Consider the following 57,671-nt stretch of genomic DNA (forward strand, 5'->3'; position numbering starts at 1 on the left):
TGAAGCCTATTTAGATTTTAAAGATCAACTAATGTCTAAGATGATTAAAACTCTAGAGATAGTTATTCCTGGAATAGAAAGTAAGATTGTACAAAAGGAATTAGGAACACCGATTACCAATGAATATTATATTAATTCTACCAATGGCTGTGTTTATGGAACAGAAAAAAGTTTTTGGCAGATAGGACCTTTTGCTTATAAAGCAAAAAGCGAAATAGAGAACCTCTATTTATGTGGAGCCAGTGTTTTATCTCATGGTGTTGCTGGAGCTGGCTATTCTGGTGTGGAAACTGCCGCAAAAATTCTAAAATGCAGACAAGAAGACCTTATACAGCCTGATGATTCGCAAGAAATTAAAATTTATGAGGCTGAAGATGATTCTGAATATCCTGATTGGATGAGGAAAAAGATTAAAGTTAAAAGGGATCGTCTAGCAGCTGGAGTGGATGGGTTTCCTGAAACTTAATCTTAAAAAAAGATTTCAAATTAAATATAAAAATCTTTTAATAAAAAAACGGATCAATTTGATCCGTTTTTTTATTCTTTTATACTTTTGAACTATCCTTTTAGCCAAGAATTTCGTAATTCTAATTGTGCTTTTGTTGGATTTTCGGTATCACTTAAAGCTTTCCCTTTAGTATAGGATTTGGTAAGATTTGTTTTTATTATAATTTCTTTTCCTTCTCTATCCAATTTTACCTCTACCTCATCACCTACTTTCCATTGTAGAGTTCCTTGTAAGACAGAATTTGCATTTAACAAAGTTAATTCTGTTCCATTGATCTCCTTTATTACATCAAATGGCTGTACTCCATTATCCGCCCAGAAACTATTTTCGGTAACTTCTTCTGTAAAAAATATAGTTTTCTTATCCTGATCTCCTCCAACTATGATAGAACTACCGTTTCTTACATAATCTGTTTCAATATTTTTTTCACCCACTGAAAGACCTACTTTCTTGAAAAAATCGTTATAATTAATAGGAGTATCTCCAACTACATGTGTATTTAAGAACTCTCCAATAGATGGATAGGTCATTTCAACGATTTCTTCAATTATTTTATCATCCTCAAAAGGTTTATTTTTACCATATTTTAGGGATAGTTCCTTCATTAGAGATAAAATCCCTCGATTTCCTTTGCTTTCTTCTCGTATAAGTATATCAATACACATACCTATCAAAGCTCCTTTTTCATAAACATTTGCATAATTCTTTGCATAAGGTTCGTTTAATATGTTTTCACTCATTACAGTAAAACTCATCGCATCATCATATAAGTTAGCAGATTCAATTTTACCCATCATCTTAGTATAAAACTCTTCTTCTCCAACTAAATCTTGGTTTATCTGAAAAACACTAGCAAAATACTCTGTAACTCCTTCATACATCCATAAATGTTTAGAAAAAGTAGGATCGTTATAATCGAAATAGTGTACATCTTCTGAGTGAACACTTAAAGGTGTTACGATGTGAAAAAACTCATGAGATACTACATCTATCATTGCAGATGCCAATGCATCTTCTGGTATAGCTTCTGGCAATACCACTACAGTAGATGTGTGATGCTCCAACGCTCCGAAACCGGTAGGAGCAGTCTGCGACTGAGGCGCCAGATATAAATAAATATCATATCTTGGAGTACTATCAATATCTCCCAAATACTTTTTCTGGGCCTTCATCATTTTAAAAACAGTTTCTTTAATTCCAGCTGCAGTGTATGTTTTGTTTGGAGAATATACGCTTAAAACGATTTTAATTCCTCCTACTTCAAACTCTTCTACATCTAATTTACCGTACATCATAGGGTTGTCGGTAATATCAAAATATCTTGCAGCAAAATATTTATCAACTGTAACCGTACCATCCTCGCTTTTTTCAGAACCAACATTTTGTAAAGCAGAAGTTCGTTGCATTGTAGTAGGAGCTTTTACTTCTAATGCATATTGGTTATTTTTTAAAACATCAAAATACCCTATAAACCCGTGTAAGTTTAATACAAAATTATCTTCTTCAATATTAGTACCAGAAGGAGAAAAAGGCGTCCCTACTGCTGTATTTTCAATATCATAAGTGTCATTAACTTCATATACAATCTTATCCAGTTGTTTCGCATTTGCTATCAACCAAGTATTTGTATCAACCTTTTCTGTTTTTAGTTCGGCTCCATTATAATCTAATGCTCTAAAACCGTCTACAAACTTTCCGAAATCACTAACGGCATATGTCCCTTGAACAACCTTTGGAAGATAATATTTAACAGTATCTTGTATAAACCGTCCTGGATTAATTACGACAGGAACTTTATCATCTGTAACCTGTGTTAAATCAACCTCTGTACTTATTGGAACTTTAGAAGCAATCCCATTTTTTTGATTAACTGATCCACATCCAATTAGCATGACGCTAATGGTCAATGACAATAATACTTTTTTCATTTATTCAATTGTTTATAATGCTAGACGCAAAAAATTAGTGAGCGTTACAACTTTGGTCATGCAAAATATATAAATTGTATAGACTTTAACCTATTTTTGGACATTATTTACTTATACCTATCACTTTGGATATTAATATTGATACAACCAGAATACGACTTTCTGAGGATCCGAGATCATTTAACCTATCAAAACCTACCATACTATTTTTACACGATTCCTTAGGATGTATAGAGCTTTGGAGAGATTTTCCAAACAAAATAAAAAAGTCTACAAACTTTAATGTACTTTCTTATGATCGTCAGGGATATGGAAAATCAGAAAGGTTTTCAGAAACTAAAAGAAGTAAAGATTATCTTAAAAAGGAAGCTGAAATATTAGCCCGATTAATTGATATCCTAGAGTTAAGAAAAGTTATACTTTTTGGTCATAGTGATGGAGGCACTATTGCATTACTTACAGCTTCTTTGTATCCTAAAAAAGTAACTGGTATTATTACCGAAGGAGCACATGTATTTGTAGAAAAAGAAACTTTACAAGGAATTCGCGAAGCCAAAATTGCTTATAAAACAACCAATCTAAAAGATAAGCTTACTAAATATCATCGGAATAATACAGAGGATGTATTTAGAATGTGGGCAGAGACTTGGTTATCTCCTTCTTTTCTGGATTGGAATATTGAAAATTATCTTTCAAACATACAGTGCCCTTCTCTAATTATTCAAGGAGAAAATGATGAGTACGGAACTTTAGAACAAGTCTATAGTATTGTTCAAAAAACTTCTGGAAAATCTGAGTCTTTAATCATCTCTAATATTGGGCACACTCCGCACAAGGAAACTCCAGCATTAGTAATAGATAAAACGACAAACTTTGTCCTAAATTTATAAATTCGTGGCAATACCCTACTCCAAAAACACCTGAAATCTAATATTTGAGTAAATAAATCTCTATTTTTGAGTGTCATATAAAACTCAAAAAAAATATTATGAAATTCATCAAATCATTTTTTATTATACTGTTTTTGGGCTCAGTATTAAATGCCCAAGAAAATTTAGAATATCAAAAACCTGTAAAGGAAATCCTAGATTTGGTAGATGTGCCACTCGCACCATCTATACGTATTGATCAGAAAGGAGAACATATGATTTTTCTATATCGAGATGGATATAAAACTATCGCAGAATTATCAGAAAAAGAAATGCGTTTAGCAGGATTAAGAATTAATCCAAAAACAAATATTTCTAGTCGTACAAATTACTATAACAATATTAAGACAAAGAAAATAGATGGAGAGCCTGTACAAGTGACTGGATTACCAACTAACCCCAGAATATCCAATATATCCTGGTCTCCTAATCAAACTAAAGCTGCGTTTACAAATACGAGTGGCAATGGCGTTGAATTATGGATTTTAGATATAAAAAGTAATAAGGCTAATAAGATAACAGATGCCACATTAAATGCTAATATTGGTTCTCCGTTTAGATGGTTTAAGGATAATTCTTCTTTATTAGTAAAGTTTCTACCTAATAAAAAGAAAGATCTAATAAACGTAGATGAAGCAATTCCATCTGGACCTACCATTTCTATTAGTGAAGGTACAAAAGCGCAGAATAGAACCTATCAAGATCTTTTAAAAAATCCAAATGATGAGTATAATTTTGAGCAATTAGCAACTTCAGAAATATTTAAAGTAAATCTTGATGGTACTAAGAAATCTTGGTCTAAAACAGGAATGATACGTAATTATTCTTTTTCTCCTGATGGAAACTATGTAATGGTCACTGAAATACAGAAACCATTTTCGTATTTAGTTCCTTATTATCGTTTTCCTCAAGAAACTACTATTTATAAAAGTACTGGTGAAGTTTTTAAGACTGTTAATAAAGTTCCTATTGATGAAGTACGCCCTAAAGGTTTTATGTCTGCTAGAATAGGAAAAAGATCTATGAGTTGGAGAGCTGACAAACCAGCAACATTAATTTGGGCGGAAGCCTTAGATAAAGGTGACCCAAATGTAGAAGTAGAATATAGAGATGAAGTTTTTGAACAAGATGCTCCTTTCGAAAACACACCTAAATCAATACTAAAAACGATCAATAGATATAGCGGAATACAATGGAGTTCTGACAAAAACATAGCTTTTGCTTATGATTATTGGTGGAATACTAGAAACACTAAAACTTATGTTTTTAATCCAAATAAGTCTTCTGAAAAACCAGAAATAATACACGATAGAAATTACCAAGACAGATATAATGATCCTGGAAACTTCGTAACTTCTAAAAATGAATTTGGACGTTCTGTAGTAGACATTAATAAAGAGAATGTATACTTAATGGGAGATGGATTTAGTAAAGAGGGTCAATTTCCTTTTATCGATAAATTAAACCTAAAAAGTAACGCTAAAAAAAGAGTTTATAAGTCGACTTATACAGATAAAGTCGAAAGTATAAATGGTGCAATTAATCTTACAAAAGGAGAATTTCTTGTTCGTTTAGAATCACCTAGTGAATATCCTAACTATTATATAAGAAATATAAACGCTAAGGACCAAGTAAAACAAATTACCAATTTTGCTAATCCTTTTGCGGCGCTACAAGGTGTGCATAAAGAAGTTATCAAATATAAAAGAGATGATGGATTAGAATTATCGGGTACCTTGTACTTACCTATTGGATATGATAAAACAAAAAAGGAAAAAATGCCAATGATTTTATGGGCATATCCTGAAGAATTTAAAGATAAAAAAAGTGCTTCGCAATCAACTTCTAATCCAAATGAATTTACTTATCCTTGGTGGGGTTCTATGGTGTATTGGGTTACCAGAGGATACGTAGTATTGGATGACGCTTCTTTCCCTATTGTAGGAGAAGGTGATGAAGAACCTAATGATTCTTTTAGAAAACAATTGGTCGCTAATGCAAAAGCTGCAATTGATGCAGTAGATAACTTAGGTCTTATTGATAGAACTCGTGTAGCTGTTGGTGGACATTCATATGGAGCCTTTATGACTGCTAACCTATTATCACATTCTAATCTTTTTGCTGCTGGTATTGCCAGAAGTGGTGCGTATAATAGAACACTAACACCTTTTGGATTCCAAAGTGAAGAAAGAAGTTATTGGGAAGCTCCCGAAGTTTATAATACAATGTCACCTTTTATGCACGCTGATAAGATGAAGACTCCTCTTCTTCTTATACACGGAAAAGCGGATAATAACTCCGGAACTTATCCATTACAGAGCGAGCGCTATTTTAATGCTCTAAAAGGATTAGGAGCTACAGCAAGACTTATCATGTTACCTAAAGAAAGTCATGGATACAGAGCTAAGGAATCTATTTTACATCTTTTATGGGAACAAGATCAATGGCTTGATAAATACGTAAAAAATAAAAAAATAAAAATTCCGGAAGGAACCAACTAATTATATATAATGCTGTCAGAGAAATGTCTTTTTTTCTGACAGCATTTATCTTTTAAGACTAAGGGATCAGGTTTTTTGATATGATATCTCTAAGATCATTTTTATTTAATGGCTTATTAATGATATCATTCATTCCTATTGCAAGACATTCCTCTTGTACTTCTCCCAACTCGGCAGCTGTTAGTGCTATTATAGGAGTTGTTTGATCAAATTCTCTAATTCTTTTGGTTGCCTCACTACCATTAAGATATGGCATATTAAGGTCCATCAAAATTAGGTCAAAATCTTCCTTTTTAACCATTTGTATAGCATTGAATCCATTTTCTACTATAACACAATCGTATCCTATTAAACTTAATAAATTCTTAGTAACTATTTGATTAATTTTATTATCCTCTGCTACTAAAATTCTTCGGTATACATTAGTGGCTCCTTTATTTCGATCACTAGGAGATTGATCCTCTCCATCTTCTAAAATCTCTAACTGTAAATCAAAATAGAATTTTGTGCCTCTACCTTCATTACTTTCTAAGTAGACTTTGCTGTCCATCATTTGTAATAGATTCTTCACAATGGAAAGGCCTAAACCAGTTCCTTCTAGATTATTTGATTCTCTATCAACTTGAGAAAATTTCTCAAACACAAAATCTTTTTTGTCTTCTGGGATCCCAACACCACTATCCTCTACTTCGTATCTAATCTGTATTGTGTTATTTTCTTTACTTAATATTTTAATTCTAAGCCATATTTTACCATTTTCAGTAAACTTTGATGCGTTTCCTATAAGGTTAATCAGAATTTCTGATAATCTAAGTGAATCTACATTAAGAGAATCTGGTAAATCATTTGGAACTTCTAAAATAAGTTGGTTATCTTTACTTTTAGCTTGATACTCAAATGAATTGAGTAAGTTTTGAGAAAGCTTAAATAAATTTGTTGGAGTTTTTGCTAACCTTACTTTATTAGATTCTATCTTACTAATTTGTAATACATTGTTTATCAAGTTTAAAAGATAATCACCCGAAAACTTTAATGAACCTAATAGTTGTCGATGTTTCTCCAAAACATCTTCATCTTCAAGTAACAAGGAAGTAATGCCTACTACACCATAAAGTGGTGTTCTTAGTTCATGACTTACGGTAGATATAAACTGAGATTTAACTTGAGTAAGCTTTTCTGCCTCGGCTTTTGCCTCTACAAGCTCTACATTTTTATCTTTTAATACATCATTTAATTTTTTCTTTGATCTATATCCTATATACAAAAAGAATGCAGTAGCGAATAAAAATATTAACCCTGCAACCGAAATAATATTAATCGTTCTATTGTTTTTAGCCATTTTGGCCTGATATTCTCTTTCTGTTTTTGCTATTTCTAATTCGCGCTCATACTCATCAACGCTAAAACTAACTCTTGCAACTTCTATTTGTTTCAAGGTTTCCTTGTTATAGACTTTATCTTTATACTCTTGATAACGTTTAATATCTTTATAAGCTTCTCCTAATTTACTTTGTTTTTCATACATTTCGGCCCTAGCTTCATAAATATAAGATAACTCTAATAGCATGTTATGTCTTTCTGCTATTCGGAGAGATTCTTGAAAAAACTCTTCAGCCTCTTCCAGATTATCTTTACCTAGTGCTAATTTTCCTTTTAGATAATATACCTCGCAATATCCTTCTACATCTTTGTTTTCTACAACCAATTTTTGAGCCTCTTCTAAATAAGGAATCGCCTTATCGTAATCTTTTGCATCTACATAAGTCCAAGCTAAATTAATTATAGGGGTCATATACTCTTCTGAATTCTTGAGTAGTTTCCCTAACTCTGTAGCATTATTATAATAAATCAATGAGCTTTCTAAATTTTTATAACCATCAGAATACACATTTCCTAAACCATTATTATTCCATAAAATCAATAATGAATCATTTGCTTTTTCAGCATACTTTAGGGACTTTCTGTAATATTGCTCTGCATTTTTATAATCAACTAATATTTGATAATTATATGCCATTAAATAATATGCTTCTGCCTTATAATGATCATCATCTAATTCATGAGCATAATTAGCGGCTTTAATAGCATACTCTAATGATTCTTTAACCTTGTACTCAAATGTTAAATTATTCGATGTTTCTATTAAATATTGTAAACTATCATTAATAGGGAATTTGGACTCTTGCTGACCACGAATCAGAAATGGAATAGAGAATATTAGATATGCAAATAACAATTTTTTCCTCAAAATATGCAGTTTTGATTAACTAGCAGAGATACTAAATTATGCTATAATTTACCAACAAAAATGATTAATATCCTATGTTAATTTACTAAAAAAAGTAGAATATATATTGATTTATTGCTTTAAGATTAAAATAAACAAATAAATGATTGATGGTTTTCACTTTTTTCTTGTAGTAATATAAATCCCAAAAATTACAATCCCTGCTCCTATTATCTGTAGTATAGATAGACTTTCTTCTAAAATAAAAAATGCTAACAATATTGTTGATACAGGGCCCAAACTCCCAATGATTGCTACATTAGAAGCTCCTAAACGAGCTATTGCAGAAGAAATAAGATATGACGGAATTATTGTAGAGAAAAAAGCCATTAAAACACTAAGCACATATACTTCAGAAGAATAGCTTAAAATATCACTTCTATCAAAAATTAAATATTGGGAAATAATACATAAAGAAGATATAATCATTGCATAAGAGGTGAAAACAACAACTCCGAACTTTGGTATTAACCAGCCACTACCGACTAAATAAATAGCATACGTAAGTGCGCTTAAAAAAATTAGAACCACTCCTGAAAGAAGGTTCGGAATATCTAATTGAAGTTCTTGCCAAAACGTAATTAATACTCCTACATATGTAATTAATATAGCAACTAGTTGTTGTTTTGTTATTTTATGTTTTAGAAATACTCTAGAAATTATTAGCACTAAAGTTGGATATACAAATAAAATTATCCGCTCTAATCCCGCTTTAATATATTGTAATCCAAGAAAATCAAAATAGCTAGCTAAATAGTATCCAATAAAACCAAAAAACACAATCCACAAATAATCTTTTCTCTTAATATTTTCTGGAGAAGCAGGTTTATTAAATTGTGCTATAATTATATACACAGGCAGAGAGAATGACATCCTAAACAACAACAAATGCTCTGAAGTTACCTGATATTTATAAGCCATTTTTACCATAACTGCTTTGGCAGAAAATAAAATAACTCCAATAATTGCTAGTATTATACCTAATGAGATTTGTTTAGATTTTTGCATTCAGTAAAATTAATCACAATATCTTTTGCAGGTATTACACACATTTAGCAAAATTACGATGTCCAACAAAAAACCCCTTGAAAGTTTTCAAGAGGTTTTTCAATAAAAATAATATCTAAATATCTTTATACATTAAATAAGAAATGCATTACATCTCCATCATTTACAATATATCCTTTTCCTTCTACGCCTAACTTTCCAGCTTCTTTTACTTTAGATTCACTTCCAAAAGAAACGTAATCATCATATTTAATAACTTCCGCTCGAATAAATCCTTTCTCAAAATCTGTATGAATAACACCAGCTGCTTGCGGAGCTGTAGCACCAATAGGAATTGTCCAAGCTCTTACTTCTTTTACGCCCGCTGTAAAATATGTTTGTTGATTTAACAATTTATAGGCAGCTCTTATTAAAACTGATGACCCTGGTTCTTCTAACCCCATATCCTGAAGAAACATTTGCCTTTCTTCATAATCTTCGAGCTCAGTGATATCAGCTTCTGTTCCGACAGCAAGAATAATTACTTCAGCATTTTCTGTTGATACAGCTTCCTTTACCCGTTTTACGTGATCATTACCATTCACTGCAGCACTTTCGTCTACATTACATACATACAATACTGGTTTATCAGTTATAAACTGTAATGGTTTTACAAACTCTGCATGATCATCTTCAGAAACTTCAATAGCTCTAACTGAAGATCCTGCCTCCAAACCATCTTTTAACTTTAATAATATTGCTTCTTCTTTCTGTGCTTCTTTATTACCAGTTTTAGCGGCTCTCTTTATCTTATCTAATTTCTTTTCGAGAGTTTCTAAATCTTTTAATTGTAATTCTATATCTATAGTTTCCTTATCACGAATTGGGTCTATTGATCCATCAACATGAACTATATTATCATTATCAAAACAACGTAGCACGTGGATAATTGCATCAGTTTCTCTTATATTTCCTAAAAACTGATTTCCTAAACCTTCTCCTTTACTGGCTCCTTTTACTAATCCAGCAATATCAACAATCTCTACTGTTGCAGGTATAACACGTTCAGGGTTTACCAATTCTTCCAGTTTTTCCAATCTTGGATCAGGCACATTAACAACACCTATATTAGGTTCTATTGTACAAAATGGAAAGTTCGCACTTTGCGCTTTTGCATTAGATAAACAATTAAAAAGTGTTGATTTTCCTACGTTTGGTAATCCAACTATTCCTGCTTTCATATTAATATAACATAACAGCAAATATGATATTTGCTTGAATTTTTGAGAGTGCAAAGATAATGGTATTAACACATAGTATACAAATACTAGTTAAAGAGATTCCATAATTAAAATAAATATTAATAATCAATGCATAAGATTGAATCCTTCATAATTCATAACTATACAAAATGTTCTCCTTACATTTTTGTAATTTTACAATACCAAATAGATAAACCAATGAAAACTTTTAACAACATTATTGTAATAATTCTCTTATTTTCTGGCTTTATAACATATGCGCAATCTGAAGAAAATAATAATGAAGAAGAAAAAAAGACAGAAACTAAACCTAAAGAAAATTCTTCTGAAGAAGTAGTGACAAAAATTATTAGAATTAAAGGTGCTAATGGAGAAGAAAAGGTAATAAAACAACAACAAGTAATTACCAAAAAAAGTGAGGTTACACTTAATCCAAATGAAGAAGATGATGAAACTAACAGAACCGCAGTTTACACTCCCGAAAAGGTATCCGTAAAAAATGCTGGAACTACCTCTAACGAGAAAATATATAGTAGTGTTCCAGATGGTACAGGATATATATTAACACTTATTGATGAACAAGGAGAAAAAATATCCAAAGCGAAACTACTTTCTAATGGTTATTATATAATAAACAGTGGTATCAAAGATAATTGTTTAGGACATTTTGATGAATCTAAAAATCTAGTTCTAGAAACCTATGATACTGTTAAGGATTCTGTTATTACCCTCACCTATAAATTGAAATAAGTTTGTTTTCTCTAGATTTATATATAAAAATATATCAAGTTTAAAATTCGCTAAACGTATCTATGATTAATTTTCTATCCGATTAATATATCATTGACTATTTTTAAAATAAAAAACCGCTTAATTAAATTAAGCGGTTCTTTAAAACTATCAAATCAATTTATATTAATTGTCAGGAGATACCTGTAGATCTCTAATCAATACCTGACCATAAACATTAGAGTTTTCATGGCTACTACTAGTTGATTGTAAATAACAACCTGCTTTGAAATAGTTCTCATTAGCATTACCTATATCTACAGATTCAAATAATTCTTCAATTCTATTACCACTATTGTTTAAGTTATATAATCTCACAACTCCATTACTCATTGTTAACTCAAAATAGTATTCAGTATCCATTTGCATATTGAAATTAATGGTTCTTCCACTTCCTTCTATCTCTTCAGTAACATATCCTAATATTCTTAAATCAACAGATCCTGAATTTTGACCACCATTACCTTGAACTTGAACTCTAATAACATCATCATAAGAATCATCTCTCTCATGGATTTGACCAAACGCTAATTTACCAGAAGGTGGTAAATCTTCAATCTTAAATCTCCATTTCATAGAGTGTTCTGTATTGGTATTACCATTCCAATAACCATCTCCACCATTAATTATCTCTCTTAACTCAGATCTAGGGTTACTAGATCCTCCAGAGGTAGGGTTTCCTGGATAACATCTAAAGGCTGCATATCCATCTTTTTCGAAAAAGAAATGACTTTCATTTTTACTTGCATTATCTGCATAATTTAAACCGTTATCATTACTCCCAACACTTAAATTTCCACTAAAACCATTCAATTTCCAACCACTACCAATAATACTAGATGCAGTTCCACCTGTTGGTGGAGGTGGAGGATTAATTGTACCTCCTACTTCCGTAAAAAACCATTTTTGACTATTCCACCCATTGTATGCCCACTGATCTGCATTACTTCCATTAGATGTCCCTCCTACTCGTAAACTTTTTCCACTATCTCTATTTTTAAGTCTAAAATATCCATTTCCTACAGAAAGTATTTGCCACTGTTGATGTGTGGTACCCTGATATGCCCATTGCTGAACATTAGCTCCGTTAGAATTATTACCTCCAGACACTTCTAATGATTTACCACTATCTACACCTTTTAAACGTACGTAACCATTGCCAACAGAAAGTATTTCCCATTGTCTATGAGTAGCAGTTGTATTAGCGTTGGTTCCCCATACTTGAAGATTTGCACCATTATTATTACTTCCAGCGGCAATGTCTAATGTGCGACCACTTTTTAAATTTGTAATAGTGTAAATTTTGCCTACTACAGGCGTAGCTTTTGCTTCGAGAGATTCATCTGTAATCATAGAATCCTCTGAATCAATAAATTCTTCATTTTCACAAGAAATTCCAACCAATATCAAAGTAAAGGCTAGGAAAATTTTAGTAAAAAAACGCAAACCGGATGCATCTTTTTTTCTACGAAAAGTTTTCATAATTGTTTGTTTTGAGTTATTCATAATATTTGTGTTAAATATTTGGTATACCAATAATAAAATTGGTTGACCAATTTAGTTGTCACAATAATAATGATTTATTAACACAACTCAAACGTTTTCGTAAAATATTTATAATTTATTATTGATATTGTTAAAATTTTAACCAAAATAACATTGAATTCATATATTTTTGTACTAAATATTGATATAAATATTTTCAAATTAATTAGATAAGCTATCTAAAATTCTGAATAACATATAATTACAACATAAAAAAGACCGCTTAATAATTAAGCGGTCTTAATACTCTTTAATTTTAAAATAAATTAATTATCTGGGGATACTTGTAAATCTTTAACCAGTACTTCACCATAATCACTAGAATCATCATGACTACTACTTGTAGATTGTAAATAACAACCAGCCTTAAAATAGTTTTCATTAGCATTACCTATATTAATGGATTGAAATAACTCTTCTATTCTATCTCCATTATTATTAAGGTTATATAAAGTTACCACTCCATTACTCATTGTTAGTTCAAAATAATACTCCGTATCCAAACTCATATCAAAATCAATTGTTCTTCCTTCACGATCTTCAACTTTCTCTGTTACATATCCTAATATTCTCAAATCTACTTCTCCTGAACTTTGCCCAGCATCCCCTTGCACTTGAACTCTTATAACATCATCATAAAAATCATCTCTTTCATGAATTTGACCAAAAGCTAATTTTCCAGAAGGAGGTAAATTTTCGACTCTAAATCTCCACTTCATGGAGTACTCAGTATTTGTATTTCCATTCCAATAACCATCTCCGCCATTTATCACTTCCCTTAACTCAGATCTTGGATTGCTCGAACCTCCAGAAGAAGGATTTCCTGGATAACACCTAAATGCTGCAAATCCATCCTTCTCAAAGAAAAAGTGACTTTCATTTTTACTCGCATTATCTGCATAATCCAATCCATTATCACTACTACCAATTGCTAAAGAACCGGTAAATCCATTTAGCTTCCATCCAGGTCCGATAATACTAGCAGCTGTTCCTCCTGGTGGTGGTGGACCCTGTGGTGTTGCATTTATAACTTTACTAGCAGAAACGTTACCTGAATTATCTACCGCAACTACAGTAAATGCATAAGAAGTACCATTAATCAAATTATTAATTGTCACACTTTCTCCAAAAGAAGTTACCTCTCCTCCATCATATGTAATTCGTACATTATTGAAATCAGAATCTCCAGGATTATTCCAATTTAAAGCAACAGAACTATTACCAGCTACTGCATTTAACTCTGATACTGACCCAGGAGGAATTGTATCATCGTCATCTTCATCGCTATCTTCATCGTTTCCATAAATTTCAGTTTCTATAATACTATTCCAACTATTTTTAGAATTACCAAAACTGGATATTCTTACGTACCTAGCATCAACATCTTCAAAATCAAAAGTTTCTAATCCTTCTGTTGTTCCGCTACTGCCGATAGTTTTAGCATCAAATACTGTAGTTAATGAAGAGGTAGAATTACCCACTCTAATTTTAAAATAAGCTTCTCTTTCATCTCCTTTAAACCAAGCTATTTTTACACTTGATACAGTTTTTACTATACCTAGATCATAAGTAATATACTTTCCTGTATATCCATTAGATGACCATCTTGATTCTGTGTCTTCAATCTCACCATCCACTGTGTTTTCTGGTCCATATCCAGTTTGATTTCCGTTTGCAGAAACACTAATTGGTATTATCTGACCTGGCGCTACTGGTCCATCTATCAAAGTACTATTAAGTGAGAAGTCATCAAAACGAACATCTCCACTGATTCTTGTTCCTAAAATAGTCACAGAAGAAGAGCTTCCACTATTGAATGTAATAGAAACTTCTTCAAAATCATCTGTATCGAAATCATTTGATTGTCCTCCAACAGAAAGTTCTCCATTTCCTTTTACCCATGCTTTCAGGACATAATCAGTATTTCTACTAACATCAACAGTTTGTTCTATTGAGCCTGAAGAACTAGATACTTTACCTGATTTGCTCCCGGATTTTCCCTCACTTGAGATTGCATAATTTTCTGGGTCTCCCCAATTAACTTCTCCAAGTTCAAAACCAGGGTTTTGAATTGGTATAGAAATCCTAACTTCTGAATCACCTTTTATAGTTTCCAATAGTTCATCACTAATCTGTTCATTTGTACAGCTTGTCACTGAAATGAATAGTATTAAAATAAAAGCTGAAATAGAAAACAAAAGGGGGGTTTCTTTTCTAATAATTAATGTTTTTTTCATTGTTAATGATTGTTTTTAATGCTTACGCTTGTTAAAAGTTATAGGTCAAATTAAATGGTAAACCAATTAAAAAATTGGTCAACCAATTTTTGTGCAATGATAATAATTTACACCAAGCGCACAAACGTTTTTATAAATTAAACGGGGAAAAAACACCTAATTATTAAAAGATTAACAAACTAATACATACTTTGTTAAATTTAACAAAATGATTATGGGTTTATTTTAATAATTTGTAAATGAGGTGTTTACATTTAAAATCCAATTAAATTTTTCCAAAGTGAATTTAACAAGTACTTAATTAAAGTTTTAACCGTACAACATAAGCGAGTACTAAAAAATAGAATTCGTAGCCAATTAAATAGTATTCGTTTACATCTTATAGTAATCAACTTTGTTTTAATTTTATAATGTTCTGAATTAGATACCACTTTAAAAAAATCTTTAAAAATAGAATGTTTCCAATAAATTTAGATACCAAAACTCAACTTACAATAAATATGATCGCTATACATAAAATCTAGATTAATTGAATATCTTTAATTGCTAAACCAATAAATATATTCACATGAAAAAACTCACACTCATTTTATTTGGCTTATTCACAAGCTTAACCTTTAGTCAACAAATTGTTACAGGAACAGTGACAGATGCTTTAGGATCCCCTATACCATTTGTTAATATTACTGAAAAAGGTTCTGATAAAGGAACAATAACCGATGATGACGGAAAATACACCATCGCGGTAGATGAAAATGCTATTTTAGTATTTAGTTTTGTTGGCTTTCAAACTCAAGAAGTAACTGTAGGTACAGCAGATAAAATAGATGTTACCTTATTAGAAGGGGAAGCTCTTAATACAATTATCGTTGTAGGTTCTAGAAGTCCGAAACGAACAGCTACAGATACTCCGGTCGCTGTAGATATTATTGATATGCAAGATATTGTGACCAAAAGTGGTAAAATAGAAATCAATGAATTATTACAATATTCTGCGCCTTCTTTTAATGCAAATAAACAATCTGGTTCTGATGGTGCAGATCATGTAGACCCTGCTAGTTTAAGAGGTCTTGGTCCGGATCAAACTTTAGTTCTGATTAATGGAAAAAGAAGACATAGTTCATCTTTAATCAACATTTTTGGAACTAGAGGTCGTGGAAATTCTGGTACTGACCTTAATACAATTCCTGCTACCTCAATAAAAAGAATAGAAATTCTTCGTGATGGTGCTGCAGCACAATATGGTTCTGATGCTATTGCAGGTGTTATAAACATTGTGCTAAAAGATAATATTGATAAACTAAGTGGTAGTATCAGTTATGGAGCATATAACACAAATGCCAAAGGAGATTTTCCTGATGGCACTCCAAATACAGACGGGAATCGTTTAGACACCGAAAATGATGGTAATAGAATCGCCGATGATAAAAGTTTTGATGGTGGCTCTGTTAAAGTAACGGCTAATTACGGTGTTGGTATCGGAGATAAAGGATACATCAATTTTACCACAGAATATTTAAGTAAAAATAAAACCCTTAGACCTGGGTTTGATTTTAGAAGAGGATTTGGAGAAGCTGCCATTGATGGTTTTAATCTATTTGTAAATGCTAATGTTCCTTTATCAGAAAAAACAGAATTATATGCTTTTGGAGGAAGAAACTATCGTGACACAGATGCTTTTGCTTTTACTCGTAATGGAGGCGAACGTGTGGTAACCGAAATTTATCCTAATGGTTTTACTCCAAGAATAACTTCTAACATTATTGATAATTCAATTTCTGCTGGAGTACGAACTGAGACAGACAACGGTTGGAAAATTGATCTAAGTAATACTTGGGGTAAAAACAATTTTCATTATTTCATAGAAGGTACATTAAATGCTTCATTAGAAGAAAACTCGCCTACAGAATTTGATGCAGGAGGACACAGCCTAAGTCAAAACACAATTAATTTGGATTTTTCTAAATATTATCCAAAAATGGCTCAAGGCTTAAACCTTGCTTTTGGAGCAGAATACAGAACAGAAAACTTTATCATTTTTGCAGGAGAAGAAGGTTCTTATGCTACCTATGATATAAATGGGTTACCTATTGTAGATCCTGCAACGCAAACACAACCGGTAGATCCCGATAGTGGTGAATTAAGACCAGGAGGCTCACAAGGATTTCCAGGATATAGTCCTGCTAACGAAGTAGACCGATCTAGATCTAACTTATCCCTATATGCAGACGCAGAATTAGATATTACCGATGCATTTCTTTTAGCCGGTGCTGCAAGATTCGAAAACTATAGCGATTTTGGAAGTACTATTAATGGTAAATTAGCTTTACGAATTAAAGCTTCTGAAAATATTAATATTAGAGGTTCGATAAGTACTGGATTTAGAGCTCCATCATTAGCGCAAATCTATTACAATCTTAGATTTACTGACTTCCAAGGTGGTATTGCTACAGAAACTTTATTAGCTCCTAATAATAGTCAGGTTACTGCATCTTTCGGTATTGATAGGTTAAAAGAAGAAACTTCTTTAAACGCTTCTCTTGGTTTAACTGCTAAATTGGGAGATTTCTCAGCTACGGTAGATGGATATTATATTGACATAAAAGATCGTATCGTTCTTACTGGTACTTTTGAAGCTACAGAAATTGATAACGTTAATGAAGCTCAATTTTTTGCTAATGGAGTTGATACAGAAACCGTAGGTATGGACCTTGTACTATCGTGGAAAGGAAATTATAATTTTGGAACATTATCTGCACTATTAGCTGGAAATGTAAACAATATGTATATCACAGCTGTAAATACTAATTTAGATACTGATATTTTCTTTGGAAAAAGAGAACAAGCATTTTTACTGGCCTCTGCTCCAAGAAGTAAATTTGCATTAAACCTTAATTACAATACGGAAAAATTTAATGCTGGTCTTGGTTTGACTCGTTTTAGTGATATCACTCTCGTAGATTTTGTAGACACAGAAGATGAATATGGAGCAAAAATAACCGCTGATCTTACCTTAGGTTATAAGTTATCAGACCAATTAAAACTAACCATTGGAGGTAACAATATCACTAACGAATATCCTGATCAACAAAATGATGGAGAAACCGAAGCTGGTGGATATTGGGATGCCGTTCAAATGGGATTTGGTGGAGCCTATTATTATGCTAGATTAGATTTTAGCTTCTAAATGGTTTAAAGTTGTATTATCAATAAAAAGAGTCGGAAATGATTTGACATCAAAGTCATTGTTTTCGACTCTCTTTTTGTTTACATAAATACTTACGCATATCGTTATTACTTTATTATAAACATTGTAATCACAATATCCAATACATAAATATTTTAAAGTAAAATAGTCTATATCCACTATTTTTTTATTTGTTTTTATTAACAGATCAAAAAAAACAAAAAAACAAAAATAGACTACCAAAAACTATCATTTATTCTAAACAAAACTTAAAAAAATAAAGTTTTATCATTTTAGCTTAATTCAGACAAATATTTAGTGTAAAATTCCCTTTAAAAAAAATAGAATAACTGGCTCTCTCCCTTTGTAAATATTGATTTATTACTATCTTTATTTTTAAACCAATTTAATTATTATTTACATGAAAAAACTCACTCTCATTTTGTTGGGCTTATTTATTTCTATGACCCATGCTCAAAACACAATCACTGGAACTGTTACGGATAGTCAAGGCTCCCCACTACCAGGCGTCAATATTCTCGAAAAAGGTACCAATAATGGTAGCATTACCGATTTCGAAGGAGCCTATAGTATTGAAGCTGATTCTTATGGAACTCTAGTTTTTAGTTTTGTAGGGTTTGAAACTAAGCAAGTCTCAATTAATGCCCAATCGATTATTAACGTTACTCTTTCTAGCGGCTCAGAGCTTGATGAAGTTATTTTAGTTGGAACTAGGTCTTTACCAAGAAGTAATACTACTTCTTCGTTACCTGTTGATGTATTGCCCGCAAAAGAATTAGCTTCTACTGGTCAAATTACATTTGACAAAGCACTGCAATATAAAATACCATCATTTAATACTGTACAAACTCCTGTAAATGATGCTACTTCCCTATTGGATCCATATGAAATTCGAAATATGGGACCTAGTAGAACATTAATTTTGATTAATGGAAAACGTAAGAATCTCAGTGCATTACTTTACACACAAACTTCTCCTGGTAGAGGTGAAACAGGTTCTGATATTTCAGCTATTCCCACAGATGCTATTAAAAGAGTAGAAATTTTAAGAGATGGAGCATCTGCTCAATATGGATCTGATGCGATTGCCGGAGTAATGAATATTATTTTAAAAGATAGTTACAAAGATGGTTCGGCAACCTTACGAACTGGTATTACTTCTGAAGGTGATGGAGAAACAATTGGCATAAGTGTTAATAATGGATCTACTATAGGAGAAGACAAAGGTTTCTTTAATTATACAGTAGATTTTTCTAAAGTTAGCCTAGCTAATCGCCCAGGAGCAGTGGACGCCGATGGGGAATTTGGTGATTTTGTTTTTGTCGATCCAAATCTTCCTGATGGAACTCCAAAACCAGATGCACCAAACATAATAATAGGAAATACAGTTGGAAGAGCTTCTGTGGATGACTTTTTAAGCCAATTTCCAGATGCTGGTAACATAAATGGTTCCCCCGAAACAGCTGCTGCCAAATTTTTAGTAAATGGAGGGTATGATATTAGTGAAAACACAGAAATATATGCTAATGCTGCTTATGTTTATAAAAAAGTAAACAGTTTTGCAAATTATAGAACTCCATATTGGAGACGTTCTGAGGCATTTAATCCTGATGATATAGATGGAGAAGATTTTTTCTCATATCTCAATGATTTTTTCCCTAATGGAGCCAATGGAGAATATATTGGATATGTCCCTACTTTTGAAGGAGATCTAAATGATTATAATGCCACTATAGGTTTCAAAACCAAAAAAAATGGCTGGAATTATGATTTAAGTTATACCACTGGAGGAAATTCTCAAGATTATACGGTAAACAACTCCCATAATCGTAGTTCTGTTTTTTCTCCATCTACTTGGATAGATGCAAATGATAATGGTATCGTTGATCCAGGAGAAATCACTGAAGGTTCTCAATTATACCAACAAAACAGTCCTATTTCTTTTGATCCAGGAGGAACAAAATTTACCCACAGTGTTGGTAATATTGATGTCGCTAAACTTATTACCGATCAAATCAGTATTGGTTTTGGTGCTGAGTTTAGAACAGAAACTTTTGAAATCATAGAAGGAGATCTTGCTTCTTACGATGGTCAAGGTGCTGATTCTTTTGCTGGTAATAGACCAGAAAACTCAGGGAAATTTAATCGTTATAACTTTGGAGGTTATTTTGATATTTCTGCAGATATTACTGAAGACTTTTTAGTAAATGGTACAATTCGATTAGAAGATTATAGTGATTTTGGTGAAGCTTTTGTATGGAAAATCAGCAGTCGCTATAAATTTTTAGAAGATAAATTCACTGTCAGAGCTTCTCTATCTACAGGATTTAGAGCTCCAACTTTACATCAGATATATACACAACGAGCACAGTTTTCATTTATTCCTGGTCAAGGTATACAGGTAGGAGGATTAATTAATAACGTTTCTCCTCAAGCGCAATTCTTATCAATTCCTCAATTAGATGCAGAAAAATCTACAAACTTTACGATAGGTTTTGGTGCTAAAATTAGTAAAGACTTTAATTTCACACTAGATTATTATAATATTAAAGTAGAAGACAGAATTGTGCTAAGTACAGAAATCGGAGCTACAGAAGCCGGTGACACACCTTTAGATGATGTATTAACAGCTAATAATTTATCAGATGTGAGTTTCTTTGTAAATGCTATTGATACAAGAACATCAGGAATTGATTTGGTTGCAAATTACAGAAATATTATGCTAGGAAGCGGAAAACTTGGCTTTAGTCTCTCTGGTAACTATACAATCCAAAATGAAAGAGATGGGGCTGTCAATAACCCTCAATTAGTTGCAGATGCAGGACAATCAGTAGTAAATGATACTCAAGAAGCATTGTTTTTTACTTCTAGACCTGAATTTAAGGCTATTTTGGGTGCCAACTACGATATTGGAAAGTTCGGATTCTCATTAAACAACACATTATTTGGACCTACAAAATTTAGAAATCAAGGATTACAAGATCTAGAAGGACTGGTAGGTGGAGATGCTGCTGATAGCGATGGAGGATCTGATCTTGGAGTAGAATTTATGACCAAAGTAGTTACTGACCTCGGAATAAACTACAACGCAACCGATAAAATAACATTGGCGTTAAACATTAACAATGTTCTAGATGTATTACCAGAGTGGGAATTTAAAGCCCTTACTCCTACTGGCACTGCCGTGCTTAATGATGCTGATGCTACAAAAACTGCTTTTAATTTAATTACATTTAATGGTAGATATTCTCAAATGTCATATGATGGATATCATTTTAGTCAATTGGGAACTATGATAAATCTATCTTTAAACTATAAATTCTAGAACAAATTTTTAGTTTGAAAACTATAATTCGCTTTATTCTAATTAATTAGGGTAAAGCGAATTTGTTTTTAATACATCGTCTATAGTATTAATATACTTATCAAATTTAATTAGATCATTATGTGAACCACCTTCAATTGTTATCATTTTCTTTTTTGAAGTTAAAATACTTCTAAATAGTTTTTGACATGATGTATAAGGAACTACTCCATCATCGATACCGTGATAAATTGTAATAGGACACGTTACATTTTCTATAAACATATTAGATGAAAACTTAAATTTTAAAATGTTTTTTACTGGAACTTTTGAAGCCATAGATATAGATAACGTAAATGAAGCTCAGTTTTTTGCTAATACAGTGGATACAGAAACTGTAGGTATGGATATCGTTCTTTCTTGGAAATGGAATTATAGTTTTGGTACACTATCGGCATTATTAGCAGGAAATTTTAATCATATGTATATCACCGCTGTTAATACGGATTTGGATCCTGACTTTTTTTTGGCAAAGGAGAACAAGGCTTTTTACTAGCATCGACACCAAGAAGTAAATTTCCATTAAACCTAAACTATAATATTGAAAAATTCAATGCAGGTTTTGGTTTAACAAGATTTAGCGAAATTACATTAGTAGATTTTGATGCTAATGATGATGCTAATGAAGCCAAAATAACTGTTGATTTAACCGTGGGTTATAAACTAAGAGACCAACTAAAACTTACTATTGGTGGTAATAATATGACCAATGAATATCTAGATCAACAAGATGATTTAACTGAAGCTGGTAATATTGGGATGCTGTCCAAATGGGATTTAGTGGTACATATTATTACGCTAGATTGGATTTTAACTTTTAAGCATTCTCATATTTATTAACATTTTTAATATCCTTCTTTATTTCCTATAAAAAAAGGAAGGTTTATTTTTTAAATCAAAACCGCCCAAACTCTTTTAGCAAAGGATTCTAAGCTATTTCCTCCATATAAATAAATTATCATTTTTCTTTTTTCATTAAACCTTCACGCAACCATTTGACTCTATACGGTCTATAAGGATGAAAACAAATAGATAATTAGAAAATCATGAAAAAATCAATTAGTTTATACGTATTATTAGGAATATTATTTCTCACATTTATATCTTGTAAAAATGATGACGATGCTACTACTTCATCTCAAGAATTAATGAATGAAACAATAGCTATTCTAAATGGAGGATCTTCAAAAACTTGGAAAATTACTCAGGCAACACTCATCAATGGAAGTATCGAATTGGATATCTCAGAAAATTTCAATGTAAAAGATGATGAATTTATCTTCAGTAGGATCGCTTTAAAAGATTCCTTAGTATGGAGAAAAGGGTTCGATATTAAAACTAATGTATCAAATATACAAGAAACATTATTAGATAAATATGTTTCTTCTATTTCCGGGGAATTTAGTATTCTCGAAGGAAGCAATAATACAGTAGAACTGGACTTTATAAGTGCAACATTTGAAGTTACTGAGGATGACAATATAAATGCTACAATTACCAATGAAGATGACTCTATATTACGTTTTACTTTGATAGAAAAAAAACAAGAAGATTATGTTACAGTTCCACAAACAGGGCTTAATTTTTCCAATTTATTTTCTTTTGAAAGTGATGCTGTTAGAGGTTCAGCGCCTGGAATGATAGGTTCTTATAGTGACGATAGTTTTTTTATAGCCACTAGAGAAACTGATGCAGATGGATTGAACAATCCAGAAAGAGTTTTGAAATTTGATCCGAATACAAATACTATGACGGAAAAACTTTTTCCGCAAACTGATTATGTATCTAAACAACTGCATATAGTGGATAATAAGCTAATTGTTTTAGGCGGACAATATGTAAATACATATGATTTAGATATTTCCCAAAATCCAGTGTCCATTTCGCACGGAAAACAATTATCACGATTTGGAATCTCTGTACTTGACGATGATATTTATGTAATAGGTGGTGATTTAAACGATACTGAAAGTGATAAAATATTTAAGTGGAATCTTGAATCTGAAACTTTGGCTGAGTTTGCTACTTTACCAGAATCAAGAAGTGGAGCAAGAGGTACCATTGTAAATGATCATTTATATGTTTTTGGAGGATCGGAAGAACTATTTGGTCTCCAATCTTCCAACAAAATCTTTAAAATAAATATCGCGAATCCTCAATTAATCGAAACATTTGAAATGAATAAAGCAATTAACTTTACATATGTTCAAAAGTACCAACATCTCATTTATGTAGCCGGACAAATAAGGTTTATAGATAATAATAATGAACTTCAAACACAAGCAACAATTGGTGTATTAAATACGCTGAATAATTCATACCAAGAATTAGCAACAAATTTAGTTAGCAATACAGGTGAAGAAACCATACATCAAATGTGTATTTTTAATGACAAAATGTATCTTATTTATGGAGCAGAAGGAATAGATAACGGTGGTCAATATCCAGAATGGGATGTGCTTACCGCCAATTTAAATTAAAAAGGAATTATTATATAATAAAAATACTTCGTATTAAGAAATTCAAATACGGAGTATTCTTTTCTACATTATAAAATCTTATTCAGATGTTCATGATAATCCCCAAAATTAATAAGATTATTATGAGCACCTTCTTGTATTGTAATCAATTGTTTTCTTTTTTGAGTAATTTCTTCAAATAATACTTTACCCGAATCATATGGAACTACACGATCTGAGGTTCCATGAAAAATTGTTATGGGACATTGTACTTTATTAATAAATTGATATGATGGAATATCTGTTTTCATTAACCATTTTGTAGGTAACCAAGGATACGACCGATGAGCAACATCTTTTATACTGTAATAAGGTGTTTCTAATATGAGTTGCTTTGGATTATTCTCAGATGCCGTCTTTACACCTATTCCAGTGCCAAGAGACCTACCATAAACTGTAATTTGATTTTCTGAATATTGATTTTTTGCATAGGTATAAAACAATTGTGCATCAGCATATAACAATTGCTCTGTTATAGTTCCTTCATTCTTACCATATCCACGATAATCCATAATTATGACATCATATTGTTTGTCTACAAAAAAAGTAGCAATCTTTCCCCATCTTCTTAAACTGCCACGATTACCATGAAAATATAAAAGAACCCCTTTGGGGTTTTGAGTTGTAAAATGCAAACCATTTAATTGTATACCATCTTCAGCAGTAAGAAATATTTCTTTAAAAGTATGATCAAATTGATAGATATACTCTGAAGAAAGTTTTTCTGGCTGAAAAATAATTTTATGTTGAAAAAAGTATAACAAAACAATTATCATTAGATAAATAGATACTATCCAAAATAAAACCTTTTTAAGCTTGGACATTTACTTTTTTTGAGGAGTGTTTTACACCGATGCTAGTATTAGATAAATTAATTCTTCTCATTTTAGAATTGATAATTTCTCCTAGCATTTTATGATAGGATTCAAAATTATTGAGATTCTTATGACCTCCCCCAATTACTGTATAAAGACGAGTTAGTTTAGGTTTTACTTTTGATAACTTTATACTGGATTTAAAAGGAATTAATTTATCGTGAGTCCCGTGAATTATATGAATAGGGCAATTCACATACTTTAACCATTTATAAGTGGGTATTGGATACCTCATTATTAAAGAAACTGGCATAAACGGTATAAACTTAGCCGCTACCTTACTCAAACTATAATATGGCGCATCCAGTATTAACATTTTAGGATTGTTTATAGATGCTAATTTAGTAGCAAAACCAGATCCCATGGATCGTCCATAGAGTATTATATACTTTTCGTCTACTTTTTCTTTTAATTTATTATAAACGAACTGAAGGTCACGTTTTATCGCTTTAAAAGAACGCCTTCCTGTACTTTTACCAAATCCACGGTAATCTAACATACATACATCATATCCGTGTCTTGTAAAATCAACAGCAAACTTACCCCAACCCTTTATACTTTTAGAATTTCCTTTAAGATAGAGCACCACACCTTTAGGATTCTCTACCTTAAAATGAAGTCCATTTATAATAGCACCATCCCTAGTTTCTAGATTATACTCTTCTACAACTTGGTTGTTATAATAAAATTCAAAATCTTTATCTAATTTCTCTGGTTTAAAAATAAAATATTCTTGCAAATAGTATAAAGCAACGCTAGCAATAATATAAAATGCCAGAATAATAATTGTTATGTATCCCCAATTTGGCATATTAGTATTCTTTAAAAAATGCTTGTAAGTAACTAATTTACAAAAAATTAAAATGAATTGCATAAAAAAATCCTGCCAAAGCAGGATCTTAATATTTTATTTTTAATTGACTTATCTTTTATCGTCGAGCATCATATATTCTAAAACGAACACCTACTCGAGCATAGATGTCGAAAAATTTACTATCCACATCGACTAAATTATCCGTAAAATCATTCATTGCACCTACTTCTAGCATAATATCAAACATCTCTCCAATCATCTGAGAAAAACCTGCACCATAAACTCCACCAATTACTAATTGTTCATACTGATCAGATTCCAAATCTACACCCGCAAATTCTACACTAGTATTTAATCTAAAAGAAGGACCTACATTAATAAAAGGTCTAAAACGATCTTTTCCTCTACCAAATAAATATCTGAATTTAGGATTAAACCCTATCTGAAGAGCTTTTATTTCAGTTTTTGGATCATCAATAAATACTGGGTCACCTAGATCAAACTGAGACTGGAAAAGATCTATCTCACTATTTCTTTGTAAAATTTCAACAGAAAAAACAATACTTGTTTTGGCTCGAACACCCATAACATAGCCATAACCAGCGCTAAAAAAGAAACCTGTCCCAAAATCTGAGTCAACATCCTCAAAACTTAACTTGGAAAATGTCGCACCACCAGTTACTTCCCAACGATATTGTCCAAATGAAGTAGCCGAAATAGCAACAAGTAAAATAAAGAATATTAATTTTTTCATAATTTCATGTTTAGATTTGAGGTTAAATTCTTGACGAAAATACTAAAATTTAAAAAACAAGCATAAAAAAACCTGTCGATACCGACAGGTTTATAACTATATAAGATCATTAATCTATTATTCTTTGTGCATAAATGCCTGTTTCTGCAATAAAAACTCTTCGGTTTCTACTATATCTTCATCTGGAACACAACAATCTACCGGACACACAGCCGCACATTGAGGTTCTTCATGAAAACCTTTACACTCCGTACATTTATCTGGAACTATATAATATATTTCATCGCTCACAGGTTCTTGTGCTTCTTCTGAGTTAACTGCTTTTCCTCCAGGAAGTACAACATCACCTTCTAAATCTGTACCGTCGGCATATCTCCAATCATCCGCTCCTTCATAAATTGCAGTGTTTGGACATTCTGGTTCACACGCACCACAGTTTATACATTCATCCGTTATTATAATTGCCATAGCTCTTTTTTATTCTAAATTTGCAACACAAAAATAACTCGTAAACTAGTGATAAACAAATTAGAAATGTTATTAAATGACCGAATTACCGCATTTTCTGAATTAGGCAAGTTCTTAAGTCAATTCAAAAATACTGGTTATGAGAAGATTAACAACATCAAAAATAACGAAGATTTTTTTGATGGAATGACGCAAAAAATAGAATCTGCCAAACATCATAATGGTTGGTTTACAGAAGAAAACATAGTGTTTTCACTGTCGCAATGGAGTAAAACACTTACAAAACATAACCTAGAACAATGGTTATCTTCTTATTCATTAGATCAAATAGAATCGAAAACAATTGGAATAATTATGGCAGGTAATATTCCTTTAGTTGGATTTCACGATTTTATTTCAGTATTAATCAGCGGCCATAACGTATTAGTTAAACAATCTTCTAATGATAATCAATTACTTCCTTACCTAGCTTCTTACCTAATCTCCATAGCACCTAAGTTTAAGAATAAAATTTCTTTTACCACCGAAAAATTCACTGGTTTTGACGCCATCATTGCTACAGGAAGTAATAACACTGCTCGTTATTTTGAACATTATTTTGGTAATAAACCCAATATAATTCGCAAAAACAGAAATTCTGTAGCTGTTTTAACCGGTAACGAATCCAAGGAACAATTAGCAGCATTAGGAAACGATATATTTAGATATTATGGATTAGGTTGTCGCAGTGTATCCAAACTTATGGTTCCTAAAGGTTATGATTTCGATCTATTTTTTAAATCCATTTATGCTCATAATGATATCATCAATGGTGCTAAGTATGCCAATAATTATGATTATAATAAAGCGGTGTATTTAATGAGCAGTTTTAAGCTACTAGAAAATGGATTTCTAATGCTAAAGGAAGATACCAGTTATGGTTCTCCTATTGCTACTTTATTCTACGAAACTTATGATACTAAGGATGAGCTAATTCAAAAATTCGAAAAGGATAAAGAAGCTATTCAATGTATTGTAAGTGATGATTTTTCAGAAGAAAGTATTGATTTTGGTACTACTCAACACCCTTCTCTATCAGATTATGCAGATAACATTGATGTTATTGAATTTTTAACAAAAATTGATTAAATATTTTATCATATTGATAATGATTTTGTTTTAGATTATTAGCACCTTTGTGGTGTTTTTTCTTACTGGTTTAAGGAGCCAGAAAACAATAAGAAAAGTAAATAATAAAAACTATAAAACTACTGATGAAAAAGCACAACTTTAGCGCAGGACCTTGTATTTTACCACAAGAAGTATTCAAAGAAGCATCCCAGGCTGTATTAGACTTTAACGACTCTGGGTTATCCATTTTGGAGATTTCACATCGTAGCAAAGATTTTGTAGACGTAATGGAAGAAGCCCGTAGTTTGGCTTTAGAATTATTAGGATTAGAAGGTAAAGGCTATAAAGTACTTTTTCTTCAAGGTGGAGCGAGTACACAATTCTTAATGGCTGCTTATAATTTATTACAGAATAAAGCAGGATATATCAATACAGGTAGCTGGAGTGATAAAGCCATTAAAGAAGCTAAAATTTTTGGGGAAGTGATTGAAGTTGCATCTTCTAAAGATGCTAATTATAATTATATCCCTAAAGGGTATAAAGTACCAGAAGGTTTGGATTATTTACACTGCACAAGTAACAACACAATATTTGGTACACAGATAAAGGATTTCCCAACTACCGATGCACCGCTTATATGTGATATGAGTAGTGATATTTTCTCAAGACAATTGGATTTTTCTAAGTTTAGTCTAATTTATGCTGGAGCTCAAAAAAACATGGGGCCTGCAGGAACTACGTTGGTTGTTATTAAAGAAGATATTCTTGGCAAAATAGAAAGACAAATCCCATCAATGTTAGACTACAGTGTACATATTAGTAAAAGCAGTATGTTTAATACGCCTCCTGTTTTCCCTGTATATACATCTATGCTTACACTTAGATGGCTAAAAAAACTTGGTGGAATAGCTGCCATTGAAGAAGAAAACGAGAAAAAAGCAAAACTTATCTATTCTGAAATAGAATTAAATCCATTATTTAAAGGATTTGCCGAAAAAGAAGATAGATCGACAATGAATGCAACCTTTTCTTTAGTAGATGAAGATTTAAAAGAAACTTTTGACGCTATGTGGAAAGAAGCTGGCATCAATGGTGTTAATGGGCACAGAAGTGTCGGAGGATATAGAGCAAGTATGTACAATGCGATGAGTATAGAAAGTGTTGCTGCACTTGTAGATGTAATGAGTGATTTAGAAAGAAAAGCGTAACCAACTTACAACAAATCAAAAGCTTACTATTCTAGAATAAGAACAAAAAATTAAAAAATCAAACCTTTAAAATGAAAGTATTAGCAAACGATGGAGTATCACAAAGTGGTATAGATACCCTAGAAAAAGCTGGATTCGAAGTGCAAACCACCACAGTAGCACAGGATCAATTAGTAAATTATATTAACGACAATGAAATCAATGTATTATTAGTACGAAGTGCTACTAAAGTAAGAACTGATATCATTGATAATTGTAGCTCCTTAAAAATCATTGGTCGTGGTGGTGTTGGTATGGATAATATTGATGTTACTTACGCAAGAGAAAAAGGATTACACGTAATCAATACACCTGCCGCTTCTTCTGGATCTGTAGCTGAACTAGTATTTGCACATTTATATGGTAGTGTTCGTTTTTTACACGATGCCAATAGAAATATGCCCTTAGAAGGAGACAGTAAATTCAAAAACCTTAAAAAAGCATATGCTGGAGGTACAGAATTGAGAGGAAAAACACTTGGTGTTATTGGTATTGGTCGTATTGGACAAGCAACAGCAAAAATAGCAATCGGAGTTGGTATGAATGTGGCAGCATTTGACCCTTTTATTGAAGAAGTAGATATTCCGGTTGAATTTTTTGATGGACAATCCTTAAGCTTTAAAATAAAAACTGTTTCGAAAGAAGAAGTTCTGAAACAAGCGGATTTCTTTACATTACACGTTCCTGCACAGAAAGAATATGTGATTGGTAAACCAGAAATTGATCAAATGAAGGATGGAGCTGGATTAATCAATGCTGCCCGAGGTGGTGTTATTGATGAAGTAGCATTAGTAGAAGCGCTAGAAAGTGGTAAACTAAGTTTTGCTGGACTTGATGTTTTCGAAAATGAACCAAATCCTGCTATCAAAGTATTAATGAATAACAAGATCTCGCTAACACCTCACATTGGTGCTGCGACAGGAGAAGCACAAGACAGAATTGGGCAAGAACTTGCTGATCAAATTATTTCTATACTTAAGTAATTATAGAAAGAGATTAAAAGATTATCGGAAAACACCTTTTACAAATATTCGTAAAAGGTGTTTTTTTATTTACCTTATATCGATAAAATTATCATTTCATCCGGTTTTCTCATAAAATAAGATGAATCAATTCTATAATCTTACCTATAAAAAATGTAAATTTAGATCACATAATAAAAAAATATAAATCATGTCTGGAATTTTAGATCTTTTAAATAGCCCAATGGGGCAACAAATCATTAGTGGAGTAAGTAGTCAAACAGGACAATCCGCGGATAAAACTGGAAATTTACTAAGTATGGCTATGCCAGTACTTATGGGAGCAATGCAAAAAAATGCCTCTACACCTGAAGGAGCTTCGGGATTATTAGGAGCATTATCCGGAAAACATTCTGGTGGTGGAATCTTAGATAATCTTGGTGGTTTGTTTGAAGGTGGAGTTGAAGACAATGTTACTAATGATGGAGCTGGAATTCTGGGACATATTTTAGGAGGGAAACAACCAGCTGTAGAAAATGCATTAAGTCAAAAATCTGGAATGGATGCTGGTTCAGTAAGTCAAATCCTTAAAGTAGCTGCACCTATTCTAATGGGAGTTTTAGGTAAGCAAGCTTCTCAAAGTAACGTCTCTGATGCTAATGGACTATCTAGTATGCTTGGAGGAATGCTTGGAGGTGGTCAGGGATCTAAACAACAATCTCTTATCGAATCATTTCTGGATGCTGATGGTGACGGAAGTATTCTAGATGATGTTGCAGGTATGGTTCTTGGAGGCGGTCAGAAAAAAGGCGGTATTGGAGGATTACTTGGTGGACTTTTTGGAAAATAAAATCAAAAAATAATTTTAATAATTTAAAAAGAGTCTTGATATAAACATCAAGACTCTTTTTTTATATGTTATTATATATAATTACATTCCTAAAAACATTACAAAACGTTAAAACTAAAAAAATATTGATCAACTTTTTGTAACTTAAACATATGGTAACAAAACAGTTTTTTTTTATACTTACTCTGGTGCTATTCATTTACAGTTGTGGCACAACTAAAGATCGAAAACTAGACACAACATCTACGACCGATACCTCGGATACATTAAGAATTGCTAATGACGATCTAGAGTATGAAATCCTTATCATAGAACCTGGATTTAATAACTGGCTAGTAACACAAAGACCTAGAGGCTATTACAATCAACAGTTTTTAGAAATAAGAAATCGTCAATATGTTATAGAATACAATCAAAGAGTAGTCCAACCACAACGTTTCGATCCTGATTTATATATTCAACAAATTAACTATGATCAGCACACTGATTATGGATACGAAGTGAATTATTTACTATATAATTATTTCTTGTTTTTTGAAAAACAATACAACCAACGTTTTTTCGTAAGTAGAGGATAAAGATTTTGACGTGGAAAGTTAATATTGTATTTTTGTTCAATGCAAAAATTCAAAGATCGTTGGGAAATCCAAGCTAATTGGCAACTTCTTTTCCCTCTATTAGGACTAATAGGTTTATTGATTTCTTCTTTTTTATTAAGCAAAAGACTTATCTCTGGAATTTTTAAATTATCAGAAAATCATGAAGCATATATTCTTGCATTATCATTAATCACTTTATTCCTTTTTATTCCTTTATTAGGACTAACTTTAAAGATATTTAATGCATTAGAAAAAAAATGGAATATAAACTATAGGTGGGAATTGATAGCTATATTCATTGCTTTTGCTATTACAGGATCTACGGCTGCAAGAGTTTCTGACCCATTACTAACATTAATTGGTTTAAGTAAAGAAACAACTAATGGATGGATTTATTGGCCACTTAGAATATTTTTGATATTCCCTATATATCAAGTTATATTGTTAATTGTAGGATGGCTTTTTGGCCAATTTAAATTTTTCTGGTGGTTTGAGAAAAAAATGCTCCGCAGAATGGGTTTTGCTAGGTTTCTTGACTAATAGTGTTTTTAAAAATGTATTAGATAAAGGAAGTAGCACTGCTTATTATTGAACTATCTCTACTTCAATAGTTTTAGCATCTTTATCAAAAACTTCTTCTTTATTAATTACAAAGGTATATAACCACATAATCGTAAAAGATGGAATAATATCGGTTCCTGGTATAATCTCTTCTATAAATGTTATTATTGAAGCTATTTTCCCTTTTTTTCCCGGATACATATCTAACATTTTTTTTGCCGCATATGGCGCCCAAATAATGTCTAAAAAAGGTCCAACAACAGGAATAACCATCGAGGCCATACCTATCAAATCATAAACAATACCTTTCTTTAGTAATTTATACTTGTTTTTTTTCATAAGTTTCTATTTACTAAAGATATAACAAAAAAAATGCCAAAAAATTGTTATGCCAAATCTGCAGTTATCAACCTTAGAAACTCAGTTCTCGTTTCTATCTTTTCGAATTGACCTCTAAACCCAGAAGTAGTAGTTACAGAATTTTGTTTTTGTACACCACGCATCATCATGCACATATGCGACGCCTCTATAACAACAGCAACACCTTGTGGTTTTAAAGTATTATTAATACATTCCAAGATATCATGAGTTAATCGTTCTTGTACTTGAAGTCGTCTTGCAAAAACATCAACTATTCTAGGTAATTTACTTAACCCGACTATATGCCCATTAGGAATATATGCTATATGAGCTTTACCAAAAAATGGCAGCATATGATGCTCACACAAAGAATATAACTCTATATCCTTTACAATCACCATATCGTCATAATCTTCTTTAAACATGGCACTTTTTAATATCTCTTCAGGATTCTGATGATATCCTTGAGTCAAAAATTGCATGGCTTTTGCCGCTCTCTCTGGAGTCTTAACAATCCCTTCCCTACTTACATCTTCTCCTAAATCAGTAATAATTGACTTAAACTTATCTTTTACATGATCTGTAACCTGGATATTATATTCTTCAAACTTATTGTATGGCATTATGCGTATATTAATTCTAAATTTCCTTTTTCAACTTACTCTTAAAAGTATGCTGCAATTTACTTAGTTTTGGGTTAATCACAAACTGACAGTACCCTTGTTTACTATTTTGATTATAATAATCTTGATGATAATCTTCTGCATTATAAAAAGGACCTAAAGCAGTTACTTCAGTTACAATCGGGTTATCAAAAACACCTTCCGAATTTAGCTTTTCAATCATTGAATGAGCCAATTCTTTTTGATTTTCATTATTGTAAAATATAGCGCTTCTGTATTGAGTCCCTCTATCCGCTCCTTGCCTATTTAATGTAGTAGGGTCATGAGTAGCAAAAAAGATTTCTAACAATTCATTATAATTTATGGTCTCAGAATCATACTCAATCATTATTGCCTCAGCATGTCCTGTTTTTCCCGTGGTTATTTCCCTGTATGCTGGATTCTTTATAGATCCTCCTGTATATCCAGAAATAACACGATAAACCCCTTCCAATCTTTGAAAAACCGCTTCTGTACACCAAAAGCATCCTCCTGCAAAAACCGCAATATTCAAGTTATTTTTTATCATATTATTATTAAAACGTATTTTTTTTAACGAATGTACATAGATAGAGAAGCTTACTAACGCTTTTTAACTTTTCATTAGTACGCCGTTAAGATGTAAATCCTAGTTTTGCAATTGAGTCGAGAAAGTAAGGATTTTTTTACAAAACATGAATAGAAAATTACGCCCTATCCTTAGTATGTTGTTCATACTATACACTGTTATTTTATTTGGTCAAGAAAAAAAACAAATTACAGCACACAGAATATCTACTTCACCTAAGATAGATGGTATTCTAGATGATCAGGTATGGTTAGATATTACTCCATCTGGTAATTTTAATATGTGGCAACCCGGTAATGAAGGGACGATCCCAGAAAATCTTAGAACAGAAGTAAAAATGGCATATGATGATAAAGCAGTATATTTTGCCGCTTATCTTTATGATGATCAACCTGATAAAATACTAAAACAATTTAGTCAACGAGATAATGTTTTCGCTCAAGCAGATTTCTTTAATATATCCATGAACACATACAACGATGGAATTAATGAAACACGTTTTTTTATTACTAGTGCTGGAACAATAGGAGATGCCAGAGCTGATCAATTCAATGAAGATTTTAGTTACAATGTAGTATTTGATGCAAAAATATCCTTTGATGAAAAGGGATGGTATGCAGAATTTAAAATACCATATAACGCTTTACGTTTTCCGGAAATACCTGTCCAAGATTGGAGCATTAACTTTTTTAGACGCCTACAGAATAGAAATGAGACTCACTCCTGGAATTTTGTAGATAACGAAGTAGGACAACGCACGCAATATAATGGAATTGTAAATGGTGTTAAAGATATAAATCCACCTGTAAGACTTACTTTTTTCCCATTTGTACAAGGATTAGCAACTACATCTGATGGAGAAACGGAAACAGATTTTAGTGCAGGGTTAGATGTTAAATATGGATTAAGTGATAGCTTTACTCTAGATGCAACTTTAATTCCAGACTTTGGACAAGCCGCTTTTGATGAAGTTCGGCTTAATTTAGGTCCTTTCGAACAAACATTCGGAGAAAATAGACAATTTTTTACTGAGGGCACTGAGCTTTTCAATAAGGGGAATATCTTCTTTTCAAGACGAGTAGGTAATGGTCCAACTGCTTATGTATCTGATGAAGATTTATTAGAAAATGAAATCGCAGAAGATGCCCCTACTAAGGTAAATCTGCTAAATGCGCTTAAAATCTCAGGAAGAACTAAAGGAAATTTAGGGATCGGTTTTTTTAATGCAATTACTGAAAAAACCGAAGTTCGTATTACCGATACCATTACAGGAAATCAAAGAAAAAAAGTAGTTGAACCTTTAGCCAACTATAATATTTTTGTATTAGATCAACAATTTAATAACAACTCTTCTATTTCATTAATTAATACTAATGTTACCCGAAACGGAAGTGATTTTAGAGATGCCAACGTTACTGGTTTGGTATGGAACTTAGCTAACAAAACCAATTCTTATCGATTAACTGGGCGCTCTATAGTAAGTCAAGTAAATCTTCCTGGTGACAATATTGGTGGTTTTAGATCAGAGCTTGATTTTGATCGTATTAAAGGGAAATGGAGATATGGATTTGGACACGATCTAGCTAATACCACTTTTGATATAAATGATTTAGGAGTAAATTTTAGAAATAATTTCAATAGCTTCCGAGTTAGTACTTCTTACCAGATTTTCGAACCTACTAAACTATTCAATAACTACAGAATTAATCTTTTCGCAAGACATCGTAGATTATATGATCCTAGTGTTCAAACTTCCAATTCCCTTGGTGTCGATTGGTTTTTTGTTACTAGAGAACGTTTTGCTTTTGGAGGTTTTACTATTTATGATTCTGATACTGATGATTACTTCGAACCTAGAGTAGATGGCAGATTTGTTACATTCAGTGAAAACCTTGGTGTAAATCTATGGGTGTCTTCAGATTATCGTAAAAAATTCGCTTATGATATTCGACTATTTCATCGTAATTGGTTTGAAGATGATCAACAAACCTACAGCATGAATCTTTCTCCTAGGTATCGATTCTCCGATAAACTCTTAGTTATTTGGACTACGGACTACTCTATTAGAAAACGCAATTTCGGATATATTGACAATGATGATACGGATGTTTTCTTAGGGCAAAGGGATATTACTACAATAGAAAACTCCCTTAGTGCTAGTTATAATTTTGATCCTTATAAAGCAATTAATCTTCGTTTTAGAAATTTTTGGAGTACAGCTGATTACTCTGAAAATATTTTTTACACGCTTAATAATGATGGTTCGCGAACACAAACAGATTATGACACTACAGAAAATGATCCTAATACCAATTTTAATATCTGGAATTTAGATTTAAGTTTTAGTTGGAGATTTGCTCCAGGAAGTGAAGCTACACTGCTCTATCGTAATCAAATATTTAACCAAGATGAATTATCAACGATTAATTATACAGATAGTTTAGATAATCTTTTTGGTCAACCCATAAAACATACCTTATCATTAAGGGTCGTCTATTTCCTAGATATAAATAATTTAAAAGGTTCTTTTAAAGGATAATCTTGGCGAATTTTAGGATATTAGTTACTTTCACAATCTCTAGAGATATAATTGATGATAAAAGCTAAAAATATTCATAAACACTATGGCGATTTACATGTCTTAAAAGGTGTTGATTTACATATAAAAGAAGGAGAAATTGTTTCTATTGTAGGTGCTTCTGGTGCAGGAAAAACTACATTGCTACAAATTTTAGGAACTTTAGATAGAGCATCAAAAGAAAAAGGAAGTGATTTATCAATTAACAATAACATCATAAATTTCCTTTCGGAGAAGCAACTTTCTAAATTCAGAAATGAACAATTAGGATTTATTTTCCAGTTTCATCAACTGTTACCTGAATTCACAGCATTAGAAAATGTATGCATTCCAGCTTTTATTAAAAAAGTACCAAAAGCGGATGCAGAAAAAAGAGCTAAAGAATTACTTGGTTTTTTAGGATTAGAACATCGATCTGACCATAAACCTAATGAGCTTTCTGGTGGGGAACAGCAAAGAGTTGCTGTAGCGAGATCGTTAATAAATAATCCTAAAGTAATTTTTGCTGACGAACCTTCTGGTAATTTAGATAGTGAATCTGCAGAAAATTTACATAAACTATTCTTCAAACTTAGAGATGAGTATGGACAAACTTTTGTTATCGTTACCCATAATGAAGAGTTAGCAAATATGGCAGATCGTAAACTAGTTATGGTAGATGGTAAAATTGTAGACAAGTCATAGATCATTGAACACTTTTTAGAATTTACGTACAGTGCTAAATCCAGTGAAGAAACTTAATAAAACTGAACTCAAAGAATTTCTTGATGAAAAAGCAGCTTTTTATGAGCAACCGAAATTCATAGAAACTGATCCAGTTCAAATTCCTCACTTATTTACACAAAAAGAAGATATAGAAATAGCAGGTTTTCTTACGGCAACCATTTCTTGGGGAAATCGTAAAAGTATTTTAAAAAATGCTCATAAATTAATGTCTCTTTTAGGTAATTCACCGCATGATTATGTTATGAACCATTCGGAGACAACACTGGAAAACCTGGAAGGTTTTGTACACAGAACTTTTAATAGCAAAGACCTCTCCTATTTTATAAAGGCATTACAAAACATTTACAATAAGTTTGGTGACTTAGAAAGTTTCTTTTCTCAATATAATGAAGAAGCCTTTTTACAAAATGCAATACATCACTTTAAAAAAGAGTTTTTTACACTACCGCACCTTCCAAGAACCCAAAAACATATCAGTGATCCTCATAAAAATTCTGCTGCCAAAAGAATTAATATGTTCCTTAGATGGATGGTAAGAGATGCGGGGGCTGGTGTAGATCTAGGAATTTGGAAAAGCATGTCGCCATCACAATTATCCTGTCCATTAGATGTTCATTCTGGTAATGTAGCAAGAAAGTTAGGTTTATTCAGTAGAAAGCAAAATGATGGAAAAGCTTTATTGGAGTTAGACACCAAATTAAGGAAGTTAGACCCGTTAGACCCTATAAAATATGACTATGCTTTATTTGGATTAGGTGTTTTTGAAAAATTCTAACTTAGAATAATTCTAAAGAGTAACATGTAGTTTACATTATAAACATTAGGTTGACGTTTCTTTAATAAACATAAAACATTTCCATAAAGTCATTCCGCTTACTCTCGAAGTAAATTTGTGAAAACGAAAATTCACACAATCATGAAAAATTACTTAGGACTTCTTGCGCTATGTTGCGGTTTGATTTTAACATCTTGTAACGATGACGACGATACTTCAACACCACCAATAGGAGATTTAATTGAATTAGAAAGCAGATCAACCTCACCTGTTCTCTTAAAAAAAATGTCTGGTTTTACAGATATTGAAATTTATAATTTACTTTCTTCTGAAGATACTTACATTCCTGACTTTACATATGGATCTATGGCGGATGGAGCCGGTCTACTTCGTAATACAGACGGAACTTATACCCTAATAAACAATATAGAAGCGGATTATGCAATAGCACGTATTACGCTTGATGAAACATTCAAACCAATAAAAGGAGAACATATACTTAATGCAGTTGCAACTGCGGAGACTGCTCAATGTTCTGGATCTATGATTACTCAAGAAGAGCATGGTTTTGGTCCTATGTATTTATCAGGAGGAGAATGGGGAGGAAACTCTAAGGGAGTTTTTGCAACAGATCCTTATAGAGATCCTTCTATTGCTTCTACTCCTAGAATGTTAACTTCTATGGGGCAATGGTCTACAGAAAATGCCGTTGCTATTGGAAAAGATGCATACCCAGATAAAACTGTAGTATTTATCGGAGATGATAATAGTAATGACGAAGTACCTTCTGGTCAATTAGGTATGTATGTTGGAAACGCTGGTGATCTAAATGGCGGAAAATTATACGGATTAAAAGTAACCTCTCCTGGAATTACATATGAAATGGATATGGAAGAAGGTACAGCATACGATATGGAGTTTGTAGAATTAACAGAAAAAGATATTGATCTATTAGATGCAGAAGCTAAATCTAAAGGAGTTATGGGATTCTCTAGATTAGAGGATATCGACTGGAGAAGAGGTTCTGGGGCTAATAATAGAGAAGTTTATCTTGCTGTAACTGGAAGAGATAAACCAGATCTTATCGGAAAAGGAACTCGTTCTGGAAGAATATACAAAGTAGTATTAAACGAAAATGATCCAACAGGTGCTGGAAAAATAACTTGTGTATTAGATGGTGATAAAGAAGGTGGTAAAGCAGAAGCTTTTCACAGTCCTGATAACATACTAGTTACAGAAAACTATGCTTACATTCAGGAAGATCCAAATGGTATCCAAGATTTTAAACCTGCAGCTGCTCATTATGCAAGATTATATCAATACGATCTTAATTCTGGCGCGTTACAAGCTGTTTTAGAATGTGATCAAGTAGCTGCTGCAGCTCAAGGATATGGAGCTATAGACAGAAGTTGGGAAATTACAGGAATGATAGATATCTCTGATGTTATTGGAGTTGATGAAACCTTCATTTTAATCACTCAGAATCATGGTTGGGAAAAAGCTGATGGTACTGCGTTTACAGACCCTAATGCTAATCCTAATGTTGCTGATAGCAGAAAAGAAGGAAGTATGCTATATATTATTAAAGGGTTAAAAAGATAATTCATAAATCATATGAATCTTATGCAATTATTGCTAATAAATATAATCAAAAAAGGGGCTTGTCTTATGACGGGCCTCTTTATTTTTTTTGTTCTTTTTTCTTGTGAAGAAGAAGTAAAAAAAGAAGAAACTACAACAATCTCATTCAACACCAAAATGCAGAAGCAATTTGATAAAGATATTTCTTTAGCAATTGCTCATTTAGATAGTATAAAACAGGACCCTAATAAGATTGAAAAGAATTTTAAAGAATCTAGAAAATACTTTAAAAAATTAGAACCTGTATTATCTACATTAGATATTGAAAATTATGGTTTTCTCAACCAACCAAATATTTTAAAGGTTGAAGAAGAAGATTTCACCGATATTAAAATAAAGTCACCTAGTGGGTATCAAGTATTGGAAGAAGAAATCTTTGTAGATAAAAAAGACACTACAACGATCATAAAACATGTGAATTTAATAGCTAGTAGATTAAAACTTATTCAGAAAAATACAGGTTTTGATCACATAAAACAGTATCACTTTCTATGGCTATTTAGAAAAGCAATTGACCGAATAGCACTTACGGGTATTACTGGTTTTGATTCTCCTGTTTTAGAAAATTCATTAGAAGATTCTAAAATTGTATATCAAAGCTTACACACTTATTTATCTATGTTTAAAGATGAATTTAAAGATCCTAATCTATTTAAGATGTGGAAAGAAGAAATACAAGTCACTATAGATTCCCTACAAGGTGATTTTAATGAATTTGATCGCTATCATTTTATTAAAAACAGAACCCATAAACAGTTAACTCTTTGGAATCAAACAGTTTCTGATTGGAAAGTCCAGTTTCCTTTTGAACTAGCTATTAAAAATGATGCAACCTCTCTTTTCTCTTCAGATACTTTTAATGTAACCTATTTTGCAGATAGAAATCAAAAAGAGATCACCCAAGATATGGTATCACTAGGTACAAAGTTGTTTTATGACACGAACTTATCAGCTGATAAAAAAGTTAGTTGTGCTACTTGCCATCAACCAGAAAAAGCTTTTACAGATGGATTAAAGATTTCAAAAGGTGTAACTCGTAATAGTCCTACGCTACTGTATGCGGCATTACAGCAAGGTTTTTTCTATGATAAAAGAGCTGGCGGATTAGAAGGACAAATTATCAGTGTTGTAGAAAATGTAAATGAATTTCATTCTGATTTAAAAACGTTAGAAAAAGCTGTTATTAGTAATAAAGAATATGTAGAACAATTTGCTAAGGTATATCCTAATCGGGAAATTAATAATAACGATATCAGGAATGCAATAGCCAATTACATTCGTACTTTGATTCCTTTTAATTCTAAATTTGATAGAAATATCAATGGTTTGGAAAACACCTTATCAGCAAGTGAAATTAATGGGTACAACCTTTTTAATGGTAAAGCCAAGTGTGCAACTTGCCATTTTGCCCCTTTATTTAATGGGACAGTTCCTCCAGATTATAAAGAATCAGAAATGGAACTTATAGGAGTTCCTAAGCATAATGATACGATTAATGCTACGATAAGTGAAGATTTAGGTAGATATGAAATTTATAAAACTCCAGAACGAAAGCATTTTTTCAAAACATCCACAGTCAGAAACGCAGCTTTAACAGGACCATATATGCATAATGGTGTGTATACTACTTTAGAAGAAGTTATGGATTTTTACAATCGTGGTGGTGGCGCAGGAATTGGTATAGAACAAGAATATCAGACATTACCTCCAGACCCCTTAAATCTTACTAATCAAGAAATTGATGATATAATAGCATTCATAAAAAGTCTAAATGATAATATTTCGGAATCCGAGTATTAGAACTAGTTTATTTAGAGATCAGGATAAGATTAAAAACATCTAAATGGATTATTTTACTACTCAAAACTACGGTCAGGAAAGAGTCGTTGACATTCCATTTACCAATCCTAGTGTTAATCCAGATGTTTCGAAAGGCAAAAAAGAAGGTAGCCTGTTTTTTGAAATAACAGGTTTAGAAAATATTTTTTAGAATCAGAAAATATGAACAAGCAGATTTCTGATTAAACCTGATCAATAAACGAGGCTTATTCTCTATAAATAAGCCTCATTTATTACTTCAAATCACTATAGTGAACCCAAATTCTCTTCAACCAAGTTCTTGGTATTTCCAATAGATTCTAAATTAAAAGTTGTAGAAATATTAAATCTTTACTAACATTTAATCGAATACAACACGGGAAATCATAATTTTTAATATTTTTTTGTTAATTTTATTAAGAATTGTTTCACACCAGGCAATTCTTGATGAAGATGATTATTCCTGAACTCCCCATTAACGAAGATTTTAGAATTGAAGCTTTAAAATCTTTAGGTATATTAGATACAGAGCCTGAAAACGAGTTTGATGAAATAACTGCGCTTGCCGCATATCTCTGTGATACAGAAGCTGCTCTTATATCATTAGTGGATGATGATAGAGAATGGTTTAAATCTTCCTATGGTTTTTCTTCAAAAGAAATTCCTAGAAATCAGTCCTTTTGTGCACATGCCATTTTAGATCCAGATACTCCTTTAATCATAAATGATGCTAGAACAGACGAAAGATTTCATGATAACCCACTTACACTAGATGGTACTGTAGTATTTTATGCTAGTATCCCTCTTATTGACAAGAATGGATTTGCACTAGGAACACTTTGTGTTATCGACAGCCAACCAAAGACACTTAGTGATAAACAGCTAGAGGCGTTAAAATCATTAGCGCATCAAGTAGTTATTCTTTTTGAATTAAATAAAAAGAACAAAGACTTAGAAAAAATAGAAGATAAACTTAGAAAACGGAACGAGTCATTAAAAGAGTTTGCCAGAGTGATATCTCATGATTTAAAAATGCCCTTGGCTAATGTGATTACTACTTCTGATCTTTTAAAACTAAAATTAGCAAACGATCTGGATAAGGAAACTTCAGAGTATTTTGAATATATAAAACAATCATCATTTTCTATGAGTGATTACATTAATGATGTATTGGATCATTATGAAAGTGATAGCCTTGTTCAAAACAAGCCTGAATCATTTAAGCTAAATCATCTCTTAAAAGAAATAGCAGAATTATTAAGTATTAAACCAGATTGTACTATTAATTTTCCAGAACCTAATCCATCATTAAAATCGAACAAATCTGCTTTAAAGCAAATATTTTTTAATCTAATCGGGAACAGTATCAAGTATAATGATAAAGAACATATTATCATTGATATTGAACATTCTGAAGATAAAGTTTTCTATTATTTTAAAGTTACTGACAATGGAATGGGAATTCCTGAGGATAAAATTGACTCGATTTTCGAATTATTTACTACCGCAAATGGAACCGATAGAAGCGGAAACAAGGGGAATGGAATAGGTTTATCAACGGTAAAAAAACTAGTGGTAACTCTTGGCGGCTGTATTAAAGTAAAATCTACACTTGGAGTATGTACCTCTTTTGACTTTTCTATAAAGAAATAAATAGATTTTATTTTATTGTTGCTATACAAGCTTCGGCGCATTTTTCTCCATCAATAGCTGCAGAAATAATTCCTCCAGCATAACCAGCACCTTCGCCACAAGGATATAACCCCTTTATTTGTGTATGCTCCAATGTTTTTCTATCTCTAGGAACTCGTACCGGCGAAGATGTTCTTGATTCCGGAGCGTGAACCACTGCTTCATTAGTCAGATACCCTCTCATGCTTTTATCAAATGCCTTAAATCCTTCTTGTAGTGTTTTATGAATGAATTTTGGAAAAACCTCTCCCATATCTATCGAACTCAAACCAGGTTTATAGGAAGTTTCTGGTAAATCTACAGATACTTTTCTATTGGTCAAATCCACTAACCGCTGTGCAGGAACTCTTTGAGTCTCTCCAGCTAAATGCCAAGAGCGTTGCTCAATACTTTTCTGAAAATACATCCCTGATAACGGTCCATACTTCGAAAAATCTTTAAAATCTTCTAGACGAAGCTCCACTACAATACCACTATTAGAAGTTGGTTGATCTCTTTTAGAAGGTGACCATCCATTGGTAACTACTTCTCCTGGGCTTGTTGCACATGGAGCAATAACTCCTCCTGGACACATACAAAAAGAATACATTCCTCTACCATCAACCTGTTTTACTATGCTGTATGGTGATGGAGGAAGATAAGGTCCTCTAACCTCACATTTATATTGTATCTGATCAATTAATTGCTGAGAATGTTCTACTCTAACTCCTAGAGCAAAAGGTTTTGCCTCTATTTCAATCTCTTTCTTGTACAATAATTCAAAAATATCTCTAGCAGAATGTCCGGTAGCTAAAATAACTTTATTCGTTTTTATGCGGTCTCCATTTTGTAGAATTACAGAATCGATTTCATTATTTTTAATATCAAAATCGGTTACCCTAGTCTCAAAATGTACTTCGCCCCCATTTTCTCTTATTTTTTGTCTAATGGCCGCAATAATTGCAGGTAATTTATTAGTTCCAATATGAGGGTGTGCTTCTACCAAAATTTGATCTGTAGCTCCAAAACCTACTAATAACTGAAGAATTCGATTTACATCTCCCCTTTTTTTAGAACGTGTATATAATTTACCATCACTATAAGTTCCTGCTCCTCCTTCTCCGAAACAGTAATTAGAATCTTCATTAACAATATGATCTCTATTTATAGCTTTGAGATCTCTTCTTCTTTCGCGAACATCTTTTCCTCTTTCTAATACAATCGGCTTATACCCAAGTTCAACACATCGTAATGCTGCAAATAAACCTGCAGGACCTGCACCAATAATTACTACCTCACTAGCATTAGAAACATCCGGATAATCAGGTAACTTAATTGGTATTTCCTCAAAGTCCTCTTGTACAAATACTTTTATTTTCAAATTTACTTTGATCGCCTTTTGACGCGCATCAATAGAACGTTTTAAAACTTGTATGTGTCTAATCTCATCAATAGAAATTCCATTCTTTCTAGACACCATGATCTTTAAACGGTCTGGATCTGCAGCTATTTCTGGTGATACTTGTATGCTAAATTCGTATTGCAAAGGATATATATTCTAAAATTTTCACGAAGATACAATGTTACCTATAAACAACTCTATTTGTTACGAACATAAATCAGTTTAAACTTTCCGCTAATATGCTCGCGTTCATCTATTTCAAATTGCTTAAGCGAATTAAACAAAGGGGTTAGTTTTGCAAACCCAAAATTTCTAGAATCAAAATTAGGCTGTTTCTTTAGAATTAATGAACCTACATCTCCCAAAAAAGCCCAACCATCTTCACTCGCAGCGTCTTCTACTGAATTCCTCAATAATCTAATTGTTTTTGAAGTGATTTTATCTAAATTAGATTTATCAGACTTTTCTTTACCATCTTTTTTCTCAGTATCTTTTTTCAAAATTTCTAAATAAATAAACTTATCACAAGCTACTATAAAAGGATCCGGAGTTTTCTTTTCTCCAATTCCATACACAACAACACCGGCTTCTCGCAGTCTCATTGCTAATTTAGTAAAATCACTATCCGAAGACACCAAACAAAAACCATTCACTTTTTCTGAATATAAAATATCCATTGCATCTATAATCATGGCAGAATCCGTGGCATTCTTTCCTGTAGTATAACTATATTGCTGTATCGGATTTATTGCATTTTCTAACAAAATATTTTTCCATTTTGCTAGGTATGGTTTTGTCCAATCACCATAAATACGTTTAATAGTAGGAGTTCCATACTTGGTAATCTCCTCCATCATTTCTTTTATATACTTGGCAGGTATATTATCCCCATCGATTAGGACCGCCAATTTTGTATCTTTCATCATGGTTTTAAAGGTACACAAATACAATAGCTAAAAAAAGAATTCAATAGTAATCTAATGTGCATTAAAGAAATACTAAAAAACACACAACATAGACCTTGGGAACTGCCGTCTGATAATTGGAGATTTTATCAAGAATGGAATAGAGCAATATTCTTACATTGGAAAGTTGACTATGACGAATTAAGAAAACTTGTTCCTAAAGAATTGGAGATAGATTTATACAATGGAGAACCATGGGTATCATTAGTTGCATTTTCTATGGAAAAAATCAGACCTAAATTTCTTCCCTACTTTACTCCTATTTCTAATTTTGATGAAATCAACATTCGCACTTACATAAAATCTGGAAAAAAGACCGGAGTTTATTTCTTAAGCATTGAAGGAGGAAAAATAATTTCTTGCAGTATTGCTAAAGCCATCTCGGAACTTCCTTATAGATATTCTAAAATCAAAAGAGACTCCAATAGCTATACATCTAAAAATAAAAAGTATAAAGATTCTCTAAAAATTAAATTTACAGTAGGTAAAGAACTAAACAATAAGTCCAAACTTGACCTTTGGTTAACTGAGCGATATGCTCTTTTTCAGGATGTAAAGAATACAATCAACGAATATGAAATACATCATCCAGAATGGTGCATAAACGGTATTGACATCAACAATTTAGAAATTAATTATACTCGTTTTAATAATTTATTAAAAGGAATCCCTCACAAGACAAGTTATTCTAAAGGTGTTCGAGTAATCGCTTGGGGAATGAATAAAAAGAAAAAGGTCTATTATCCATAAAATTATCTAAAAAAATGTATTTTGCCCATAAAAATAAATACTTCGTCGATACTATATATTATTGAGGTAAGAGGAATATGATAAGAAAAAATAGCTCTACACCGCTAGTCTCATTAAAAAAACTTTAACTTTTATTAATATTTAAGTTTCTATATTTGATTTAAACAAACAATCAATATACCCATGAAAAAACTATTTTTTTTAGCCATTGCGCTTATCGGTTTTACCACAGTTTCAAATGCCCAAAGCTTAAAATTTGGTGTTAAAGGAGGTGTGAATTTCGCTAATATAGATTCTCGATTTGACACTGATGCCAGAACTGGTTTTCATCTAGGAGCGGTAGCAACAATAGGTTTACCAGGTAAATTTGCTATTCAACCAGAAGTTTTATATTCTGCTCAAGGTACTGATGATTTAAAGGTGGACTACATCAACGTTCCTATTTTAGTGAAATATAAATTCTTAAAGTTTCTTAGTTTCGAGGCTGGTCCACAATTTGGTGTTGTTGTAAATGATGATTATGAAGTTGGTGAGCCAGAAAGCTTTGATGTAAGTGTTGCTGCTGGAGCTGGCGTAACCTTTGGAAAATTCTTTGCACAAGCAAGATATAATCATGGTCTTACAGACGTTGATGATGCTATTAGTAGTCAAAATAGAACTTTTCAACTCTCTGTAGGATATTATATTTTTTAATAAAAAACAGCTATAAACCTTATAAAAAGGCGGAAGTTAAACTTCCGCCTTTTTTTATGATCTATTTTTTCTTCGTCGATTATAGTTTCTGTTATTCCGTTTAGGTTTAGAAGAATTTTGATTTTTCTTTGGTGGCGCTGCATTATAATCAAAAACAAAACTAGGCTCAAAACCTTCTATAACTTCTTTAGGTAGCGTTAATCCTAATAATTTCTCTATTCCTTTTATATAAGCTACTTCTTCTTGAGATACTAAGGAAATTGCTTCTCCACTAGCTCCTGCCCTACCTGTACGACCAATTCTATGAACGTAGTCTTCAGAAATGTTCGGTAATTCATAATTAATCACATGTGGTAACAAAGGGATATCAAGTCCACGTGCTGCTATATCGGTTGCTACTAAAACTCTGATTTTATTTTGTTTAAAACCACTCAATGCTTTCGTTCTTGCTCCCTGACTCTTATTCCCATGAATTGCAGCAGATGTAATTCCATTTTTAGACAACTTTTCGCTTAAGCGATTTGCTCCATGTTTTGTTCGCGTAAAAATCAATACTTGCTTCCAATTCCCTTCGGATATCAACTTAATAACTACAGAAGATTTCTTCGCTTTATCAACTTTGTACATCTTTTGATCCACCTTCTCAGCGGTGGTATTTTCTGGAGCAGCTTCTACAGAAACAGGTTGATACAAAATCCCATTAGCTAACTTTTTAATTTCTTTAGAAAATGTTGCAGAAAATAACAAGTTTTGTCTTTTCTTAGGTAATAATGCTAGTATTTTATTAATATCTCTCTGAAATCCCATATCCAGCATTCGATCTGCTTCATCTAATACTAATATCTCAACCTTAGAAAGGGATAGAGCTCTTCGTTCGTGTAAATCCAACAAACGACCAGGAGTAGCAACCAAAACATCCACTCCGTTTCTTAACGCCTTTATCTGAGGATTAGCGTTTACACCTCCAAAAACAACCATAGATCTAAGATCTGTATATGTACTATAGGCTTTTACGTTGTCCAATATTTGTGCCGCTAATTCTCTTGTAGGAGTTAAAATAAGTGCACGGATCGGTCTTTTTCTAAATGGTTTATTATGAGCTAATAATTGAAGGATTGGTAATGTAAAACCCGCTGTTTTACCTGTCCCAGTCTGAGCAGATGCTAAAACATCTTTTCCTTCTAAAATTGGTGGTATTGCTTTTTCTTGAATTGGTGAAGGTACTGTATACCCTTTTTTGTCGATTGCTTTTAATAAAGCATCGGATAATCCTAATGATTCAAATGACATATAAATTGTTTAAGAAACAACAATCTACTACATAATGCCATTTCTGAATATAGCGGCAAAGGTACGTTTAATTTTAGTATATTATTTCACTTCGGGTTTTCATATTTTGTAAATACCTAAAATGCAGGATATTTCTAAAAATAGTATCTAAATTAGTGAAATCTTACCCTAAAAATTCGTTAAGTCTAAACCTTCAATATCAAATCTTATAGTATATTTGACAAACAATAATCAAGAATGCAATTTAAACACCCAGAATTTCTTTATGCTTTATTTGCTCTTCTTATTCCTATTATTGTTCATTTATTTCAATTAAGACGTTTTCAAAAAGTACCTTTTACCAATGTACAATTTCTAAAAGCAGTTACCATTCAGACTCGTAAGAGTTCACAAATTAAAAAATGGTTAACCCTATTAGCTAGGTTATTAGCATTTGCAGCACTTATTATTGCTTTTGCTCAACCATTTTTAGCTTCAGAAGAAATCGTTGGAAAAAAAAGTGAAACTGTTATTTATCTCGACAATTCTTTTAGTATGCAAGCCAAAGGTTCTAAAGGTCCATTGCTGCAGAGAGCGATTCAGGAATTGCTTAGCTCTTTACCAGAAGATGAAGTTGTTTCCATATTTACGAATACAGAAACTTTTAAAGAGGTTACCAAAAAAGATATTCGAAATGACTTACTTCAACTAGAATATACTTCGAATCAGATAGCATATAGTGCTGCGTACTTAAAAGGAAAACAGCTTTTAGGTAATTCTCCAGAAACTATAAAACGTATCATTATGGTTTCAGATTTTCAACAAAAGGATGAAGCTTTTGACATACCTACTGACTCAGAAACCAAAACAAATCTTATAAAACTAACACCTGTAACTCGCCAGAATATTGCTATTGATAGTCTTTCTCTGAGTAGAGATGAGAATAATGAAATGGTTTTAAATGTTTTATTAAGTAATACTGATGCTCGTGCTGATAATATTTCTGTTGCTTTTTATAATGGAGAAAAATTAATTGCTAAAACAACCGCTTCTATTCCTAAAAACAGTAAAACTTCTACTCAATTTAGAGTTGATGAGAATACTAAAATTAATGGACGTATTGTTATAGAAGATCCTGCCTTAAACTTTGATAATTATCGATATTTTACCATTAATACTCCCGAAAAAATAAAAGTTGTAGCTATTAATGAAACTAACGATAATTTTATAAAAAATATTTACACATCAGATGAGTTTTTATTGATTAGTGCCAAAATAGATGAGTTAAACTATAATGATATTGGTAATGCTAATCTTGTACTAATTAATGAGATTAGGCAAATTCCTGTTTCACTAATTAATGCTCTTAAATCTTTTAAAGATCAAGGAGGTACTATTTGTTTTATTCCTGCGACGGATGGAAATCTTGCATCATACCAACAATTTATAAATAGTTTTTCTTCGGAAAGTTTAATAGCAAAAAGTGTTCAAGAAAAGAAAATAACAGGAATTAATTTTTCTCATCCTTTATACAAAGGTGTTTTTGATAAAAGAATTACCAATTTTCAGTACCCAAAGGTAAATTCCTTTTATCAAACAACTGCTAATAATACTATCTTATCTTTTGAGGATAGTAGCCCGTTTTTGTATGTAACAAAATCCATGTATGTATTTACTGCGCCTATTAATAACGAGAACTCTAATTTTAAGAATTCTCCATTAATTGTTCCCACTTTATACAACATTGGAAAACAAAGTCTAAAACTATCTGATATTTCTTATAACATAGGACAAATAAACACCTATGATATCCCTATTTCATTAGGGCAAGATGGAATTTTATCGTTAGAATCAAATGAAGAAAGTAGTATTCCATTGCAGCAAAGTTTTGCCACCAAAGTTAGAATTACAACAGACGAGGTTCCTTCTAAAGCAGGAATTTATGCTCTTAAGGACAAAGAAAAATTGATTCAACATGTGGGTTATAATTACAATACTTTAGAAAGTGATTTACAATACTATAACCTCTCTACAACAAAAGAATATGAGGTAAGCGATTCTGTAACCACTTTGTTCGAGCAAATAAAAGAAGAAACTAGTATTCACGAACTTTGGAAATGGTTTATTATTTTTGCTTTGATTTTCTTATTAATTGAAATCTTATTATTAAAATATCTCAAATGAATTTCTTATTAAAGGCAGCTACTATTTTTGATCCATCATCGCCCTTTCATAATCAAACAGTAGATATTCTTATCGAAAATGGAATCATTAAAGATATCGATTCGTTAATCGAAATAACAGAAAACGTAGAGGAAATTAAACTAGATACATTACATGTTTCTCAAGGATGGTTTGATAGTAGCGTAAGTTTTGGAGAACCGGGATATGAAGAACGAGAAACAATAACTAATGGACTTGAAGTGGCTGCTAAAAGTGGTTTTACGAGTATTGGATTAAACCCAAACACGCTTCCTATAATCGATACCAGTGCTTCTGTAGGTTTTCTGAAAGGAAAATCTCTACAAAACGCGGTAGACCTCTACCCCATAGGTTCTCTTACGACAAAATCAGAAGGTATTGACATGGCAGAGCTTTATGATATGAAACAAGCTGGAGCTATTGCTTTTGGAGATTATAAAAAACCTATCAAAAACCCAAACCTATTAAAGATTGCATTATTATATGCACAAAATTTTGACGGTATGGTCCTTTCCTTTCCACAAGATACTAGTATTGCCGGAAAAGGTATGGTACACGAAGAAAAACAAAGCACATTACTTGGACTTAAAGGTATTCCTGCTTTGGCAGAAGAATTGCAGATATCCAGAGACCTTTTCCTTTTAGAATATACTGGAGGAAAATTACATATACCGACAATTTCGACTGCAAAATCGGTTCAATTAATTAGAGAAGCAAAATCAAATAAATTAAATGTAACTTGTAGTGTTTCTGTTCATCATCTATCTCTTACTGATAAAGAATTAACAAGTTTTGACACAAATTACAAGGTACTGCCACCGTTAAGAACAAAAAAAGATGCAGATGCTTTAATTGAAGGAGTTAAAGACGGAACTATAGATATGGTTACAAGTGATCATCAACCAATAGATGTAGAAAATAAAAAAGTAGAATTTGATAATGCTATGTATGGAACAATAGGTTTAGAAAGTACTTTCGGAATTCTAAATAATATACTAGATATCAATCATACCATATCACTACTTACCAAAGGAAAATCAATATTCGGAATTGAAACAGATTCCATAGATAAGGGAAATAAAGCTAACTTGTCATTATTTACCTCAAAAGGAAATTCTATATTCAAAGAAGAACACATACGATCTACTTCTAAAAATAGCGCATTTTTAGAAAAAGCTATGAAAGGTGATACTTATGGAATTATTTCTAATGGACAAATAGTATTAAAATAAACACTTAATTCTCATGCAATCAGATTACGAAAAACAAGGTAAAACTGCAGCTATCATATCATATATAACTATAATAGGTACTATTATAGCGCTCTTTATGAATCAAGATAACAAAAACAAATTTGCTACTTTTCATATCAGACAAGCTTTAGGAATTAATATAGGTTTTTATCTGTTAGGAGCATTAGTAAGTATGTTCGATTCTTGGATAATTTCCTCTTCCTTTTACATTTTTATCTTCGTACTTTGGGTTTTTGGTTTAATAACCGCCATTAGAGAAGAACAAAAAACTGTTCCGATTGTAGGCCCCTACTTTCAAGAATGGTTTACATTCGTGAAATAAATAACACTATACAATTATTTATTCTATAAGAAATTTAGTGAGTTTTAAATCGGGAGAAAGCTTTATAACTAGTATTACAGAATCACTATCTGATTGTACTAAATATCTATATCCCTCATCTTGGTCCATTAAATCAAATTCTGAAAATTTACCTTGACTATCCATATTTTTTGTAATAAACTCCTTTACTTTATCTAAAGTAAAAGAGGCTTGTAAGTCAGTAGAAAATTGATCAAAAATTTTCTGTGAATCATTAGCGTTATACGAGGCAACGATAGTCTTCATTGTACTTTCATAATCAACATCTGTCTGGGCCACACCTATATGTAAACAAAAGAACAGACTAAAAAAGATTATTTTTCTCATCATTAAATTTATTTTAAGGAGCTTAAATTTAGGGAATATTCCACTAATAATTATCAAAATTAAGTATTAATACGTATTTAAGTAATAAGAATTATGTAATTATCAGTATTGTAAATTAAGAATTTTAAAATAATACATTAAAAAACCTGCGAAACTGATTTCGCAGGTTTTGAATTATGGTATTGTTATTATATGCTATTGTTTTGGTTTTGGACTCCATTTTAAGAAGTTCGGTTTTACGACTAACATTGCCCATCCCCAGTTTTGTAATCCGCTAGGATCAGCAACTCCTTTTAGAATTTCCATACTATCTCCAGCAAACATCTGAGAATATCCTATTTTTAAGGTAGCATATGGTAGTATTTTTTGAGTAAAAACTAAATCTAGTTCTGTACCTAAGTATGTATCATCAGTTCCAGCAATATCTTCTGCAGCAGAGAAATAGTGAAGTTTTGCCAATAAACTACTGCTTTTACCAGTTTTGATCACAGCTTTAGCATAGATATCTTGTAGCCCTACACTATTGGCATGATTCCCTACATAAAAGTAATCCATATATCCATTAAATTTATGATTCGTTCCAAAGATTGGGAAGAAGGATGTAATCTCTCCATCTGTTCCTCCATTATCATCACCACTAAGCAGTTCTCCACCTATTCCGAATAAAGTTTTTCCTGGTTTATAGGTAACCTCTAGACCGGCATTATATGCTGATAAATCAACTGTTTCTGTAAATTTTCCAGTTTGTGCATATAAGTTTAAAGCTATTTTTAATCCTTTAGCAGGTTTAGCAACTAGATGTGTACCAAAGGTTTGTCTATTTACAGTTCCATCAATTGGAGTTTGACCATCGGTATCTAAATTCTGATAAGAATTATTTACAAAAAGAAAACTCCCAGAGAATTTAGTCCAGTCTTTATGTAACCAAGCATAAGCCATTCCTTTGTAATCAAATACAGCTCTTACATTACCATCATTATTAGGATCAAATAAAGTGTTGATTCTACTTACTCCATTTTGATTAAAAGAAAAACCAAGTTCTAGTTTTAAACCATTCTCATTTTTATACTTGATTAATGCAGCATCATGAAACCTTCCTTGCATTGCCCAATCCAATCCACCAAGTATTCTCTGATCGTCATAAGAAAGTGCTTGTCTTCCTATTTTAGTAGACCATCCACTGCCAAACTTAAAATTAATCCAAGCTTGGGCTAGTGAGAAACTATTATTGTTATCAGCCGCAGCTATCTGGGGTGTATCTCCCCAAACACTTACATCCTGTACACTAAGATATGTAGAAAACTTGTCTGCAGTATATCCAAATTTTAATCGAGAACGTTGTTGTACAAATATAGCTGCATCTACTCCAGCTGGAGTTAAATTACCAAAACCGTGTAAATACTCTAATCGTGGTCTTATATCTGCATCAATACTTAATTCCTGTGCCTGTATACTACCTATTAGGAATATAGCACACATTAATAATTGTAATCTTTTTTTCATATAAATTGGTTTTTAAGATTTAGGTAAAAAAAAACGTATTAAAAAACTTGTTTAAAATACGTAATTTTCCCCGTTTAAATAACAGGTATAAACTTTAATTTATATTTTCACCTTCTCATATAAACTTGTTACTGCATTAAAAGCTTTTGTTAAATCATTGCTGATTTTATACATCTCAGACGGCTTAAATCCTTGATTCATAAGTTTTTCTTTGTTGTTTTTCACATTTTCCCACTTTGTCATTGCAACTCCTAACTTCTCATCGATTTGAGCATTATTAAAATTAGAAATCAATAACATAGTAATAGCACCATCTATTTCATTAAATACATTGTTCAGCATTAAAGCAGAATTTTTCGTTTTTAATGTGGTTTGATTAGCATAATAATATAAAGCCAATCTTTGCGAAAGCATACGTTGTCTACCCGACATGTTAATCATTTTCTTAAGCTCTAAATCGGATTCACCTAAACCTTCGTCTTCCATTAAATCATCATCACTTTTATTAGCTCCTTTAGACTCTACAATAACAGCAGATACAACATCATTAGTTGCTTTTAATAAATCTGTATTTAAATCAATAATTTTCTTAGCATTATCGTAATTAGGTGTACTTTCTATAAGTTTCTTAAACTCAGCCCAGATAGTATTAACTTTTACAATTCTATCTTTAGTTACCTTATACCCTGAATTTTGATTTATAATACCATTTTGTTTTTCAAAAATAATCTTACTTGTTAAAAGATCTCTCTTTGCTTTGGTATCACTAGGATTTTCTACTAAATATAAATAAGACTTAGCCATCTTTTGACTTAGCATTCTTTGTTTTCCAGAAATATTAACTGCTTTATTAAAGGTTAACATTCCATATTTCATACTTTGTTGTGCACTTAACGTATTTGTGCTTGATGCTACCATTCCTACTAAGAATAACAACATTATAGACTTAAATGTAAAACTATTTTTCATTGTTTAATTTTTATAATTGAGATTAATTTTTAATATTCCTCTAGGGATAAATGAGTGATTTTATTATCTGATGATAATCCTAAAACTAGAATTGTAGATGAATTTTCAAATTCCGTTAAATAACGCTTGTTACCATCATCATCCATTAAAAAAGAAGATTCTCCCATCGATCCTTTTTTTGATTGATTATTGGTAATAAAACTTTTAACTTTATCTAATGTAAATGACGATTGTAGATCAGGAGAGAATAATCCGAAAAGAGAGTCGGCATTCTTAGCATTATAGGCATCAGAAATTTTTGTTATAGTCATCTGATAACTATCTTCTGTTTGTGTAAAACTAAAACATATACACAGTAATAGTAAGTAGGTAATTTTTTTCATAAAGTTTGGGATTTGAAATTAAAAGGTTAATATTTGATTAATAAATTTTATGATTTTAAATTTACGGTTAAACCGTAAAAAAGTGTTAATACTACTTGTCAAAACTATTTACAAAATCGCTAAAAAGCATTTTTTATCGATTAAACGTGGCTTCAGAACGATCATTAACAAGAATAATACGATCAATAGTTAATACTAAACACCGAATAAATATTAAATTTTATAATAACAGAGTTAAGCATTACTTGTAATCGCTAAAAGCTCATGAATAATTATAAAATAATGGTTTTCAGTTTTTTAAAAAAAATAACATAAATCTAAAATTTGTATTAAAATTTACTAAACCTATGTTAACTTTACGGTTAAACCATAATTTTAATACGTTTTTAACATAAAATTAACTAGCGTTTAATATCAAAACGTTAAAAAATGACTCAGGAATGAAATATCTGTACTAAAAAGCATAAAACATTAATTAATAGATATTTAATAAAAATACGGTTCGTTAAAAAGTATTAATATTAAAATTAACAGATACAGTATCTCATTTTTATGAAAAGAATAACCAAAATAATTTTAAAAATCTTAGTCATATGTCTTTTAACAATGTTAACTCAAATTGGTGGCCTATTTTACTTTATTGCTGAAGTAATCACTTCTAAAAAATCAAAAAACTATCGATTAAAAAAAATAAGTTGGTTTATTGGATTATACCTATTCAGTACATTTTTTATAGTACCGTATATAGCTCCTCTTTTTGGAAGAGAAAAAATTATAAATACTGAATTTATACAATCCTGTACTGTTTTAACCAAACTTAGTAATAGGAACTACGTTACTCCAGAATTAAATATATCATTACAAAATATTGCTAGGACGATTCATCAGAAAAATAGTGGTATTAAACTTATATACCTTGATGCTAATTTTCCTTTTATTGATGGATTCCCTTTACCTCCTCACCTAAGTCATAATGATGGTAAAAAAATTGACATATCTTTTATTTATGAAAATAATGATGGTTTAATTACTAATAAAAAACCAGCACTATTTGGGTATGGTATATATGAAGAACCAAGCCCTATTGAATATAATCAAATAGAAGTCTGCAAAAAAAAGGGGTATTGGCAATATGATTTTGCCAAATACTTAACTTTTGGGGTTTCAAATAATCAACTTAAGCTTTCAAAAAAAGCTACAAAAGATTTACTTTTGGCAATTGTAAATCAAAAAGAAGTCGGAAAGGTCTTTATAGAACCTCATTTAAAAAATCGATTGAGCATACAACATCCTAAAATTCGATTTCATGGTTGTCAAGCGGTAAGACATGATGACCATATTCATTTACAACTAAAATAGACCTTAATGGGCTATGACTAACTTAAACAAACAATATGCAAACTAAATCGTTATCGCTACATCATATTATTAAAGAACCAGCAATAAAAAAAGACAAAACACCTGTTTTATTTATGTTTCACGGGTATGGTAGTGATGAAAATGATTTGTTTTCTTTTTCTTCGGAATTACAAGAAGAATTATTCATTATTTCTGTAAGAGCACCTTATCCTATGCAACCTTATGGTAATGCTTGGTATGCGATCTATTTTGATGCTGCTCAAGGAAAGTTTAGTGATGATGAACAGGCTATTGAATCTCGTGATAAAATAGCTACGTTTATAGACGAGGCAGTTATTGCATATAATTTAGATCCTACCAGCGTAACACTACTTGGTTTTAGTCAAGGTACAATTCTTAGTTATTCTGTAGCACTTTCATATCCCGAAAAAATAAAAAATGTAGTAGCCTTAAGTGGATACTTAAATGAAGATATCATTAAAGAGGGTTACGATCGTAATGACTTTTCAAAACTAAACATATACTGCTCGCATGGTAGCGTAGATCAAGTTATCCCCATAGATTGGGCAAGAAAAGCTCCTGTTAAGTTAAAAGAGTTAGGCATACACACTTCGCTAAACGAATTCCCAGTTGGTCACGGAGTAGATCCCCGTAATTTTTATCAATTTAAAGAATGGTTGACTAAGCATATTTAGAAAAGCGGTATAAACCATAATAAGCGATAGTTTTTTTCGTTGGAATAAAGACACTTATCTCAAACTCCAAACATGAAAACACTATCCTCAATAATTGTTTTCGTATTCTTAACTATTACCTTTTTAGGTAATGCACAGATTACGTATGAAACCGCTTTCCCTAATATTGATTTTGAATTTCCAGTTGAAATACAATCTCCCAGTGATGGAACCGATCGAATTTTTATTGTTGAACAAAGAGGAAGGGTTAAAGTTTTTCCTCGAATTAGTAATGTTTCGGCTAATAATGTAGATACCTTTTTAGATATCACAGATCGTGTACGTTTTAGAGACGGTCAAGAAGTTGGATTGTTAGGATTGGCTTTTCATCCTGATTATGAAAATAATGGATATTTTTACACTTACTACACTACAGATAGCCCAGTGTCAGGTATATC

The 57,671-nt window shown here is 31.7% G+C and carries 51 protein-coding genes (2 of these 51 running past the window's edge); 30 read left to right on the plus strand and 21 right to left on the minus strand.

The features are described from left to right. Nucleotides 1-466 carry the 3' portion of an NAD(P)/FAD-dependent oxidoreductase gene (locus NMK29_RS10020; RefSeq protein ID WP_108804029.1) on the plus strand. 1,250 nt of this gene lie to the left of the window's left edge, so only the last 466 of its 1,716 coding nucleotides appear in the window; its start codon lies off the left edge, out of view; it ends in the stop codon at nt 464-466. Between the two features lie 92 nt (nt 467-558). Here the strand turns inward: NMK29_RS10020 and NMK29_RS10025 are convergent, their stop codons facing one another. Continuing rightward, on the minus strand, nt 559-2,436 hold the full coding sequence (locus NMK29_RS10025) for a peptidase M61 (RefSeq protein ID WP_108804028.1): 1,878 nt from the start codon (nt 2,434-2,436) through the stop codon (nt 559-561). A 125-nt stretch (nt 2,437-2,561) separates the two neighbouring features. On the opposite strand from NMK29_RS10025, the gene NMK29_RS10030 reads away from it, so the two are divergent. Then, nucleotides 2,562-3,326 (plus strand): alpha/beta fold hydrolase, encoded by a 765-nt coding sequence (locus tag NMK29_RS10030; protein ID WP_234424289.1) that lies wholly within the window; start codon nt 2,562-2,564, stop codon nt 3,324-3,326. A 98-nt stretch (nt 3,327-3,424) separates the two neighbouring features. After that, complete coding sequence (locus NMK29_RS10035; protein WP_108804027.1) at nt 3,425-5,866, plus strand: S9 family peptidase; 2,442 nt, start codon at nt 3,425-3,427, stop codon at nt 5,864-5,866. Between the two features lie 58 nt (nt 5,867-5,924). Here NMK29_RS10035 and NMK29_RS10040 read toward each other — a convergent pair whose 3' ends face one another. From NMK29_RS10040 to ychF, 3 genes are all read right to left on the minus strand, one after another. Beyond that, nucleotides 5,925-8,114, minus strand: a complete 2,190-nt coding sequence (locus NMK29_RS10040; protein ID WP_159092265.1) for a response regulator — start codon at nt 8,112-8,114, stop codon at nt 5,925-5,927. Between the two features lie 156 nt (nt 8,115-8,270). Beyond that, nucleotides 8,271-9,161: a DMT family transporter gene (locus tag NMK29_RS10045; protein WP_108804025.1), complete on the minus strand. Its 891-nt coding sequence runs from the start codon at nt 9,159-9,161 to the stop codon at nt 8,271-8,273. Between the two features lie 125 nt (nt 9,162-9,286). After that, nucleotides 9,287-10,381: a redox-regulated ATPase YchF gene (gene ychF, locus NMK29_RS10050; protein ID WP_027391717.1), complete on the minus strand. Its 1,095-nt coding sequence runs from the start codon at nt 10,379-10,381 to the stop codon at nt 9,287-9,289. 219 nt (nt 10,382-10,600) lie between these two features. On the opposite strand from ychF, the gene NMK29_RS10055 reads away from it, so the two are divergent. After that, nucleotides 10,601-11,152, plus strand: coding sequence for a hypothetical protein (locus NMK29_RS10055; RefSeq protein ID WP_108804024.1), 552 nt, complete (start codon nt 10,601-10,603; stop codon nt 11,150-11,152). 165 nt (nt 11,153-11,317) lie between these two features. Here NMK29_RS10055 and NMK29_RS10060 read toward each other — a convergent pair whose 3' ends face one another. After that, nucleotides 11,318-12,673 carry an RICIN domain-containing protein gene (locus NMK29_RS10060; protein ID WP_159092264.1) on the minus strand — a complete coding sequence of 452 codons (1,356 nt, stop codon included), beginning with the start codon at nt 12,671-12,673 and terminating at the stop codon, nt 11,318-11,320. 329 nt (nt 12,674-13,002) lie between these two features. Further along, entirely contained in the window at nt 13,003-14,973 is a 1,971-nt protein-coding gene (locus NMK29_RS10065) for a polysaccharide lyase family 7 protein (RefSeq protein WP_108804022.1), read from the minus strand. A gap of 568 nt (nt 14,974-15,541) precedes the next feature. Between NMK29_RS10065 and NMK29_RS10070 the strand changes: the two genes are divergently transcribed. After that, nucleotides 15,542-18,160 carry a TonB-dependent receptor gene (locus NMK29_RS10070; RefSeq protein ID WP_108804021.1) on the plus strand — a complete coding sequence of 873 codons (2,619 nt, stop codon included), beginning with the start codon at nt 15,542-15,544 and terminating at the stop codon, nt 18,158-18,160. Between the two features lie 421 nt (nt 18,161-18,581). Then, complete coding sequence (locus NMK29_RS10075; protein WP_108804019.1) at nt 18,582-21,506, plus strand: TonB-dependent receptor; 2,925 nt, start codon at nt 18,582-18,584, stop codon at nt 21,504-21,506. A 42-nt stretch (nt 21,507-21,548) separates the two neighbouring features. Here the strand turns inward: NMK29_RS10075 and NMK29_RS10080 are convergent, their stop codons facing one another. Continuing rightward, entirely contained in the window at nt 21,549-21,770 is a 222-nt protein-coding gene (locus tag NMK29_RS10080) for an alpha/beta hydrolase (RefSeq protein ID WP_159092263.1), read from the minus strand. A 25-nt stretch (nt 21,771-21,795) separates the two neighbouring features. Between NMK29_RS10080 and NMK29_RS10085 the strand changes: the two genes are divergently transcribed. The 3 genes from NMK29_RS10085 to NMK29_RS10095 all read left to right on the plus strand — a co-directional run bounded on the left by NMK29_RS10085 (nt 21,796) and on the right by NMK29_RS10095 (nt 24,025). Continuing rightward, on the plus strand, nt 21,796-22,041 hold the full coding sequence (locus tag NMK29_RS10085; RefSeq protein ID WP_108804017.1) for a hypothetical protein: 246 nt from the start codon (nt 21,796-21,798) through the stop codon (nt 22,039-22,041). A 155-nt stretch (nt 22,042-22,196) separates the two neighbouring features. Continuing rightward, on the plus strand, nt 22,197-22,385 hold the full coding sequence (locus NMK29_RS23890) for a hypothetical protein (protein ID WP_108804016.1): 189 nt from the start codon (nt 22,197-22,199) through the stop codon (nt 22,383-22,385). A 206-nt stretch (nt 22,386-22,591) separates the two neighbouring features. Further along, nucleotides 22,592-24,025 (plus strand): hypothetical protein, encoded by a 1,434-nt coding sequence (locus NMK29_RS10095; protein ID WP_108804015.1) that lies wholly within the window; start codon nt 22,592-22,594, stop codon nt 24,023-24,025. Between the two features lie 68 nt (nt 24,026-24,093). On the opposite strand, the gene NMK29_RS10100 is transcribed toward NMK29_RS10095, so the two are convergent. The 4 genes from NMK29_RS10100 to NMK29_RS10115 all read right to left on the minus strand — a co-directional run bounded on the left by NMK29_RS10100 (nt 24,094) and on the right by NMK29_RS10115 (nt 26,975). Then, the gene (locus tag NMK29_RS10100) at nt 24,094-24,888 is read right to left on the minus strand and encodes an alpha/beta hydrolase (protein WP_108804014.1); all 795 of its coding nucleotides are present in this window, start codon (nt 24,886-24,888) and stop codon (nt 24,094-24,096) included. Continuing rightward, nucleotides 24,875-25,750, minus strand: coding sequence for an alpha/beta hydrolase (locus NMK29_RS10105; protein ID WP_108804575.1), 876 nt, complete (start codon nt 25,748-25,750; stop codon nt 24,875-24,877). The genes NMK29_RS10100 and NMK29_RS10105 overlap by 14 nt, the downstream gene beginning before the upstream one ends. 118 nt (nt 25,751-25,868) lie before the next feature. Next, complete coding sequence (locus NMK29_RS10110) at nt 25,869-26,507, minus strand: outer membrane beta-barrel protein (protein ID WP_108804013.1); 639 nt, start codon at nt 26,505-26,507, stop codon at nt 25,869-25,871. Nucleotides 26,508-26,624: 117 nt separating this feature from the next. Continuing rightward, complete coding sequence (locus NMK29_RS10115; RefSeq protein WP_027391726.1) at nt 26,625-26,975, minus strand: 4Fe-4S dicluster domain-containing protein; 351 nt, start codon at nt 26,973-26,975, stop codon at nt 26,625-26,627. A gap of 66 nt (nt 26,976-27,041) precedes the next feature. Here NMK29_RS10115 and NMK29_RS10120 point away from each other — a divergent pair, with 66 nt between their 5' ends. The 6 genes from NMK29_RS10120 to NMK29_RS10145 all read left to right on the plus strand — a co-directional run bounded on the left by NMK29_RS10120 (nt 27,042) and on the right by NMK29_RS10145 (nt 32,283). Continuing rightward, a complete protein-coding gene (locus NMK29_RS10120; RefSeq protein WP_108804574.1) occupies nt 27,042-28,103 on the plus strand; it encodes an acyl-CoA reductase in 1,062 nt (353 codons plus the stop codon). Nucleotides 28,104-28,228: 125 nt separating this feature from the next. Next, nucleotides 28,229-29,293, plus strand: a complete 1,065-nt coding sequence (gene serC / locus NMK29_RS10125; protein ID WP_108804012.1) for a 3-phosphoserine/phosphohydroxythreonine transaminase — start codon at nt 28,229-28,231, stop codon at nt 29,291-29,293. A 71-nt stretch (nt 29,294-29,364) separates the two neighbouring features. Next, complete coding sequence (locus NMK29_RS10130) at nt 29,365-30,315, plus strand: D-2-hydroxyacid dehydrogenase (protein ID WP_108804011.1); 951 nt, start codon at nt 29,365-29,367, stop codon at nt 30,313-30,315. Between the two features lie 190 nt (nt 30,316-30,505). Further along, nucleotides 30,506-31,144, plus strand: a complete 639-nt coding sequence (locus tag NMK29_RS10135) for a DUF937 domain-containing protein (protein WP_027391730.1) — start codon at nt 30,506-30,508, stop codon at nt 31,142-31,144. Nucleotides 31,145-31,296: 152 nt separating this feature from the next. Continuing rightward, nucleotides 31,297-31,722: a DUF6146 family protein gene (locus NMK29_RS10140; protein ID WP_108804010.1), complete on the plus strand. Its 426-nt coding sequence runs from the start codon at nt 31,297-31,299 to the stop codon at nt 31,720-31,722. 39 nt (nt 31,723-31,761) lie between these two features. After that, nucleotides 31,762-32,283 carry a DUF6787 family protein gene (locus NMK29_RS10145; RefSeq protein ID WP_108804009.1) on the plus strand — a complete coding sequence of 174 codons (522 nt, stop codon included), beginning with the start codon at nt 31,762-31,764 and terminating at the stop codon, nt 32,281-32,283. 45 nt (nt 32,284-32,328) lie between these two features. Here NMK29_RS10145 and NMK29_RS10150 read toward each other — a convergent pair whose 3' ends face one another. Genes NMK29_RS10150 through msrA form a run of 3 tightly spaced genes read right to left on the minus strand, consistent with a single transcriptional unit; the run spans nt 32,329 to nt 33,855 of the window. Continuing rightward, nucleotides 32,329-32,643, minus strand: a complete 315-nt coding sequence (locus NMK29_RS10150; protein WP_108804008.1) for a hypothetical protein — start codon at nt 32,641-32,643, stop codon at nt 32,329-32,331. Nucleotides 32,644-32,690: 47 nt separating this feature from the next. Then, complete coding sequence (gene folE, locus NMK29_RS10155) at nt 32,691-33,287, minus strand: GTP cyclohydrolase I FolE (RefSeq protein ID WP_108804007.1); 597 nt, start codon at nt 33,285-33,287, stop codon at nt 32,691-32,693. A 16-nt stretch (nt 33,288-33,303) separates the two neighbouring features. Continuing rightward, entirely contained in the window at nt 33,304-33,855 is a 552-nt protein-coding gene (gene msrA, locus NMK29_RS10160; protein ID WP_108804006.1) for a peptide-methionine (S)-S-oxide reductase MsrA, read from the minus strand. A gap of 145 nt (nt 33,856-34,000) precedes the next feature. On the opposite strand from msrA, the gene NMK29_RS10165 reads away from it, so the two are divergent. The 7 genes from NMK29_RS10165 (at nt 34,001) to NMK29_RS10195 (ending at nt 43,085) form a co-directional block, all read left to right on the plus strand. Then, nucleotides 34,001-36,433: a DUF5916 domain-containing protein gene (locus NMK29_RS10165; protein ID WP_234424288.1), complete on the plus strand. Its 2,433-nt coding sequence runs from the start codon at nt 34,001-34,003 to the stop codon at nt 36,431-36,433. A 54-nt stretch (nt 36,434-36,487) separates the two neighbouring features. Further along, nucleotides 36,488-37,156 (plus strand): ABC transporter ATP-binding protein, encoded by a 669-nt coding sequence (locus NMK29_RS10170; protein WP_108804005.1) that lies wholly within the window; start codon nt 36,488-36,490, stop codon nt 37,154-37,156. A 43-nt stretch (nt 37,157-37,199) separates the two neighbouring features. Then, a complete protein-coding gene (locus tag NMK29_RS10175; protein ID WP_108804004.1) occupies nt 37,200-37,973 on the plus strand; it encodes a TIGR02757 family protein in 774 nt (257 codons plus the stop codon). Between the two features lie 141 nt (nt 37,974-38,114). Next, on the plus strand, nt 38,115-39,575 hold the full coding sequence (locus tag NMK29_RS10180; RefSeq protein ID WP_108804003.1) for an alkaline phosphatase PhoX: 1,461 nt from the start codon (nt 38,115-38,117) through the stop codon (nt 39,573-39,575). 66 nt (nt 39,576-39,641) lie between these two features. Next, complete coding sequence (locus NMK29_RS10185) at nt 39,642-41,414, plus strand: cytochrome-c peroxidase (protein ID WP_234424287.1); 1,773 nt, start codon at nt 39,642-39,644, stop codon at nt 41,412-41,414. A gap of 43 nt (nt 41,415-41,457) precedes the next feature. Further along, nucleotides 41,458-41,604, plus strand: coding sequence for a hypothetical protein (locus NMK29_RS10190; RefSeq protein WP_159092262.1), 147 nt, complete (start codon nt 41,458-41,460; stop codon nt 41,602-41,604). A 281-nt stretch (nt 41,605-41,885) separates the two neighbouring features. Beyond that, a complete protein-coding gene (locus tag NMK29_RS10195) occupies nt 41,886-43,085 on the plus strand; it encodes an ATP-binding protein (RefSeq protein WP_108804572.1) in 1,200 nt (399 codons plus the stop codon). A gap of 7 nt (nt 43,086-43,092) precedes the next feature. On the opposite strand, the gene NMK29_RS10200 is transcribed toward NMK29_RS10195, so the two are convergent. Then, entirely contained in the window at nt 43,093-44,649 is a 1,557-nt protein-coding gene (locus NMK29_RS10200) for an NAD(P)/FAD-dependent oxidoreductase (protein WP_234424286.1), read from the minus strand. 53 nt (nt 44,650-44,702) lie between these two features. Further along, complete coding sequence (locus NMK29_RS10205) at nt 44,703-45,431, minus strand: NYN domain-containing protein (protein WP_108804001.1); 729 nt, start codon at nt 45,429-45,431, stop codon at nt 44,703-44,705. Between the two features lie 54 nt (nt 45,432-45,485). On the opposite strand from NMK29_RS10205, the gene NMK29_RS10210 reads away from it, so the two are divergent. Both NMK29_RS10210 and NMK29_RS10215 read left to right on the plus strand, forming a co-directional pair. After that, on the plus strand, nt 45,486-46,220 hold the full coding sequence (locus NMK29_RS10210) for a YqjF family protein (RefSeq protein WP_108804000.1): 735 nt from the start codon (nt 45,486-45,488) through the stop codon (nt 46,218-46,220). A 183-nt stretch (nt 46,221-46,403) separates the two neighbouring features. Beyond that, nucleotides 46,404-46,913 carry a porin family protein gene (locus NMK29_RS10215; RefSeq protein WP_108803999.1) on the plus strand — a complete coding sequence of 170 codons (510 nt, stop codon included), beginning with the start codon at nt 46,404-46,406 and terminating at the stop codon, nt 46,911-46,913. A 54-nt stretch (nt 46,914-46,967) separates the two neighbouring features. Here the strand turns inward: NMK29_RS10215 and NMK29_RS10220 are convergent, their stop codons facing one another. Further along, complete coding sequence (locus NMK29_RS10220; protein ID WP_108803998.1) at nt 46,968-48,203, minus strand: DEAD/DEAH box helicase; 1,236 nt, start codon at nt 48,201-48,203, stop codon at nt 46,968-46,970. 237 nt (nt 48,204-48,440) lie between these two features. Here NMK29_RS10220 and NMK29_RS10225 point away from each other — a divergent pair, with 237 nt between their 5' ends. The 3 genes from NMK29_RS10225 to NMK29_RS10235 are packed head-to-tail and all read left to right on the plus strand — an operon-like array spanning nt 48,441 to nt 51,959. Next, a complete protein-coding gene (locus tag NMK29_RS10225) occupies nt 48,441-50,366 on the plus strand; it encodes a BatA and WFA domain-containing protein (protein WP_108803997.1) in 1,926 nt (641 codons plus the stop codon). Next, nucleotides 50,363-51,616: a dihydroorotase family protein gene (locus NMK29_RS10230; RefSeq protein ID WP_108803996.1), complete on the plus strand. Its 1,254-nt coding sequence runs from the start codon at nt 50,363-50,365 to the stop codon at nt 51,614-51,616. Before NMK29_RS10225 ends, NMK29_RS10230 begins: the two co-directional genes overlap by 4 nt. A gap of 13 nt (nt 51,617-51,629) precedes the next feature. Further along, nucleotides 51,630-51,959, plus strand: a complete 330-nt coding sequence (locus NMK29_RS10235) for a DUF4870 domain-containing protein (protein ID WP_108803995.1) — start codon at nt 51,630-51,632, stop codon at nt 51,957-51,959. A gap of 18 nt (nt 51,960-51,977) precedes the next feature. Here NMK29_RS10235 and NMK29_RS10240 read toward each other — a convergent pair whose 3' ends face one another. From NMK29_RS10240 to NMK29_RS10255, 4 genes are all read right to left on the minus strand, one after another. Next, nucleotides 51,978-52,325 carry a hypothetical protein gene (locus tag NMK29_RS10240; RefSeq protein ID WP_159092261.1) on the minus strand — a complete coding sequence of 116 codons (348 nt, stop codon included), beginning with the start codon at nt 52,323-52,325 and terminating at the stop codon, nt 51,978-51,980. A 195-nt stretch (nt 52,326-52,520) separates the two neighbouring features. Then, complete coding sequence (locus NMK29_RS10245) at nt 52,521-53,828, minus strand: alginate export family protein (RefSeq protein ID WP_254097206.1); 1,308 nt, start codon at nt 53,826-53,828, stop codon at nt 52,521-52,523. Nucleotides 53,829-53,927: 99 nt separating this feature from the next. Then, the gene (locus tag NMK29_RS10250; protein ID WP_108805451.1) at nt 53,928-54,797 is read right to left on the minus strand and encodes a type IV pili methyl-accepting chemotaxis transducer N-terminal domain-containing protein; all 870 of its coding nucleotides are present in this window, start codon (nt 54,795-54,797) and stop codon (nt 53,928-53,930) included. A gap of 29 nt (nt 54,798-54,826) precedes the next feature. Continuing rightward, on the minus strand, nt 54,827-55,180 hold the full coding sequence (locus NMK29_RS10255) for a hypothetical protein (RefSeq protein WP_108805450.1): 354 nt from the start codon (nt 55,178-55,180) through the stop codon (nt 54,827-54,829). 606 nt (nt 55,181-55,786) lie between these two features. Here NMK29_RS10255 and NMK29_RS10260 point away from each other — a divergent pair. The 3 genes from NMK29_RS10260 to NMK29_RS10270 form a co-directional block, all read left to right on the plus strand. Beyond that, nucleotides 55,787-56,539, plus strand: coding sequence for a hypothetical protein (locus tag NMK29_RS10260; RefSeq protein WP_234424342.1), 753 nt, complete (start codon nt 55,787-55,789; stop codon nt 56,537-56,539). Between the two features lie 35 nt (nt 56,540-56,574). Continuing rightward, entirely contained in the window at nt 56,575-57,234 is a 660-nt protein-coding gene (locus NMK29_RS10265) for an alpha/beta hydrolase (protein ID WP_108805448.1), read from the plus strand. A 72-nt stretch (nt 57,235-57,306) separates the two neighbouring features. Beyond that, nucleotides 57,307-57,671, plus strand: partial view of a PQQ-dependent sugar dehydrogenase gene (locus tag NMK29_RS10270; RefSeq protein WP_108805447.1) — the 5' end (the start) only. 2,170 nt of this gene lie beyond the right edge of the window; only the first 365 of its 2,535 coding nucleotides appear in the window; its start codon is at nt 57,307-57,309; its stop codon lies off the right edge, out of view.

The organism is Aquimarina sp. Aq107 (genome assembly GCF_943733665.1).
Classification (GTDB): domain Bacteria; phylum Bacteroidota; class Bacteroidia; order Flavobacteriales; family Flavobacteriaceae; genus Aquimarina.

Excerpts from the sequence above, each read along its gene's own strand:
- NMK29_RS10195 (WP_108804572.1), top strand. The coding sequence starts at position 41,886 with ATGATTATTCCTGAACTCCCCATTAACGAAGATTTTAGAATTGAAGCT.
- NMK29_RS10025 (WP_108804028.1), bottom strand. The coding sequence starts at position 2,436 with ATGAAAAAAGTATTATTGTCATTGACCATTAGCGTCATGCTAATTGGA.
- serC (WP_108804012.1), top strand. The coding sequence starts at position 28,229 with ATGAAAAAGCACAACTTTAGCGCAGGACCTTGTATTTTACCACAAGAA.
- NMK29_RS10100 (WP_108804014.1), bottom strand. The coding sequence starts at position 24,888 with ATGTCCAAGCTTAAAAAGGTTTTATTTTGGATAGTATCTATTTATCTA.
- NMK29_RS10140 (WP_108804010.1), top strand. The coding sequence starts at position 31,297 with ATGGTAACAAAACAGTTTTTTTTTATACTTACTCTGGTGCTATTCATT.
- NMK29_RS10135 (WP_027391730.1), top strand. The coding sequence starts at position 30,506 with ATGTCTGGAATTTTAGATCTTTTAAATAGCCCAATGGGGCAACAAATC.
- NMK29_RS10065 (WP_108804022.1), bottom strand. The coding sequence starts at position 14,973 with ATGAAAAAAACATTAATTATTAGAAAAGAAACCCCCCTTTTGTTTTCT.
- NMK29_RS10055 (WP_108804024.1), top strand. The coding sequence starts at position 10,601 with ATGAAAACTTTTAACAACATTATTGTAATAATTCTCTTATTTTCTGGC.
- NMK29_RS10210 (WP_108804000.1), top strand. The coding sequence starts at position 45,486 with ATGTGCATTAAAGAAATACTAAAAAACACACAACATAGACCTTGGGAA.
- NMK29_RS10170 (WP_108804005.1), top strand. The coding sequence starts at position 36,488 with ATGATAAAAGCTAAAAATATTCATAAACACTATGGCGATTTACATGTC.
- NMK29_RS10185 (WP_234424287.1), top strand. The coding sequence starts at position 39,642 with ATGACGGGCCTCTTTATTTTTTTTGTTCTTTTTTCTTGTGAAGAAGAA.
- NMK29_RS10265 (WP_108805448.1), top strand. The coding sequence starts at position 56,575 with ATGCAAACTAAATCGTTATCGCTACATCATATTATTAAAGAACCAGCA.
- NMK29_RS10220 (WP_108803998.1), bottom strand. The coding sequence starts at position 48,203 with ATGTCATTTGAATCATTAGGATTATCCGATGCTTTATTAAAAGCAATC.
- NMK29_RS10120 (WP_108804574.1), top strand. The coding sequence starts at position 27,042 with ATGTTATTAAATGACCGAATTACCGCATTTTCTGAATTAGGCAAGTTC.
- NMK29_RS10110 (WP_108804013.1), bottom strand. The coding sequence starts at position 26,507 with ATGAAAAAATTAATATTCTTTATTTTACTTGTTGCTATTTCGGCTACT.
- ychF (WP_027391717.1), bottom strand. The coding sequence starts at position 10,381 with ATGAAAGCAGGAATAGTTGGATTACCAAACGTAGGAAAATCAACACTT.
- NMK29_RS10245 (WP_254097206.1), bottom strand. The coding sequence starts at position 53,828 with ATGAAAAAAAGATTACAATTATTAATGTGTGCTATATTCCTAATAGGT.
- NMK29_RS10240 (WP_159092261.1), bottom strand. The coding sequence starts at position 52,325 with ATGAGAAAAATAATCTTTTTTAGTCTGTTCTTTTGTTTACATATAGGT.
- NMK29_RS10165 (WP_234424288.1), top strand. The coding sequence starts at position 34,001 with ATGAATAGAAAATTACGCCCTATCCTTAGTATGTTGTTCATACTATAC.
- NMK29_RS10260 (WP_234424342.1), top strand. The coding sequence starts at position 55,787 with ATGTTAACTCAAATTGGTGGCCTATTTTACTTTATTGCTGAAGTAATC.
- NMK29_RS10130 (WP_108804011.1), top strand. The coding sequence starts at position 29,365 with ATGAAAGTATTAGCAAACGATGGAGTATCACAAAGTGGTATAGATACC.
- NMK29_RS10105 (WP_108804575.1), bottom strand. The coding sequence starts at position 25,750 with ATGCCAAATTGGGGATACATAACAATTATTATTCTGGCATTTTATATT.
- NMK29_RS10070 (WP_108804021.1), top strand. The coding sequence starts at position 15,542 with ATGAAAAAACTCACACTCATTTTATTTGGCTTATTCACAAGCTTAACC.
- NMK29_RS10180 (WP_108804003.1), top strand. The coding sequence starts at position 38,115 with ATGAAAAATTACTTAGGACTTCTTGCGCTATGTTGCGGTTTGATTTTA.
- NMK29_RS10230 (WP_108803996.1), top strand. The coding sequence starts at position 50,363 with ATGAATTTCTTATTAAAGGCAGCTACTATTTTTGATCCATCATCGCCC.
- NMK29_RS10215 (WP_108803999.1), top strand. The coding sequence starts at position 46,404 with ATGAAAAAACTATTTTTTTTAGCCATTGCGCTTATCGGTTTTACCACA.
- NMK29_RS10235 (WP_108803995.1), top strand. The coding sequence starts at position 51,630 with ATGCAATCAGATTACGAAAAACAAGGTAAAACTGCAGCTATCATATCA.
- NMK29_RS10205 (WP_108804001.1), bottom strand. The coding sequence starts at position 45,431 with ATGATGAAAGATACAAAATTGGCGGTCCTAATCGATGGGGATAATATA.
- NMK29_RS10085 (WP_108804017.1), top strand. The coding sequence starts at position 21,796 with ATGTTTTTTACTGGAACTTTTGAAGCCATAGATATAGATAACGTAAAT.
- NMK29_RS10190 (WP_159092262.1), top strand. The coding sequence starts at position 41,458 with ATGGATTATTTTACTACTCAAAACTACGGTCAGGAAAGAGTCGTTGAC.
- NMK29_RS10060 (WP_159092264.1), bottom strand. The coding sequence starts at position 12,673 with ATGAAAACTTTTCGTAGAAAAAAAGATGCATCCGGTTTGCGTTTTTTT.
- NMK29_RS10045 (WP_108804025.1), bottom strand. The coding sequence starts at position 9,161 with ATGCAAAAATCTAAACAAATCTCATTAGGTATAATACTAGCAATTATT.
- NMK29_RS10115 (WP_027391726.1), bottom strand. The coding sequence starts at position 26,975 with ATGGCAATTATAATAACGGATGAATGTATAAACTGTGGTGCGTGTGAA.
- NMK29_RS10145 (WP_108804009.1), top strand. The coding sequence starts at position 31,762 with ATGCAAAAATTCAAAGATCGTTGGGAAATCCAAGCTAATTGGCAACTT.
- NMK29_RS10080 (WP_159092263.1), bottom strand. The coding sequence starts at position 21,770 with ATGTTTATAGAAAATGTAACGTGTCCTATTACAATTTATCACGGTATC.
- NMK29_RS10075 (WP_108804019.1), top strand. The coding sequence starts at position 18,582 with ATGAAAAAACTCACTCTCATTTTGTTGGGCTTATTTATTTCTATGACC.
- NMK29_RS10035 (WP_108804027.1), top strand. The coding sequence starts at position 3,425 with ATGAAATTCATCAAATCATTTTTTATTATACTGTTTTTGGGCTCAGTA.
- msrA (WP_108804006.1), bottom strand. The coding sequence starts at position 33,855 with ATGATAAAAAATAACTTGAATATTGCGGTTTTTGCAGGAGGATGCTTT.
- NMK29_RS10250 (WP_108805451.1), bottom strand. The coding sequence starts at position 54,797 with ATGAAAAATAGTTTTACATTTAAGTCTATAATGTTGTTATTCTTAGTA.
- NMK29_RS10255 (WP_108805450.1), bottom strand. The coding sequence starts at position 55,180 with ATGAAAAAAATTACCTACTTACTATTACTGTGTATATGTTTTAGTTTT.
- NMK29_RS10150 (WP_108804008.1), bottom strand. The coding sequence starts at position 32,643 with ATGAAAAAAAACAAGTATAAATTACTAAAGAAAGGTATTGTTTATGAT.
- folE (WP_108804007.1), bottom strand. The coding sequence starts at position 33,287 with ATGCCATACAATAAGTTTGAAGAATATAATATCCAGGTTACAGATCAT.
- NMK29_RS10225 (WP_108803997.1), top strand. The coding sequence starts at position 48,441 with ATGCAATTTAAACACCCAGAATTTCTTTATGCTTTATTTGCTCTTCTT.
- NMK29_RS10095 (WP_108804015.1), top strand. The coding sequence starts at position 22,592 with ATGAAAAAATCAATTAGTTTATACGTATTATTAGGAATATTATTTCTC.